The sequence below is a fragment of the Pseudomonas bijieensis genome (genome assembly GCF_013347965.1).
In the GTDB taxonomy this organism is placed as follows: domain Bacteria; phylum Pseudomonadota; class Gammaproteobacteria; order Pseudomonadales; family Pseudomonadaceae; genus Aquipseudomonas; species Aquipseudomonas bijieensis.
On record NZ_CP048810.1, the window covers coordinates 6,279,635 to 6,336,239 of the forward strand.

49 protein-coding genes, 9 tRNA genes and 3 pseudogenes (2 of these 61 cut by a window edge) are annotated in these 56,605 nt (G+C 60.6%); 45 read left to right on the forward strand and 16 right to left on the reverse strand.

All coding sequences use genetic code 11. From position 1 onward, the window contains the following. The 5 genes from codA to GN234_RS27855 form a co-directional block, all read right to left on the reverse strand. Nucleotides 1-39, reverse strand: the beginning of a protein-coding gene (gene codA, locus GN234_RS27835; RefSeq protein WP_116833058.1) for a cytosine deaminase. Its footprint begins 1,209 nt before the window's first position; only the first 39 of its 1,248 coding nucleotides appear in the window; it begins with the start codon at nt 37-39; the stop codon falls past the left edge of the window. 12 nt (nt 40-51) lie between these two features. After that, on the reverse strand, nt 52-1,323 hold the full coding sequence (gene codB / locus GN234_RS27840; RefSeq protein WP_116833057.1) for a cytosine permease: 1,272 nt from the start codon (nt 1,321-1,323) through the stop codon (nt 52-54). Nucleotides 1,324-1,589: 266 nt separating this feature from the next. Beyond that, a complete protein-coding gene (locus GN234_RS27845) occupies nt 1,590-2,405 on the reverse strand; it encodes an alpha/beta fold hydrolase (RefSeq protein WP_163857686.1) in 816 nt (271 codons plus the stop codon). Between the two features lie 256 nt (nt 2,406-2,661). Then, nucleotides 2,662-3,018 carry a 6-carboxytetrahydropterin synthase QueD gene (queD, locus tag GN234_RS27850; RefSeq protein WP_025212792.1) on the reverse strand — a complete coding sequence of 119 codons (357 nt, stop codon included), beginning with the start codon at nt 3,016-3,018 and terminating at the stop codon, nt 2,662-2,664. 83 nt (nt 3,019-3,101) lie between these two features. Next, on the reverse strand, nt 3,102-4,181 hold the full coding sequence (locus GN234_RS27855) for a patatin-like phospholipase family protein (RefSeq protein ID WP_176689377.1): 1,080 nt from the start codon (nt 4,179-4,181) through the stop codon (nt 3,102-3,104). A gap of 245 nt (nt 4,182-4,426) precedes the next feature. Between GN234_RS27855 and GN234_RS27860 the strand changes: the two genes are divergently transcribed. The 6 genes from GN234_RS27860 (at nt 4,427) to GN234_RS27885 (ending at nt 10,523) form a co-directional block, all read left to right on the forward strand. Beyond that, nucleotides 4,427-4,735 (forward strand): PepSY domain-containing protein, encoded by a 309-nt coding sequence (locus GN234_RS27860; protein ID WP_109754579.1) that lies wholly within the window; start codon nt 4,427-4,429, stop codon nt 4,733-4,735. Continuing rightward, nucleotides 4,735-5,046: a PepSY domain-containing protein gene (locus GN234_RS27865; protein WP_109754580.1), complete on the forward strand. Its 312-nt coding sequence runs from the start codon at nt 4,735-4,737 to the stop codon at nt 5,044-5,046. The genes GN234_RS27860 and GN234_RS27865 overlap by 1 nt, the downstream gene beginning before the upstream one ends. Continuing rightward, a complete protein-coding gene (locus GN234_RS27870) occupies nt 5,046-5,714 on the forward strand; it encodes a response regulator transcription factor (RefSeq protein ID WP_109754581.1) in 669 nt (222 codons plus the stop codon). Before GN234_RS27865 ends, GN234_RS27870 begins: the two co-directional genes overlap by 1 nt. After that, on the forward strand, nt 5,711-7,024 hold the full coding sequence (locus tag GN234_RS27875; protein ID WP_176689378.1) for a sensor histidine kinase: 1,314 nt from the start codon (nt 5,711-5,713) through the stop codon (nt 7,022-7,024). Before GN234_RS27870 ends, GN234_RS27875 begins: the two co-directional genes overlap by 4 nt. A gap of 274 nt (nt 7,025-7,298) precedes the next feature. Continuing rightward, on the forward strand, nt 7,299-8,615 hold the full coding sequence (locus GN234_RS27880) for a Na+/H+ antiporter family protein (RefSeq protein ID WP_176689646.1): 1,317 nt from the start codon (nt 7,299-7,301) through the stop codon (nt 8,613-8,615). 228 nt (nt 8,616-8,843) lie between these two features. Beyond that, nucleotides 8,844-10,523 (forward strand): methyl-accepting chemotaxis protein, encoded by a 1,680-nt coding sequence (locus GN234_RS27885; RefSeq protein ID WP_109754584.1) that lies wholly within the window; start codon nt 8,844-8,846, stop codon nt 10,521-10,523. Between the two features lie 307 nt (nt 10,524-10,830). Here GN234_RS27885 and trhP read toward each other — a convergent pair. Further along, a pseudogene (gene trhP, locus GN234_RS27890) lies at nt 10,831-12,148 on the reverse strand (prephenate-dependent tRNA uridine(34) hydroxylase TrhP); the annotation flags it as partial. 147 nt (nt 12,149-12,295) lie between these two features. Here trhP and GN234_RS27895 point away from each other — a divergent pair. Continuing rightward, on the forward strand, nt 12,296-13,357 hold the full coding sequence (locus GN234_RS27895) for an AI-2E family transporter (RefSeq protein WP_109754585.1): 1,062 nt from the start codon (nt 12,296-12,298) through the stop codon (nt 13,355-13,357). On the opposite strand, the gene GN234_RS27900 is transcribed toward GN234_RS27895, so the two are convergent. The 3 genes from GN234_RS27900 to GN234_RS27910 form a co-directional block, all read right to left on the reverse strand. Beyond that, nucleotides 13,354-13,536, reverse strand: coding sequence for a hypothetical protein (locus GN234_RS27900; protein ID WP_003203898.1), 183 nt, complete (start codon nt 13,534-13,536; stop codon nt 13,354-13,356). The two genes, GN234_RS27895 and GN234_RS27900, sit on opposite strands and share 4 nt — an antisense overlap. Nucleotides 13,537-13,625: 89 nt before the next feature. Continuing rightward, entirely contained in the window at nt 13,626-13,820 is a 195-nt protein-coding gene (locus GN234_RS27905; RefSeq protein WP_003203896.1) for a hypothetical protein, read from the reverse strand. Between the two features lie 246 nt (nt 13,821-14,066). Next, a tRNA-Asn gene (locus tag GN234_RS27910) sits at nt 14,067-14,142 on the reverse strand. A gap of 234 nt (nt 14,143-14,376) precedes the next feature. Here GN234_RS27910 and GN234_RS27915 point away from each other — a divergent pair. Beyond that, nucleotides 14,377-14,605: pseudogene (locus tag GN234_RS27915) on the forward strand (hypothetical protein). A gap of 265 nt (nt 14,606-14,870) precedes the next feature. Here the strand turns inward: GN234_RS27915 and GN234_RS27920 are convergent. Further along, the gene (locus tag GN234_RS27920) at nt 14,871-16,067 is read right to left on the reverse strand and encodes an amino acid aminotransferase (RefSeq protein ID WP_116833053.1); all 1,197 of its coding nucleotides are present in this window, start codon (nt 16,065-16,067) and stop codon (nt 14,871-14,873) included. A gap of 331 nt (nt 16,068-16,398) precedes the next feature. Here GN234_RS27920 and uvrB point away from each other — a divergent pair, with 331 nt between their 5' ends. From uvrB to GN234_RS27975, 11 genes are all read left to right on the forward strand, one after another. Continuing rightward, the gene (gene uvrB / locus GN234_RS27925) at nt 16,399-18,414 is read left to right on the forward strand and encodes an excinuclease ABC subunit UvrB (protein WP_109754588.1); all 2,016 of its coding nucleotides are present in this window, start codon (nt 16,399-16,401) and stop codon (nt 18,412-18,414) included. A gap of 217 nt (nt 18,415-18,631) precedes the next feature. Continuing rightward, complete coding sequence (gene gltX, locus GN234_RS27930) at nt 18,632-20,113, forward strand: glutamate--tRNA ligase (protein ID WP_041023763.1); 1,482 nt, start codon at nt 18,632-18,634, stop codon at nt 20,111-20,113. A 146-nt stretch (nt 20,114-20,259) separates the two neighbouring features. After that, nucleotides 20,260-20,335 (forward strand) — tRNA-Ala (locus GN234_RS27935). A 79-nt stretch (nt 20,336-20,414) separates the two neighbouring features. Beyond that, nucleotides 20,415-20,490, forward strand: a tRNA-Glu gene (locus GN234_RS27940). Between the two features lie 53 nt (nt 20,491-20,543). Then, a tRNA-Ala gene (locus tag GN234_RS27945) sits at nt 20,544-20,619 on the forward strand. Nucleotides 20,620-20,695: 76 nt separating this feature from the next. Continuing rightward, a tRNA-Glu gene (locus tag GN234_RS27950) sits at nt 20,696-20,771 on the forward strand. A 180-nt stretch (nt 20,772-20,951) separates the two neighbouring features. After that, nucleotides 20,952-21,491, forward strand: coding sequence for a TetR/AcrR family transcriptional regulator (locus GN234_RS27955; protein ID WP_109754589.1), 540 nt, complete (start codon nt 20,952-20,954; stop codon nt 21,489-21,491). 28 nt (nt 21,492-21,519) lie between these two features. Further along, nucleotides 21,520-22,353 (forward strand): alpha/beta fold hydrolase, encoded by an 834-nt coding sequence (locus GN234_RS27960; protein WP_176689380.1) that lies wholly within the window; start codon nt 21,520-21,522, stop codon nt 22,351-22,353. An 84-nt stretch (nt 22,354-22,437) separates the two neighbouring features. Beyond that, complete coding sequence (locus tag GN234_RS27965; RefSeq protein ID WP_116833051.1) at nt 22,438-22,887, forward strand: acyl-CoA thioesterase; 450 nt, start codon at nt 22,438-22,440, stop codon at nt 22,885-22,887. 246 nt (nt 22,888-23,133) lie between these two features. After that, the gene (locus GN234_RS27970; protein WP_176689381.1) at nt 23,134-24,093 is read left to right on the forward strand and encodes a tRNA dihydrouridine synthase; all 960 of its coding nucleotides are present in this window, start codon (nt 23,134-23,136) and stop codon (nt 24,091-24,093) included. Nucleotides 24,094-24,212: 119 nt separating this feature from the next. Next, on the forward strand, nt 24,213-24,665 hold the full coding sequence (locus GN234_RS27975; protein ID WP_003203872.1) for an Hsp20 family protein: 453 nt from the start codon (nt 24,213-24,215) through the stop codon (nt 24,663-24,665). Nucleotides 24,666-24,882: 217 nt separating this feature from the next. Here the strand turns inward: GN234_RS27975 and GN234_RS27980 are convergent, their stop codons facing one another. Continuing rightward, nucleotides 24,883-28,161, reverse strand: a complete 3,279-nt coding sequence (locus GN234_RS27980) for an EAL domain-containing protein (protein ID WP_176689382.1) — start codon at nt 28,159-28,161, stop codon at nt 24,883-24,885. A 69-nt stretch (nt 28,162-28,230) separates the two neighbouring features. Further along, nucleotides 28,231-29,121, reverse strand: coding sequence for a LysR family transcriptional regulator (locus GN234_RS27985; RefSeq protein WP_109754595.1), 891 nt, complete (start codon nt 29,119-29,121; stop codon nt 28,231-28,233). Between the two features lie 155 nt (nt 29,122-29,276). Between GN234_RS27985 and leuC the strand changes: the two genes are divergently transcribed. The 19 genes and pseudogenes from leuC to GN234_RS28080 all read left to right on the forward strand — a co-directional run bounded on the left by leuC (nt 29,277) and on the right by GN234_RS28080 (nt 48,475). Next, entirely contained in the window at nt 29,277-30,695 is a 1,419-nt protein-coding gene (gene leuC, locus GN234_RS27990) for a 3-isopropylmalate dehydratase large subunit (protein ID WP_003179747.1), read from the forward strand. Nucleotides 30,696-30,706: 11 nt separating this feature from the next. Next, a complete protein-coding gene (leuD, locus tag GN234_RS27995) occupies nt 30,707-31,351 on the forward strand; it encodes a 3-isopropylmalate dehydratase small subunit (protein WP_176689383.1) in 645 nt (214 codons plus the stop codon). Between the two features lie 133 nt (nt 31,352-31,484). Further along, nucleotides 31,485-32,249: a class I SAM-dependent methyltransferase gene (locus GN234_RS28000; protein ID WP_109754598.1), complete on the forward strand. Its 765-nt coding sequence runs from the start codon at nt 31,485-31,487 to the stop codon at nt 32,247-32,249. A gap of 54 nt (nt 32,250-32,303) precedes the next feature. Next, nucleotides 32,304-33,386: a 3-isopropylmalate dehydrogenase gene (leuB, locus tag GN234_RS28005; RefSeq protein WP_109754599.1), complete on the forward strand. Its 1,083-nt coding sequence runs from the start codon at nt 32,304-32,306 to the stop codon at nt 33,384-33,386. 54 nt (nt 33,387-33,440) lie between these two features. Then, the gene (gene asd / locus GN234_RS28010; protein WP_109754600.1) at nt 33,441-34,553 is read left to right on the forward strand and encodes an aspartate-semialdehyde dehydrogenase; all 1,113 of its coding nucleotides are present in this window, start codon (nt 33,441-33,443) and stop codon (nt 34,551-34,553) included. A 264-nt stretch (nt 34,554-34,817) separates the two neighbouring features. Then, nucleotides 34,818-35,828, forward strand: a complete 1,011-nt coding sequence (locus GN234_RS28015) for an aspartate-semialdehyde dehydrogenase (protein WP_109754601.1) — start codon at nt 34,818-34,820, stop codon at nt 35,826-35,828. A 210-nt stretch (nt 35,829-36,038) separates the two neighbouring features. Continuing rightward, a complete protein-coding gene (locus GN234_RS28020; RefSeq protein ID WP_109754602.1) occupies nt 36,039-38,636 on the forward strand; it encodes a FimV/HubP family polar landmark protein in 2,598 nt (865 codons plus the stop codon). 474 nt (nt 38,637-39,110) lie between these two features. Continuing rightward, a pseudogene (gene truA / locus GN234_RS28025) lies at nt 39,111-39,937 on the forward strand (tRNA pseudouridine(38-40) synthase TruA). 63 nt (nt 39,938-40,000) lie between these two features. Next, the gene (locus tag GN234_RS28030) at nt 40,001-40,633 is read left to right on the forward strand and encodes a phosphoribosylanthranilate isomerase (protein ID WP_109754603.1); all 633 of its coding nucleotides are present in this window, start codon (nt 40,001-40,003) and stop codon (nt 40,631-40,633) included. Between the two features lie 254 nt (nt 40,634-40,887). After that, the gene (gene accD, locus GN234_RS28035) at nt 40,888-41,808 is read left to right on the forward strand and encodes an acetyl-CoA carboxylase, carboxyltransferase subunit beta (RefSeq protein WP_109754604.1); all 921 of its coding nucleotides are present in this window, start codon (nt 40,888-40,890) and stop codon (nt 41,806-41,808) included. Next, a complete protein-coding gene (gene folC, locus GN234_RS28040) occupies nt 41,805-43,112 on the forward strand; it encodes a bifunctional tetrahydrofolate synthase/dihydrofolate synthase (protein WP_109754605.1) in 1,308 nt (435 codons plus the stop codon). The genes accD and folC overlap by 4 nt, the downstream gene beginning before the upstream one ends. Then, nucleotides 43,096-43,758: an SPOR domain-containing protein gene (locus GN234_RS28045; protein ID WP_176689384.1), complete on the forward strand. Its 663-nt coding sequence runs from the start codon at nt 43,096-43,098 to the stop codon at nt 43,756-43,758. The genes folC and GN234_RS28045 overlap by 17 nt, the downstream gene beginning before the upstream one ends. Before the next feature lie 89 nt (nt 43,759-43,847). Further along, nucleotides 43,848-44,408, forward strand: coding sequence for a CvpA family protein (locus GN234_RS28050; RefSeq protein WP_003179770.1), 561 nt, complete (start codon nt 43,848-43,850; stop codon nt 44,406-44,408). 41 nt (nt 44,409-44,449) lie between these two features. Continuing rightward, nucleotides 44,450-45,955 (forward strand): amidophosphoribosyltransferase, encoded by a 1,506-nt coding sequence (gene purF / locus GN234_RS28055; RefSeq protein WP_109754607.1) that lies wholly within the window; start codon nt 44,450-44,452, stop codon nt 45,953-45,955. A 58-nt stretch (nt 45,956-46,013) separates the two neighbouring features. Continuing rightward, nucleotides 46,014-47,225: an O-succinylhomoserine sulfhydrylase gene (locus GN234_RS28060; RefSeq protein ID WP_109754608.1), complete on the forward strand. Its 1,212-nt coding sequence runs from the start codon at nt 46,014-46,016 to the stop codon at nt 47,223-47,225. After that, nucleotides 47,222-47,995 (forward strand): SDR family oxidoreductase, encoded by a 774-nt coding sequence (locus GN234_RS28065; protein ID WP_109754609.1) that lies wholly within the window; start codon nt 47,222-47,224, stop codon nt 47,993-47,995. The genes GN234_RS28060 and GN234_RS28065 overlap by 4 nt, the downstream gene beginning before the upstream one ends. Before the next feature lie 103 nt (nt 47,996-48,098). Beyond that, a tRNA-Val gene (locus GN234_RS28070) sits at nt 48,099-48,174 on the forward strand. Between the two features lie 58 nt (nt 48,175-48,232). After that, nucleotides 48,233-48,309 (forward strand) — tRNA-Asp (locus tag GN234_RS28075). 89 nt (nt 48,310-48,398) lie between these two features. Continuing rightward, nucleotides 48,399-48,475: transfer RNA gene (locus GN234_RS28080), tRNA-Asp, on the forward strand. A 222-nt stretch (nt 48,476-48,697) separates the two neighbouring features. Here GN234_RS28080 and GN234_RS28085 read toward each other — a convergent pair. After that, nucleotides 48,698-49,981, reverse strand: a complete 1,284-nt coding sequence (locus GN234_RS28085) for an NAD(P)/FAD-dependent oxidoreductase (RefSeq protein ID WP_176689385.1) — start codon at nt 49,979-49,981, stop codon at nt 48,698-48,700. Nucleotides 49,982-50,164: 183 nt separating this feature from the next. On the opposite strand from GN234_RS28085, the gene GN234_RS28090 reads away from it, so the two are divergent. Beyond that, nucleotides 50,165-50,241: transfer RNA gene (locus GN234_RS28090), tRNA-Val, on the forward strand. Between the two features lie 133 nt (nt 50,242-50,374). After that, a complete protein-coding gene (locus GN234_RS28095; RefSeq protein ID WP_176689386.1) occupies nt 50,375-50,698 on the forward strand; it encodes a DUF2388 domain-containing protein in 324 nt (107 codons plus the stop codon). 104 nt (nt 50,699-50,802) lie between these two features. Here the strand turns inward: GN234_RS28095 and GN234_RS28100 are convergent, their stop codons facing one another. Next, nucleotides 50,803-51,261, reverse strand: a complete 459-nt coding sequence (locus GN234_RS28100) for a GNAT family N-acetyltransferase (protein ID WP_233459491.1) — start codon at nt 51,259-51,261, stop codon at nt 50,803-50,805. 239 nt (nt 51,262-51,500) lie between these two features. Next, complete coding sequence (locus tag GN234_RS28105; RefSeq protein ID WP_176689388.1) at nt 51,501-52,586, reverse strand: type I restriction endonuclease; 1,086 nt, start codon at nt 52,584-52,586, stop codon at nt 51,501-51,503. Nucleotides 52,587-53,378: 792 nt separating this feature from the next. Here GN234_RS28105 and GN234_RS28110 point away from each other — a divergent pair. After that, on the forward strand, nt 53,379-53,651 hold the full coding sequence (locus GN234_RS28110; protein ID WP_003203821.1) for a hypothetical protein: 273 nt from the start codon (nt 53,379-53,381) through the stop codon (nt 53,649-53,651). 123 nt (nt 53,652-53,774) lie between these two features. Here the strand turns inward: GN234_RS28110 and GN234_RS28115 are convergent, their stop codons facing one another. After that, nucleotides 53,775-54,083, reverse strand: coding sequence for an addiction module antidote protein (locus tag GN234_RS28115; protein WP_176689389.1), 309 nt, complete (start codon nt 54,081-54,083; stop codon nt 53,775-53,777). A gap of 573 nt (nt 54,084-54,656) precedes the next feature. Between GN234_RS28115 and GN234_RS28120 the strand changes: the two genes are divergently transcribed. The 4 genes from GN234_RS28120 to GN234_RS28135 all read left to right on the forward strand — a co-directional run. Then, nucleotides 54,657-55,091: a hypothetical protein gene (locus GN234_RS28120; RefSeq protein WP_176689390.1), complete on the forward strand. Its 435-nt coding sequence runs from the start codon at nt 54,657-54,659 to the stop codon at nt 55,089-55,091. Between the two features lie 93 nt (nt 55,092-55,184). After that, on the forward strand, nt 55,185-55,574 hold the full coding sequence (locus GN234_RS28125; RefSeq protein WP_176689391.1) for an SMI1/KNR4 family protein: 390 nt from the start codon (nt 55,185-55,187) through the stop codon (nt 55,572-55,574). A gap of 121 nt (nt 55,575-55,695) precedes the next feature. Beyond that, nucleotides 55,696-55,950 carry a DUF7660 family protein gene (locus GN234_RS28130; RefSeq protein ID WP_176689392.1) on the forward strand — a complete coding sequence of 85 codons (255 nt, stop codon included), beginning with the start codon at nt 55,696-55,698 and terminating at the stop codon, nt 55,948-55,950. A gap of 204 nt (nt 55,951-56,154) precedes the next feature. Then, on the forward strand, nt 56,155-56,605 hold the start of the coding sequence (locus GN234_RS28135) for an IS4 family transposase (protein WP_176689393.1). Its footprint extends 743 nt past the window's final position; only the first 451 of its 1,194 coding nucleotides appear in the window; the start codon lies at nt 56,155-56,157; its stop codon lies off the right edge, out of view.

Below are 56,605 nucleotides of genomic sequence, written 5' to 3' on the forward strand. Positions count from 1 at the left end.
GCCTTCGCGGTTGCGCAGGCGGGCGTTGATGATGTGCATCAGGCGAGTCCTTTATAAGTCTTGTAGGGGTGCGTCAGCGGTGCGAGTACCCATTGCGCCGATCAATAGCACATACGTTAGCGCGCCGGCAGCGATTCCTACCAGCGGCGCGACCCATGGCGAATTGAACGCGGCGACGGTGCCGACCCCATAGGCCAACAGCCCGGGCCAATTGAACGCCGGCAACTGCGCTTCGGCCAGGCGTGGATAACGACCGCGCCAGCGGAAGAAGAAATCGGCCATGATCACCCCGCCAATGGGCGGGATCACCGTGCCCAGCAGAATCAGGTAGGGCACCAGCATGTCGTACATGCCCAGCAGGGCCAGCAGCGTGCCGATCACCGCGCCGCCGAGGGTCACGGTTTTGCGCCGGCGGGTGCGCAGCAGGTTGCAACCGGCCACGGCGAAGTTGTAGATGGTGTTGTCCTGGGTGCTCCAGATGTTGAGCAGCAGCATCGCCATCGCTGCCATGGCGAAGCCCTGCAACAGCAGCACTTCGACCACGTCCGGCTGTTGATAGACGATGGCCCCGTAGGCGCCGATCAGCACCATCAGGCCATTGCCGAGGAAGAAGCCGATCAGGCTCGCCAGCACCGCGACCTTCGCCGAGCGGGAGAACCGCGTCCAGTTGGTCGCCTGGGTCGCGCCGCTGACGAAGGTGCCGAACACCAGTGTGATGGCGGTGGACCAGTCGAGGCTGCCCGTCGGCACCACCGCCAGCAAACCCTCGAAGCCGCCGACCTTCACCGTCGCGACCCACATTGACAGCATTAGCAGCAACATCATGGCTGGCACGGCGAGGTACGAGAGGATTTCCAGCCCGCGATAACCGACATAGGCCGTGGCACAGAACCCCATGCCGAACAGCACCATCAACCACAACACGGTGCCCTGGCCCAACTCGAAGTACTTGCCCAGCACCACCGCCGCCGTCGCCGTGCCCCAGGCGTACCAGCCGATCTGGGTGAAGCCCAGGATCAGGTCACTGAGCTTGCTACCCACCTCGCCGAAACAGAAACGCCCCATCAACACCGAATTGAGCCCGCTCTTGAAGGCAATGTAGCCCAGGCCTGCCGCATACAGGCCCAGCAGCAGGTTGCCAATCACAATCACCGTGAGCATCTCGGCAAAACCGAACGCCACGCCCAGCTTGCCACCGGCAAACATCGTCGCGGTGAAAAAGGTGAAGCCCAGCAGCACCATGGCCGTGGAGGCCAGGCCCTTGCGGGCATGCATCGGAACTTCGCTCAAGGGGTAGTCGTTGCCTGGATCGTTCTGAGTCATGGGGGCGGTCCTTGCGGATGAGGGGAATATCGCAAGCGTGCAGCGGCCGTGCCAAACGAGTGATCGCGAGGTTATTTATAGACAATCCTGGAGATTGGGTGGGCGAAGGAGGGCGAAAGCGGTGCGGTGGTGATTCAAGTTGGAACACAGATCTCATTGTTCATGAAAGTCCCCTGTGGGAGCGAGCCTGCTCGCGATAGCGTCGGATCAGCCACATCGAAGTCAACTGGTACATCGCTATCGCGAGCAGGCTCGCTCCCACAGGTTCAGGTCAAAAAGCGCAACACCGCCACGGCGATGTCCTGCGGCGCGTCTTCCTGGACCAGGTGCCCGGCGTTCGGAACCGGGTGCAACTGCGCGCCCGGAATTAGTTTGTGCAAGGCCCGGCCACGCTCGATGGGGATCCACTGGTCATCCTCGCCCCACAGTATCTGGGTCGGGCAGCGCACGTTTGGGTACAGGCCCTCGACCTCGCGGGTATAACGCTCGTCCATCTGCGCAATCTGCCGGTAGAACGCCGCCTGGCCCGGCTCGCCAAGCCACGGTTGTACATAAGGCGCCAGTTCTGCGTCCGGAATAGCGCGCTTGATCGCGCCGCGGATATAGGCCGGCACGATGGCCCGCTGAATGTAGTCGGGCAGGCCGTTGAAGGCTGTTTCATGCTGGCGTACGTGTTGAACAAAAGGCGAACCCCAGGGCGACAGCGCCACCGGATCGATCAGGGTCAGGCTGCGGTAGTCCTTGCCATTGAGCAGGTGCGTGCGCAGGGCCGTGGCACCGCCAAAGTCATGGGCCACCACGTCCGGGCAATCCAGGCCCCAGTGCTCCAGCAATTGCGCGAGCAGTTGATTTTGCACGCCGAGGGACACATCGGCATCGGGTTGCGCTGACTGGCCATAACCCAGCAGGTCGAAGTAATGCACCCTGTGGGTGGTGAAGAACAGCGGAGCGATCCGGTGCCACACGTAGGAAGAGAAGGGCGTGCCGTGGACAAACACCAGCGGCGGGCCGTCGCCGTGGATGGCGTAGCGGATGGGGTGTCCGTTGAAGTCGTAGGTCTGATCCAGCGGCCAGTGGGTCATGATCGATACTCCCCTGAAAATGGCTCAGGGGATCAAGCATAGGCCAATGCTGGCGGGACGGGGAAACACCGATTGTGGCGAGGGAGCTTGCTCCCGCTGGGCCGCGAAGCGGCCCTCAAACCTGAGGTTGCGGTGTATCAGGTTGAATCGAGTCGCTGCTTTTGGGGCTGCTTCGCAGCCCAGCGGGAGCAAGCTCCCTCGCCACAGAAGCTCCTTTGCCACAAAAGGCTCCCGAGCCAGGAAGCAGCACCTGTCCCTATTCGCCGTGATAGATGCAACCGCTGGTGCAGGTCTCATGGATGCGGATGGCGCTGAGTTCCGGCAGCAACGGCTTCAATTCATTCCAGATCCACTTGGCCAGGACTTCGCTGGTGGGGTTTTCCAGGCCAGGGATGTCGTTGAGGTAGTTGTGGTCCAGGCGCTCGTAGAGCGGCTTGAAGATCGCCTTGATCTCCGAGAAATCGCGAATCCAGCCGGTATGCGGGTCAATGTCGCCGCTCAGGTGGATCGCCACCTTGAACGAGTGACCGTGAAGGCGGCCGCACTTGTGGCCCTCTGGTACGTGGGGCAGGCGGTGGGCGGATTCGAAAGTAAACTCTTTGAAGATTTCCACAGGTTCGGGCTCTTTTAGATAGCGGTCGCGAGGCAGGCGGCGGAGTTTATCAGTTTGATAACGGCGTTGCGCGAGCGTGCTGACTAAAGGGTCAGCAAACGCTCGCCCAGGCCACCGTTGGCTGCCAGTTCAAGAAACTCGTCACCGAGCCGGCGGCTCTCGTCCATTGCCGTGCGCCAATATTTGCGGCGGCTCGGGTCATCGCCCATGAAGCGCTTGAAGTCGTTGCGGTCCGGCAGTTTGCCGTAGGGCAGGCGCGCCAGGTATTCCCGGGATGGTGCCAGCAACAGCACGTCCTGCAGGCGGTCGACGTTGCCCCGGCGCCACGGCAGGCCCTTGTCGAACCAGCCGGGGATGACCCGGTCGGTGAAGTGCGGATACAGCACGATGTCCTCGCCGCTGTACGGCAGGTCGAGGTGGTAGTCCAGCAAGCCGCCATCGCGGTAGGTGCCGGCACCGGCGCCCGGCAGGTCGCGCACGCCCTCCATGATCATCGGGATCGAGCCCGAGGCCAGCAGGGCCTGGCGCAGGTTGCCAGCGGCCAGGGGCACGAAGCGCGACGGAAAGTCATTCAACGGATGCAGGGGCGGGGCCAGGCGCGGGTCATGGATGATCAACCGTTCGAAATGCCGCGACAGCCGCGCACGGCCTCGCAGGTTGTCGGCGATCACCGATGACAACCCCAGGCCCAGCCGGCCGCGATGATCCTGGGCGAGCAGGCCGTGGCTCTTGACCACCATGATATTGAGCCGGTATCGCGGGTTATCGAGGATCGAAGTGTCGCGCCCTTCGAGCAAGTCATCGAGCATGCGCTGCGAGCTCTGGCTGACCCCGGCCATGGTCACGCCTTTGGCGAAGCTTTGTTCGTTGTACAGGGTGCCCAGGCGCCGGATTCCTTCGGCGGCGTCTGGCAGGCAGGCACTGGCGAAGCGCCAGGCGCCCACCGAGGCGCCGATCAGCGAGCGTTCCCGCGGCGCGGCGGGCAGCCATTGGTCGAACAGCGCCAGGTCCAGTCCCTGGATACCCAAGGCCTTGGGACCACCGGCGGCGCCCGGCAGGATGCCGACGTCGGCGGCGTTCAGGCCGGCCTGGCGAATCCGCCCGAAGGCACGGGGGCCGGCCTTGAGGGTAAGGGCGGGGAACTTGATGTGGATGGCGGTCATACCGGCCTCGAATGCAAACAAGCGGACAATTATAGCGACACAAAACCCTGTGGGAGCGAGCTTGTTCCGGGCGGCGTTCCGACGATGGCGGTCTGTCAGTTGATATTGATGTGACTGAGCTGGCGCTATCGCGAGCAAGCTCGCTCCCACACACTATTGATGTGGGTTCCATGATGGCCATTCAGTTTCAGTTAAGTTCACCCCGATACAGTCCCCCGGCAAAGATTATAAAAAGGAGACAATCCATGAACCGCCTGACTGCCTTTTTCATCGCGACCCTCATGGCCCTCGGCGCTGGCCTGGCTCACGCACGAGACCTCAACAACGACGAAGCCCGCAAACTGCGAGACGCTGGTACCATTCTGTCCACTGAAAAACTCGACGCCATTGCCCTGGCCAAACACCCTGGCGCCACCTTGACCGATACCGAACTGGAAGAGGAGTACGGCAGGTACATTTACCAGGTGGATCTGCGCGATACGAAGGGCATTGAGTGGGACCTGGAATTGGACGCCACCAACGGCGAGGTACTCAAGAATCATCAGGATACGTAATGAAGCTTAATCTGCGCGCCCATAGTCGATGGGCGCTGGCGCTGTTGGCGTTTTGTTCGCTGGCCGTAGCCCGGGACCTGGACCAGGACGAGGCCCTGCAACTGCGCCAGCAAGGCGTGATCCTGCCGCTGGAGCAATTGTTGCAACAGGCGCTGGACCTGCATCCCGGCGCCAAACTTCTGGAAGCCGAGTTGGAGGAGAAACACGGCGTCTATATTTATGAGGTCGAGTTGCTGGACACCGACGGCGTCGTGCGCGAGTTGGACCTGGAGGCCGCGACCGGCCGCTTACTCAAAGATAAGGAAGACTGATGCGCCTGCTTCTGGTGGAAGATCACGTGCCCCTGGCGGACGAATTGATGGCGGGGCTGACACGACAGGGCTATGCCGTCGATTGGCTCGCCGATGGTCGCGATGCGGTGTACCAGGGCAGCAGTGAGCCCTACGACCTGATTATCCTCGACCTTGGCCTGCCGGGTGTGCCGGGGCTGGAGGTACTGGCCCAGTGGCGCGCCGGCGGCCTGGCCACACCGGTGCTGATCCTCACTGCCCGCGGGTCCTGGGCCGAGCGCATCGAAGGCCTCAAGGCCGGTGCCGACGATTACTTGACCAAACCTTTTCACCCCGAAGAACTGCACTTGCGGATCCAGGCGTTGCTGCGCCGTTCCCATGGTCAGGTCAACCAGCCGACGCTGAAGTCGGCCGGGCTGCACCTGGATGAAGGGCGACAATGCGTGGTCCGCGACGGCACCGACATCCAGCTCACGGCCGCCGAGTTTCGCCTGTTGCGCTATTTCATGCTGCATCCCGAGCAGATCCTTTCCAAAAGTCATCTTGCCGAACACCTGTACGACGGTGAGACCGAGCGCGACTCCAACGTGCTGGAAGTCCACGTCAATCACCTGCGACGCAAGCTGGGACGCAGCGTCATCGAAACCCGTCGCGGCCAGGGCTACCTGTTCGGCGGGCAGGCGCAGTGAGATCCATCCAGCGACGCCTGAGCCTGGGCCTGATCGGTGTGATGGTGGTGGTCGGCCTGGTGCTGGCGCAGACCAGCCTGTGGCTGTTCGAACTGGGCTTGCAGCGTTATCTGGAAGCGGGCCTGCGCAACGACAGCGAGAACCTGCTGGTGGCCCTGGTGCGCGGCCCGCAGGGTTTGCAATTGGATGAGCGACGTTTGTCGCCGGCCTATCAGCGACCTTTTTCCGGACATTATTTCCGCATCGATTTTGCCGATGTGCACTGGCGCTCCCGTTCCCTGTGGGACCAGGAATTGCCCCGGCTCGACCACCCGGGCCTGCACAGCAACCTGCAACTGGGCCCCGAGGGCCAGAAGCTGCTGGTGCTGCGTACCGACTATCGGCGGCTCGGCCAGGCGATTTCCATCAGCGTGGCCCAGGACTACACGCCGGTGCGTGACAGTTTCCGAAGGATGCAGCAGGTTAGCCTCGGGCTCGGGTTGGCGGGGCTGCTGCTGATCCTGTTGCTGCAACGCATCACCGTGCGCCGCGCCTTGCGTCCGCTGGACCGGGCCCGGGAGCAGATTGCCCAGTTGCAGCGCGGGCAGCGTTCGCAACTCGACGAACAGGTGCCACGGGAGCTGGAGCCGCTGGTGACACAAATCAACCATCTGCTGGCCCACACCGAAGACAGCCTCAAGCGTTCACGCAACGCCCTGGGCAACCTCGGCCATGCCTTGAAAACCCCGCTGGCAGTGCTGCAAAGCCTGGCTTCGAACGAAAAGCTCGACCCGTATCCCGAGTTGCGCAAGCTGTTGCTCGAGCAATTGGAGCAGGTCCGGCAGCGCTTGAACCGCGAACTCAACCGCGCCCGCCTGTCCGGCGATGCCTTGCCCGGCGCGCATCTGGACTGCGACGCCGAACTGCCAGGATTGCTGGCCACGTTGAACATGATCCACGGCGAACACCTGCACCTGAGCTATGTCGCCCCGCCAGGCCTGCACTTGCCCTGGGACCGTGAGGACCTGCTGGAATTGCTCGGCAACCTGCTGGACAACGCCTGCAAATGGGCCGACGCCGAGGTACGCCTGACCATGACCGAAACAGCCGAGGGCTTCAGCCTGGCCGTGGAGGACGACGGCCCGGGCATCCCCAAGGACCGCCGCGACCAGGTGTTCAGCCGGGGCACGCGGCTGGACGAACAGACCGATGGACACGGCCTGGGCCTGGGCATCGTGCGGGACATCGTCGACACCTGGGGCGGCCTGCTGGCGTTGGACGACAGTGAATGGGGTGGGTTGAAGGTGGTGATCGAATTGCCCAAGCGCTGATGTCTGCGCTAACCCTTTATAGCCGTGCCATAGATTCTCTGTCTGGCTTGGCCCCCTGTGGGAGCGAGCCTGCTCGCGATGGCGTTGGGTCAGCCACATCAATGTCGACTGGCAGACCGCTATCGCGAGCAGGCTCGCTCCCACATTGGTCTGTGGTGATTGCAAACCTTGTGAAAACCCGCCCCACGGCCCTTGCAGCTTGCCGCCGCTTGCTGCAAAGTCGCGACCTTTTTTGTCCGGTGGCTTTCCATCGCTGTGCTTTGAGGTAACGATGATAAATGCAGTAATTGCTGCGGTAGGCGTCATGCTGGTACTCAGCCTGTCCCGCGTGCATGTGGTGATCGCGCTGATTATCGGCGCGTTGGTGGGTGGCCTGACAGGCGGCCTGGGGATCGAGGCGACGCTCAAGGCGTTCAATGCCGGCCTGGGTGGCGGTGCGACGGTGGCGTTGTCCTATGCCTTGCTCGGAGCCTTCGCCGTGGCGATTGCCAAGTCCGGCATGGCCCATGCCTTGGCCGACAAGGCCCTGGCCCTTGTGGATCGCCAGGACGCCGCTGGCGGCTCGGGCGTCAAGTGGGTCCTGATCGGTCTGCTGGGAACGGTCGCGGTCGCCTCCCAGAACATTTTGCCGATCCATATTGCCTTCATCCCGCTGCTGGTGCCGCCACTTCTCTATGTGCTGACCAAGTTGCAGTTGGACCGCCGGTTGATCGCCTGCGTCATGACCTTCGGCCTGATCACGCCCTACATGTTCCTGCCGGTGGGCTTCGGCAATATCTTCCTCAACGAAATCCTGCTGGCCAACATCGCCCGCAGCGGCGTGGACGTCAGCGGCATCAACGTTACCCACGCCATGGGCATTCCGGCGCTGGGCATGGTGTTCGGCTTGCTGTTGTCGTTGTTCTCCTACCGCAAGAAACGCGTCTACGACCTGAAGAAAATTGCCCGGGTCGAGCAAGTGGCCGTGCGCTACAACCCGCTGAGCCTGATGGTGGCCGGGTTTGCGGTGGCGGCGGCGTTCGCGGTGCAGCTACTGGTGGACTCGATGATCATCGGCGCCCTGGTCGGGTTCCTGATTTTCTCGCTCTCGGGAGTGGTGCGCTGGCGCGAAACCGACGACCTGTTCACCGAAGGCATGAAAATGATGGCGATGATTGGCTTCATCATGATCGCCGCCTCGGGGTTCGCCGAAGTGATGAAGGCCACCGGTGAAGTCCAGAGCCTGGTGGAAACCTCGGCGGCCTGGATCGGCCACAACAAGGGCATCGGTGCGCTGATGATGTTGTTGGTGGGGCTGCTGGTGACCATGGGCATCGGCTCGTCGTTTTCCACGGTGCCGATCCTGGCGACGATTTTCGTGCCGCTGTGCCTGCAACTGGGCTTCAGCCCGCTGGCGATCGTCTGCATCGTCGGCACCGCCGGCGCCCTGGGCGATGCCGGTTCGCCCGCCTCGGACTCGACCCTGGGCCCGACCTCCGGCCTGAACATCGACGGCCAGCACCATCACATCTGGGACACCGTGGTCCCGACCTTCATCCACTACAACCTGCCGTTGCTGGTGTTTGGCTGGGTGGCGGCGATGGTGTTGTAATCCGAGACGGCGTTGCCTGCATCGCGAGCAGGCTCGCTCCCACAGGGGACTTGCAGTGGACACAACATCTGTGAACACCTCAATCCAATGTGGGAGCGAGCCTGCTCGCGATGGGGCCCTCCAGATTCAATACCTCCCTCAAGCCTTGTTCACTTTGTCCTACAGTTTTGCCGTGCCTTGCCGTTAATACAGCTAACCACGCCAATAACACCAACAAGAGTGAACAGCATGCGCCTGAGCCTGAAGGCTAAAGTCCTGTCCCTTGCGATACTGCCGGTATTGCTGTCCGCCGTGATCATCAGCCTGACCACGGCTTTCATCTTGAAGGAACAAGCTGGCAAAGAAGTCCAGCAGACTCGCGAACGCCTGCTCAGCGAGGCCAAGGCCACGCTGCAGAACTACGTGGCGGTGGGCCTTACCGCCATCAAGCCGCTGTACGATGCCGCAGCTGCGGGCGATAACGAGACACGCGCCCAGGCGATCAAGCTGCTGTCGAATATCAGTTACGGCAAGGACGGTTATTTCTTCGGCTACGACTCCGAGACCATTCGTCTGTTCAAGGCCAACAGCCCCGATGGCGTGGGCAAGAGTTTCAAGGACAACCGCGACCCGAACGGTGTCTACGTCAACCGTGACCTGGTGAAAGTCGCCAAGGACGGGACGCATTATCTGGAATACAGCTCGCCGCTGCCCGGTAGCAAGGACCTGGTGCCCAAGCTCGGCTACACCGAATACCTGCCCAAGTGGGACCTGGCGGTCGGTAGCTCGGTCAACCTGGACGGCATCGAAGCCCAGGTGGCGCTGGTGGAAGCCAAGGTCCACGATCGCCTGCAAGGCGTGATCTTGAGCATCGTCGGGATCGCCGCGGTGGTGTTGCTGGTGATTGCGGTGGTGGGCCTGGTGCTCGCCAATACGATCCTGCGTCCCCTGCACCTGATGAAAGACAACCTCGACGACATCGCCGCGGGTGAGGGCGACCTGACCCGTCGTCTGGCCATCACCAGCCAGGACGAACTCGGTCAGTTGGCCGGTTCGTTCAACCGCTTCGTCGACAAGATCCACGGCCTGGTGCGGCAGATCACCGACATGACCTCGCAACTGACCGGCCTGGTGACGCAAGTCTCCGAACAGGCCCAGCGCTCCGAGCAGGCCATGGAGCGCCAGCGCCACGAAACCGATCAGGTCGCCACGGCGATCAACGAGATGTCCTCGGCTGCCCAGGAAGTCGCCCGCAGTGCCCAGGGCGCCGCTGTCGCGGCCCAGCAGACCGACGAGGAAGGGCAGTCGGCCAAGCGCGTGGTGGCTGGCAGCATCCAGCAGATTCATGCGTTGGTGAACGATATTCGTAGCAGCGGCGTGTCCCTGGACAGCTTGCAGCAGGACGTGGCCTCGATTGTCAGTGTGCTCGGGGTGATTCGTTCGATCGCCGAGCAGACCAACCTGCTGGCCCTCAACGCCGCCATCGAGGCCGCGCGTGCCGGGGAAGCGGGGCGTGGCTTCGCCGTGGTGGCCGATGAAGTACGGGCCCTGGCCAGCCGGACCCAGCAGAGCACTCAGGAAATCCAGGGCATGATCGACCGCCTGCAATCAGGCACCCATGCGGCGGTGGAAGCGATGCGCCGTTCCAGTGAGGCCGGCGATGGCACTTCGGAACGGGCCAACGAGGCGGGTGCTTCCCTGGACACCATGGCGCAGTTGATCGGCACCATCAATTCGATGAACGCCCAGATCGCCAGCGCTGCCGAGGAACAGACCGCAGTGGCCGAAGAAATCAACCGCAGCGTGCATCAGATCGCTGTGGCGGTGGACAGTGTCGCCGACGAAACCCAACTCGGCGCCCAGACTTCCCGCAGCCTGGCCGACCTGGGCCAGCGCCTGGGCCAACTGGTGGGGCAGTTCCGGATCTGATCCCGTCGCAGCAGGAGCTGCCGAAGGCTGCGATCTTTCGCTCTCGATCCAGATGTTTTCGCCTGGGCTACCAGGCCTTATCGGAAGCGGAGGATCGCAGCCTTCGGCAGTTTCTGCCGGGCACGGCAGGCCATCCCCAACCCTGTGGGAGCGAGCTTGCTCGCGATGACAATTTCCAGCCGAGCGCAGTTGTGGCGAGGGAGCTTGCTCCCGCTGGGTTGCGAAGCAGCCCCAAACGCTTGGGACCGCTGCGCGCTCCAGCGGGAGCAAGCTCCCTCGCCACGAATGGATTTCAGGCGGGCGCTCCCTGCACATCGCGCATCAACAACCCAAACCGCAAATCCACCGCATCCGGAATCGGCACGTACACCACATGCCCATCCCCCGGCGCCACCTCGATGCTCTGGCCTTTGACGTCCTGCAACTGATGCAGGTCGAAGTGGAAGTTGCCCTTGGGGGGTCATCAGTTCCATGTGGTCGCCCAGGCCAAAACGGTTTTTCACCCGTACTTCGGCCAGGCGTTCGCGACGTTCGCCGGTCAGTTCGCCGACGAACTGCTGGCGCTCCGACACCGAGCTGCCGTTCTGGTAGTTCTGGTACTCGTCGTGCACGTGGCGTCGTAGAAAACCTTCGGTGTAGCCGCGCTGGGCCAGGGACTCCAGGTCGGTCATCAGGCTGCGATCGAATTCCCGGCCGGCCACCGCGTCATCGATGGCCCGGCGATAGACCTGGGTGGTGCGCGCGCAATAAAAGTGCGATTTGGTCCGGCCTTCGATCTTCAACGAATGCACGCCCATGCGCGCCAGCCGCTCCACGTGCTGCACCGCTCGCAGATCCTTGGCATTCATGATGTAGGTGCCATGCTCGTCCTCGAAGGCCGGCATGGCGTCTTCCGGGCGGTTGGCTTCCTGGAGCAAAAACACCTGGTCGGTGGGCGCGCCGAGGCCCAGGGTCGGTTCCGGCTGATAGGTTTGCACGATGTCGCCCACGACGTTTTCCACCGCTGGTTGCGCCGAATATTTCCAGCGACAGGCATTGGTGCAACTGCCCTGGTTGGCATCGCGCTTGTTCAAGTAGCCGGACAGCAGGCAGCGCCCGGAATAAGCCATGCACAACGCGCCATGGACGAACACTTCCAGTTCCATGGCCGGCACCTGCTCGTGGATCTCGGCGATTTCCTCAAGGGACAGTTCCCGGGACAGGATGATCCGGCTCAAGCCCTGCTGTTGCCAGAACTCGACGCTCGCCCAGTTCACGGTATTGGCCTGCACCGACAGGTGGATCGGCATCTGCGGGAAGTGTCGGCGCATCAGCATGATCAGCCCCGGGTCGGACATGATCAGCGCGTCCGGCGCCATGGCGATCACCGGCTCCAGATCCTTGAGGAAGGTCCGCAGCTTGGCGTTGTGCGGGGCAATGTTCACCACCACGTAGAAGCGCTTGCCCATGGCTTGGGCCTCGGCAATACCCAAGGCCAGGTTCGCGTGGTCGAATTCGTTGTTGCGCACCCGCAGGCTATAGCGCGGCTGACCGGCGTACACCGCATCGGCACCGTAGGCGAAGGCGTAGCGCATGTTTTTCAGGGTGCCGGCGGGAGCGAGCAGTTCGGGGGCGGCGAGGGTCATGGTGGCGTCAGGTCGCAAAAAGCGGCGAGGGTACGCCACGGTCGGCCCGGCGGTATTGATTTGGATCAATGCCGGGTGCAAACGCGAAGGCACTCCGGCGAGTCCTGGATGACTAATGTTTATCCCGCCTTTGGACATGGAAAGCTGATGAATCGAAAGATGCTGCAAAACAAAGCCCAGATGCTGCTCCTGGTGCTGGTCACGGTCGCCTTCATCTGGATCCTGCTGCCATTTTACGGCGCGGTGTTCTGGGCGGTGATCCTGGGCATCGTCTTTGCCCCGATGCAGCGCCGCCTGCAGTTGAGGTTCGGCTGGCACCGCAATGTCACCTCGTTGTTCACGTTGAGCATCTGTGTGGTCAGCGCGATCCTGCCGGTGATCATCATCAGTACGTTATTGGTCCAGGAGGGCGCGGCGCTGTACAAGAGCCTGGAGAGCGGAGAGCTGGACATTGCCGATTACCTGGCCCGCTTCAAGGATGCCTTGCCGCCGTACTTCCAGCACCTGCTGGACCGCTTCGGCCTGGGCAACCTGAATGGCTTGCGCGACAAGATCGTCAAGAGTGCGATGCAGGGCAGCGAGTTCTTCGCCACCCAGGCCTTCAGTTTCGGCCAGGGCACGTTCCAGTTCCTGGTCAGCTTCTTCGTGATGATCTATCTGCTGTTCTTCTTTCTGCGCGACGGTCCGGAATTGGTGCGCAAAGTGCGCACGGCTGTTCCATTGGGGGAACATCAAAAACGCCGCCTGCAGTTGAAATTCAATCGGGTGGTGCGGGCCACGGTGAAAGGCAATCTGCTGGTCGCCATCAGCCAAGGTGCGCTGGGTGGGCTGATCTTCTGGATCCTGGGAATCCCGACGGTATTGCCGTGGGCGGTACTGATGGCGTTCCTGTCACTGTTGCCAGCCGTGGGGGCGGGCATTGTCTGGGCGCCGGTTGCGGTGTATTTCCTGCTTTCCGGGGCGATCTGGCAGGGTGTGGTGCTGACGCTGTTCGGGGTATTCGTGATCGGTCTGGTGGACAACTTCCTGCGTCCGATCCTGGTGGGCAAGGACACCAAGATGCCCGACTACATGGTGCTGGTCTCGACACTGGGCGGGCTGGCGGTGTTCGGGCTGAACGGTTTCGTGATCGGACCACTGATCGCCGCGCTGTTCATGTCGTGCTGGGCGTTGTTCGTCGAAAGCACGCCGCGTGTACAGTTGCCCTAGGCGCTCAACAGGTAGGGGCCGATGCGTTGCGACAATGCCTGGGCGGCAGGCAGTGAAGTCAGCGGGCCGCTGATGGTCACGCCGTCTTGCACCAGATACCAGCAGGCCAGCAACCCGAGCTCCCGGAGTGGGGCGGGAACGGCGCTGCCAATGACAGACATGATTTGAACCTTGGGCATGGGAAACCTCCATCAAACGATGGGGTTACCTTACGACTCAGAAGGAAGGACGAAAAATCAACCGGCTCAATAGTAGGAATCGATGCCGCTCAATCGACGACCAGATCGAGCATGTGCACCACTTCCTGCTCGTTGAGCAGGCCCTTGCGAACCAGGTTTTCCGCCAGCAGCGAAAGGAACTTGGCGCTGCGGTGGCCTTCCAGTTGCTTGAGTTCGGTCAGCACGTTGTACACCTTGCTGGAGGTGCACAAGCCGACAATGCGATGGGGATTTTGCGTGGGCATACCTTCGTCCTTGTTTTTATGAAGCTGTTGTTGGCGGACAATGCCAGTTTGCGGCCCTGTCATGACGCTCACGTGACAGCTTGAGTTGTTGGAAAAAGAAGCAGGATCCGGACCATAATGCCTTTTTGGCGCCGGATTATTGTTCCGGCAGCGACCTCGGGCAGGCTCATACGACCATCTGGTCTGTTTTTCACCCACAAAAAAGGCCCTGGATCTTTCGATCCAGGGGCTTTTTCTGTTGCTGTCTGGCTCCACGACCTGGACTCGAACCAGGGACCCAGTGATTAACAGTCACTTGCTCTACCAACTGAGCTATCGCGGAATGGCGCGTATGTTACTGATTGGAAAAGAGAAGTCAAGCGTCTATTGCCGGGCGGCGCATTCCTGGGGCCCATTGGCGGTCAATCAACAATTGCGGTTACCGCAATGGCGGGAGAGGGCTACCATGCTTGCCCGGAAGTGGCAGGACGCGCTGCCGGCCATTCGCCGACATTGAGGTACGCGCCATGAACCATCTGTTACCGCTCCACACAGCCAGCTGCGCCGAGGTGTCGTTATGAGTACCGCGCAGATCAGCTTGCCCAAAGGGGGTGGGACCGCACGCCGAGAAACTCTACGACGCCATCACCCAGGCCAGCACCGCCGAGGAACTGAACCGCGCTGGCGGCAAGGCCGAAGGTTTTGTCCTGGGGCTGGAAAGCACCAAAGCGATCAAGAGCCAGGTGGCCGAGTCGTTGTATGTCATCTATGACGATGCGGCGAGCCAGCGGGCGACGGAGCTTTAGCCTCGCCGAAAGTGTCGTGCCTGGTGCTTTGTGGCCTTGCTTTTGTGGCGAGGGAGCTTGCTCCCGCTGGGCTGCGAAGCAGCCCCAAAAAATGCTGGGCTAATCAACCTGAAGTACCGAGGTGGCTGGCTTTAGGGCTGCTGCGCAGCCCAGCGGGAGCAAGCTCCCTCGCCACAGGTTCAGGGTGCACCTGTTCTTGCGGGGACACTTCAAAAAAAACGGGAAACGGGAAGCCTTGGCTTCCCGTTTTTCATGTCGCTGGGCTTCAGATCACCTGAACGATGGCCTTGGTCACCGCATCGATGTTGTTCTGGTTCAACGCAGCCACGCAGATGCGCCCGGTGTCCAGGGCATAGATGCCGAACTCGTTGCGCAGGCGCGTCACTTGTTCAACGGTCAGGCCGGAGTAGGAGAACATCCCGCTCTGGCGTGCGACGAAACTGAAGTCGTGCTGCGGGGCGGCCTTGGCCAGCATGTCGACCATCTGGTTGCGCATGCCGCGAATCCGCAGGCGCATTTCGGCCAGTTCGGCTTCCCACTGCGCGCGCAGCTCCGGGCTGTTGAGTACGGCGGCGACGATGCTGGCGCCGTGGGTTGGCGGGTTGGAGTAGTTGGTGCGGATCACGCGCTTGACCTGGGACAGCACGCGAGCACTTTCTTCTTTTGATTCGCTGACGATCGACAATGCGCCGACGCGCTCGCCGTACAGCGAGAACGACTTGGAGAACGAGCTGGAGGCGAAGAAGGTCAGGCCCGATTCGGCGAACAGGCGCACGGCCGCTGCGTCTTCGTCGATGCCGTCGCCAAAGCCCTGGTAGGCCATGTCCAGGAACGGTACGTGATTCTTGGCCTTGACCACGGCCAGTACGTCTTTCCAGTCTTGCGGGCTCAGGTCCACGCCAGTCGGGTTGTGGCAGCAGGCGTGCAGCACAACGATCGAGCGGTCGGGCAGGGCGTTGAGGTCTTCCAGCAGACCGCTGCGGTTCACGTCGTGGGTGGCGGCGTCGTAGTAGCGATAGTTCTGCACCGGGAAGCCGGCGGTTTCGAACAGCGCGCGGTGGTTTTCCCAGCTTGGGTCGCTGATGGCGACGACGGCGTCAGGCAGCAGTTGCTTGAGGAAGTCGGCACCGATCTTCAGGGCGCCGGTTCCGCCCACGGCCTGGGTGGTGATGACGCGGCCGGAGGCGATCAGTGGCGAATCCTTGCCGAACAGCAAAGTCTGGACCGCCTGGTCGTAGGCGGCGATACCGTCGATCGGCAGGTAACCACGGGAAACGTGCTGAGCCACGCGAGCCGTCTCGGCTTCGACAACCGCGCGCAGGAGTGGAATGCGCCCCTCCTCGTTGCAGTAAACACCCACGCCCAGGTTGACCTTATTGGTACGGGTGTCGGCGTTGAAAGCTTCGTTGAGGCCCAGGATGGGGTCGCGGGGTGCCAATTCGACAGCGGAAAACAGGCTCATTATTGCGCGGCTCTGAATGGAGTGAGGGGGACGTGTCGCGCTCCAGCCGGATGCACTAGAGCGGTGCACAAACGGGGAGCTAGTATAGAGGCCATCACCCGGTACGGCGACAGGCGATTCGGCTTTTGCGGTAAGTATTTTCGATTTTTTTTGACCGTTAGTCCCTTCTCCGCGTCAAAGTCTGCAAGGCGTGTAGGACGTTCGTCTTGAAAGCGAAGGCATTCACCTCCACATTGTGTGCATCCCAGCTTTTTCCTCGGACGGCATCAGTCGTTTCGGTCTTTCTCATTCCTGTCGGCTGGCCGACAGGAATGAACCCAGAGGTTATGTCATGTCTGAATTCCAGCTAGTCACCCGATTCCAGCCCGCCGGCGACCAGCCGGAAGCCATTCGCCTGATGGTCGAAGGCATCGAGGCCGGGCTGGCGCACCAGACGCTGCTCGGTGTGACCGGCTCGGGCAAGACCTTCAGCATTGCCAACGTGATTGCCCAGGTGCAGCGCCCAACCCTGGTACTGGCGCCGAACAAGACCCTGGCCGCGCAGCTATACGGTGAGTTCAAGGCGTTTTTTCCGAATAACGCCGTGGAGTACTTCGTTTCCTACTACGACTACTACCAGCCCGAGGCCTACGTGCCGTCGTCGGACACCTTCATCGAGAAGGATGCCTCGATCAACGACCACATCGAACAGATGCGCCTGTCGGCGACCAAGGCCTTGCTCGAGCGCAAGGACGCGATCATCGTCACCACGGTGTCGTGCATCTACGGTCTGGGCAGCCCGGAAACCTACCTGAAGATGGTGCTGCACGTGGACCGCGGCGACAAACTCGACCAGCGCGCCTTGCTCAGGCGCCTGGCGGACTTGCAATACACCCGCAACGACATGGATTTTGCCCGGGCGACGTTCCGGGTGCGCGGCGATGTGATCGACATCTACCCGGCGGAATCGGACCTCGAAGCGATCCGCATCGAGCTGTTCGACGATGAAGTGGAGAGCATTTCCGCGTTCGACCCGCTGACCGGCGAAGTCATCCGCAAGCTGCCGCGTTTCACCTTCTACCCCAAGAGCCACTATGTAACGCCGCGGGAAACCCTGCTGGACGCCATCGAGGGGATCAAGGTCGAGCTGCAGGAGCGCCTGGAATACCTGCGGTCGAACAACAAGCTGGTAGAAGCCCAGCGTCTTGAGCAGCGGACCCGCTTTGACCTGGAGATGATCCTGGAGCTGGGCTACTGCAACGGTATCGAAAACTACTCGCGCTACCTGTCGGGTCGTCCGGCGGGCGCGCCACCGCCGACCTTGTATGACTACCTGCCGGCCGATGCCTTGCTGGTGATCGACGAATCCCACGTCAGCGTGCCCCAGGTCGGCGCCATGTACAAAGGCGACCGTTCGCGCAAGGAAACCCTGGTGGAATACGGTTTCCGCCTGCCCTCGGCCCTGGACAACCGGCCGATGCGCTTCGACGAATGGGAAGGCGTGAGCCCGCAGACGATTTTTGTCTCGGCCACCCCCGGCAACTACGAGGCCGAGCACGCCGGTCGTGTGGTCGAGCAAGTGGTACGACCGACCGGGTTGGTGGACCCGCAAGTCGAGGTGCGTCCGGCGTTGACCCAGGTCGACGACCTGCTCTCGGAAATCACCAAGCGTGTGGCGGTGGAGGAGCGGGTGCTGGTCACCACGCTGACCAAGCGCATGGCCGAAGACCTGACCGATTACCTGGCCGACCATGGCGTGCGGGTGCGCTACCTGCACTCGGACATCGATACGGTGGAGCGGGTCGAGATCATCCGCGACCTGCGCCTGGGCACTTTCGACGTGCTGGTGGGCATCAACCTGCTGCGCGAAGGCCTGGACATGCCGGAAGTGTCGTTGGTGGCGATTCTCGACGCTGACAAGGAAGGCTTCCTGCGTTCGGAGCGTTCGTTGATCCAGACCATCGGTCGCGCGGCGCGTAACCTCAACGGCCGGGCGATTCTGTATGCCGACCGCATCACCGGCTCCATGGAACGGGCCATCGGCGAGACCGAGCGCCGGCGCGACAAGCAGATCGCCTTCAACCTGGCCAATGGCATCACCCCCAAGGGCGTGTTCAAGGACGTCGCCGACATCATGGAAGGCGCCACCGTGCCAGGCTCGCGCAGCAAAAAGCGCAAGGGCATGGCCAAGGCGGCCGAAGAGAGCGCCCGCTACGAGGCCGAACTGCGCTCACCGAGCGAAATCACCAAGCGGATCCGGCAGTTGGAAGAGAAGATGTACCAACTGGCCCGGGACCTGGAGTTCGAAGCCGCGGCGCAGTTGCGCGACGAGATTGGCAAGTTGCGCGAGCGGTTGCTGACTGTCTGAGGTTTGTAGTGGTTGTAATGGCCTCATCGCGAGCAGGCTCGCTCCCACATTTTGACCGAGTCGCGGTCCCTGTGGGAGCGAGCCTGCTCGCGATGGGCGCGACTCGGTCCAGCGGCTGACCACACAAATCCCGCTCTCACTGGAGCCCGCCCGCCATCGCCTGTTACCATTCGCCCCCTGTTTCATCTTCGCTTTTATATTCTTTCCGAGACATGCCATGACCACCGTCCGCACCCGCATCGCGCCTTCGCCCACTGGCGATCCCCATGTCGGCACCGCCTACATCGCTTTGTTCAACTATTGCTTTGCCAAGCAGCATGGCGGCGAGTTCATCCTGCGGATCGAGGACACCGACCAGTTGCGTTCGACCCGCGAGTCCGAACAGCAGATCTTCGACGCCCTGCGCTGGCTGGGCATCGACTGGAGCGAAGGCCCGGACGTTGGCGGCCCGCACGGTCCGTACCGCCAGAGCGAACGGGGTGATATCTACAAGCAGTATTGCCAGCAGTTGGTGGACATGGGGCACGCGTTCCCGTGCTTCTGCACTGCCGAAGAGCTGGACCAGATGCGCGCCGAGCAAATGGCCCGGGGTGAAACCCCGCGCTACGACGGCCGGGCGCTGCTGCTTTCCAAGGAAGAAGTCGCCCGTCGCCTGGCGGCCGGTGAGCCCCATGTGATCCGCATGAAGGTGCCGAGCGAAGGTGTCTGCGTGGTGCCGGACATGCTGCGGGGCGATGTCGAGATCCCGTGGGATCGCATGGACATGCAAGTGCTGATGAAGACCGACGGCTTGCCGACGTACTTCCTGGCGAACGTGGTCGACGATCACCTGATGGGCATCACCCACGTCCTGCGCGGCGAAGAATGGCTGCCGTCGGCGCCGAAACTGATCCTGCTCTACGAATACTTCGGCTGGGAGCAGCCGCAACTGTGCTACATGCCGCTGCTGCGTAACCCGGACAAGAGCAAGTTGTCCAAGCGCAAGAACCCGACTTCGGTGACGTTCTACGAGCGCATGGGCTTCATGCCCGAGGCGATGCTCAACTACCTGGGGCGCATGGGTTGGTCGATGCCGGACGAGCGCGAGAAGTTCTCGTTGCAGGAAATGGTCGAGCATTTCGATCTGTCGCGCGTGTCCCTGGGCGGGCCGATCTTCGATATCGAGAAGCTGTCGTGGCTCAACGGCCAGTGGTTGCGGGACCTGCCGGTAGAAGAGTTCGCCGCGCGTGTGCAGAAGTGGGCGTTGAACCCTGAGTACATGATGAAAATCGCGCCCCATGTGCAGGGCAGGGTAGAGACGTTCAGCCAGATCGCCCCGCTGGCCGGCTTCTTCTTTGCCGGTGGCGTGACGCCGGATGCGAAGTTGTTCGAATCCAAGAAGCTGTCGGGTGATCAGGTGCGCCAGTTGATGCAGTTGATCCTTTGGAAATTGGAAAGCCTGCGTCAGTGGGAGAAGGACAGCATCACCGCGACCATCCAGGCCGTGGTCGAGTCGTTGGAGTTGAAATTACGCGATGCCATGCCGCTGATGTTCGCCGCCATTACCGGTCAGGCCAGCTCGGTGTCGGTGCTCGATGCGATGGAAATCCTCGGACCTGACCTGACCCGTTTCCGCTTGCGCCAGGCTATCGATCTGCTCGGTGGCGTGTCGAAGAAGGAAAACAAGGAGTGGGAAAAACTGCTGGGCGCGATCGCGTAAGCGCTCGATGAGGCAGGACATACCCCGGTTTTCCGGGGTTTGTCGGTAAGTGATTGTTATCCCGGCAAAAAACTTTCAAATTTGTTGAAAATAAATTTGACAGCCCTCCGATACGCCCTTAAGATTCGCCCCGTCCTCAGCGATGAGGGGCTATAGCTCAGCTGGGAGAGCGCTTGCATGGCATGCAAGAGGTCGACGGTTCGATCCCGTCTAGCTCCACCAATTTACACTTCAAGGCCTGGCCACACCGGTCTTGAAGCGATCAACACTCAGCGTTGATCAGTTGTATAGAAGGGTTTGCGTCCCCTTCGTCTAGTGGCCTAGGACACCGCCCTTTCACGGCGGTAACAGGGGTTCGAGTCCCCTAGGGGACGCCAGTTTTACAGAAGCGATGTTGCAAGATGTCGCTCCGCCGCGAGGCGAAAAATCCGGGGCTATAGCTCAGCTGGGAGAGCGCTTGCATGGCATGCAAGAGGTCGACGGTTCGATCCCGTCTAGCTCCACCAATTTACAGGTTCAAGATCTGGCCACACCGGTCTTGAGTCGATCAGTTCTCAGCGCTGATCAAGCTAGAAGGTTTGTGTCCCCTTCGTCTAGTGGCCTAGGACACCGCCCTTTCACGGCGGTAACAGGGGTTCGAGTCCCCTAGGGGACGCCACGATTACCCGCTCTGCGGGATTTTATAAGGGTCATTCAATTCTTGAATGGCCCTTTTGTTTGTCTGGCGTTCGGCCAATTCCCTTATCCTTGAAAGCGACTTCTGACCAGCGGTCAAAATTTCTGCTTGCGGAAAATTATTATGGGAATAATATTTCAATCGTAATATTCGGAGGCGACGATGAGCGATAAGAAGGCACAAACCCGTGAACGCATTCTCAAGGCCGCCAGCGATGCGCTGATCCAGCGTGGGCCGGCTGAACCGAGCGTGGGCGAGGTGATGGGGGCGGCGGGGCTGACGGTGGGCGGTTTTTATGCTCATTTCGAAAGCAAGGATGCCTTGATGCTGGAGGCATTCAAGCAATTGCTCAATCGGCGCCGCGGCTTGATTGCCGATATGGACGGCGAGCTGACAGGCGAAGAGCGGCGCGCATTGGTGGCGGCGTTCTATCTGTCACGAAAGCACCGTGACTCCACCGAGAATGCCTGCCCGATTCCTGCGTCGGTCGGCGAACTGGGCCGGCTGCCAGATGCGTTTCGTGAGGTGCTCAACGAGCATGTTGAATTGATGGTCGCGCAATTGGCGGCCAGCCCGGAGGACGCCGACAAGGCCCTGGCCGACATTGCCTTGATGGTGGGTGGCCTGGCCCTGGCAAGGGCCCTGGGCCCTGGAGAGTTATCCGATCGTTTGCTGCGCGCCGCCAAGTCGGCAGTGCAATGAGCTGAGGCGCAAGCCCTGGAGATGAGCGATGAACAGGTTGAGCTGGATTCGTAGTGTCAATGGCACGCTTGGCTGGGTGGCTCCGCGCCTGGTGGCCAAGCAGATGCGTCTGCTGTTCATGCGCCCTCGAGACCTGCCGCCGCGGGATTGGGAGTTACCATTGCTGGCCTCGTCCGAGCGTATCACCTTGCGCTTCGGTCTTTCGGCGTTGCGCTGGGGCAAAGGCCCGGTAGTCTTGCTGATGCACGGCTGGGAAGGGCGGCCGACTCAATTCGGGGCGCTGATCACGGCCCTGGTGGACGCCGGTTACATGGTGGTGGCCCTGGACGGTCCGGCCCATGGTCGTTCGCCGGGCCGCGAGGCGAATGTCCTGTTGTTCGCCAGGGCCATGCTTGAGGCCGCCGCTGAGCTGCCACCGTTGCAGGCCGTGATCGGGCATTCCATGGGTGGAGCCAGTGCCATGCTCGCGGTTCAGTTGGGGTTGCGGACCGAGACCTTGGTCAGCATCGCTGCGCCTGCGCGCATTCTTGGTGTGTTACGCGGATTCGCGCGGATGATGGGGCTGCCGCCCAAGGCCCGTTCAGCTTTCATTCGTCTGGTGGAAAGCGATGTGGGCATGCGGGCCGAGAAAATGGACGTCGCCCATTACCAACTGGACGTGCCCGGGTTGATCGTCCATGCCGACGACGACACTTTCGTCTCGGTCAAGGAATCGCAATTGATCCATGAAGCCTGGTTCGACAGTCGTTTGCTGCGACTGCCACAGGGTGGGCATCAGCGGGTGTTGGCCGATTCGCGGGTCGTTGATGGTGTGTTATCGCTGTTGGCCGGGCGCAGCCTGCAAGCGCGGCAATCGGCTTGATCTGTGGGAGCAAGGCTTGCCCGCGATGGCGGTCAAGCTCGGATCCGTTACACTGCCCCAACCAAATTCGACCGGGAGAGGGGCATGGGCTGGGATCGGGCAACGCCGTTTATCATTGATCTTCAAGTAAATGCCGAAGATATCGACGGGCTGGGCCATGCCAACAACGCGGTGTACGTCACCTGGCTCGAGCGTTGTGCCTGGCGCCATTCCCAGCGCCTGGGCCTGGATCTGGTGGAGTACCGGCGCCTGGACCGAGCCATGGCGGTGGTGCGGCATGAAATCGATTACCTGGCGGCGGCTTATGAAGGCGACGAGCTTCAATTGGCGACCTGGATCGTCGACTGGGACCAGCGCCTGAAAATGACCCGGCATTTCCAGCTGGTCCGCCCCAGCGACAACACTACCTTACTGCGGGCCCAGACCACATTTGTCTGCATTGAACTGTCCACCGGTCGGCCAAAGCGCATGCCGCAGGAATTCATCGAGGGTTATGGCGTGGCGTTGAATCCATCTGGCATCTTCATAGACTGAACTGCTGCTATCGCGAGCAGGCTCGCTCCCACAGGGATTTGTGGCAGGCTCCAATTCTGTAAACACATTGGAACCATTGTGGGAGCGAGCCTGCTCGCGATGACGGCAGCACATCCAACATCAATGCAAGCTGACCCATCGCTATCGCGAGCAAGCTCGCTCCCACAGGGGATTTATGGTGAATGCCGGCTATGTGGGCAAAATCCGGTAAACTGCCGCACGTTTTTCGTTTGAGTGTGTGTTTCCATGCAAATTGCCCTGGCACCCATGGAGGGGTTGGTCGACAACATCCTGCGGGATGTCCTGACCCATGTTGGCGGTATCGACTGGTGTGTCACCGAGTTCATCCGCGTCAACGACCGTCTGCTCACGCCGGCCTATTTCCATAAGCTCGCCCCTGAACTGTTGACTGGCGCCCGAACTGCTGCCGGTGTACCGCTGCGAGTGCAGCTGCTTGGTTCCGATCCGGTGTGCCTGGCGGAAAACGCGGCGTTGGCCTGCGAGTTGGGCTCAGAGGTGATCGACCTGAACTTCGGCTGCCCGGCCAAGACCGTGAACAAATCCCGGGGTGGGGCGGTGTTGCTCAAAGAACCGGAATTGCTCAACGAAATCGTCGAACACGTGCGTCGTGCGGTGCCAGAACACATCCCGGTCACCGCCAAGATGCGCCTGGGTTTCGATAGCCCGGATGGCGCGTTGGTCTGTGCCACGGCGTTGGCCGAAGGCGGCGCGGCGCACATTGTGGTGCATGCGCGGACCAAGGTGGACGGCTATAAGCCTCCCGCCCACTGGGAGTGGATCCCCAGGGTGCAGGAAGTGGTCAAGGTGCCTGTGTTTGCCAATGGCGATATCTGGAGCGTGGAAGATTGGCGTCGATGCCGTGAAATCAGCGGCGTCGAAGACATCATGCTCGGTCGCGGCCTCGTTTCTCGCCCTGATCTGGCCCGGCAGATCGCCGCGGCCCGGGCTGGTGAGGAAGTGATCGAGATGTCCTGGGCCGATTTGCAGCCGATGCTCCAGGACTTCTGGGTGCAAGTGGTCGAGCAACTGACACCCCGCCAGGCCCCGGGCAGATTGAAACAGTGGCTGGCCATGCTGACGCGCAATTATCCCGAAGCGGTGGCTCTGTTCAGCGCTCTGCGGCGGGAAACCGACCTGGACGCGGTGGGGCATCTGCTGGGTGTGCAGCGCACCGAAGCGGCCTGAAAAAATTTCAAAAAAAGCTCTTGAAAAGTTTTTGGCGAACCCTAGATAAGGGTTACGCGATGCCGAATTCGGGTCGCGGAGACAAAAAAACTTGCTGAATTTTTCAGGAGATTTGAATCATGAGTACTGCATTTTCGCTGGCCCCGCTGTTCCGTTCCTCGGTGGGTTTCGATCGTTTCAACGATCTGTTCGAAACCGCTCTGCGCAACGAACCGGGCAGCAGCTATCCACCCTACAATGTGGAAAAACATGGCGATGACGAATACCGCATCGTGGTCGCCGCCGCCGGGTTCCAGGAAGAAGACCTGGACCTGCAAGTGGAAAAAGGTGTGCTGACCATCAGTGGCGGCAAGCGCGAAGCGAGCAACGACAGCGTGACTTACCTGCACCAAGGTATCGCCCAGCGTGCGTTCAAGCTGTCCTTCCGGTTGGCCGATCATATCGAGATCAAGTCCGCCGGCCTGAGCAACGGTCTGTTGAGCATCGACCTGTTGCGGGTGATTCCGGAAGAGGCGAAAGCCAAGCGCATCCCGATCAACGGGGCGCAGCAGCAACCCGCGTTGCAAAACTGATGCATCGCAACTGAAGAAGGGCGCCAGATGGCGCCCTTCTTCATTTTGGAGAACGGTGGAAGATTAATTGTGGCGAGGGGATTTCATGTGGGAGCAAGGCTTGCCCGCGATAAAAGCGATGCGGTCCTTCAAATACCGAGTCAGGCTGCAGTCGCGAGCAAGCTTTGCTCCCACATAGAACCCCCTCGCCACAAGCGCTCCCCGTAGCGCCTCCATGTCACTGCAACAACCGCTCAAATGCCTCCAGCGGCAACGGCCGGCTGTGCAGGTAGCCTTGGTACAGATGGCAACCCAACCCCTGCAGGAATTGCAATTGCTCCAGGGTCTCCACGCCTTCGGCAATCATCACCAGGTTGAGGCTGCGGGCCATGGCGACGATGGCGCGGATGATCTCCGCGTCGTTGGGGTCGCTGGTGGCGTCGCGCACGAATGACTGATCGATCTTCAGCGTATCCACTGGCAGGCGCTTGAGGTAGGTCAGCGACGAATAGCCGGTGCCAAAATCGTCCATGGCAAAGCTCACCCCGAGTTTCTTGAGCCGGCGCATCTTGGCGATGGTGTCATCCAGGTTCTGGATCACGATGCCTTCGGTGATTTCCAGCTTCAGCAAGGAGCAGGGCAGGCCGTGGGTGGCCAGGCTGCTTTCGATGCGTTCGACGAAGTCGCTTTGGCGGAATTGCCGCGGGCTGATGTTTACACACAGGCTGAATTGCTCCGGATCGATCTTGCCCTTGGCGATCAGTTGCTTGAAGCCATCGCAGGCTTCGTCGAGGATCCAGGTCCCGACTTCCAGGATCAGGCCACTGTCTTCCAGCACCTTGATGAATTCGTTCGGCGATTGGGCGCCCAGATCCGGGTGATGCCAGCGCACCAGGGCTTCGGCACCGACAATGCGGTTGTCCCGGGCATCGACCTGGGGCTGGAAATGCACGCTGAACTCGCCACGGGCCAGGGCCTGGCGCAGGTCGGTCTCCATGCGCAGCCGTTCGCTGGCGGCTTTTTGCATGGTGGTGTGAAACATCTGCGAGGTGTTGCGCCCCGAATCCTTGGCGCGATACAACGCAATGTCGGCGCGCTTGAGCAAATCGGTGGGCGTGGAGCCGTGGTCGGGAATCAGCGCTATACCGATGCTCGGCGTGACCTGCAGTCGCTGGCCATCGAGAAACATCGGCTCCGAAAGCAGTTCGCGCAGGGTGTCGGCCAGGGTTTGCACTTGCTTGCTGACTTCGTTGCGCGAGCCTTCCAGGCCGCTGAGCAGCACCACGAATTCGTCGCCGCCCAGTCGCGCGACGGTGTCTTCCAGGCGCACGCTGGCCTCCAGGCGCGCGGTGATGATTTTCAGCACGGTGTCGCCCACCGGGTGACCGAGGGAATCGTTGATGTGCTTGAAGTGGTCCAGATCGAGAAACAGCAGGGCGCCACGCAAATTATGGCGCTTGAGCAGGGCGATCTGCTGGCTCAGCCGGTCCATCAGCAAGGCCCGGTTGGGCAGGTTGGTCAGTGGGTCGTGATAGGCCAGGTGGCGGATCTGGGCTTCGGCATTGCGTAGCAGGCTCACGTCCCGGGCGGTCAGCAGCAGACACGCCGTTTCATTGAGCGTGATGGGCTCGACCGAGACCTCCACCGTGAGGATTTCCCCCCGTTTATTGCGCCCGAGCATTTCCTGGTGAACGACGCGGCCCTTGAGTTGCAATTCGGCCAGCAGGGCGGCGCGTTGTTTTTCTTCGGCCCAGATCCCCACTTCGTAGACCGTGCGCCCGATCACCTCGTCGGCGCGGTAGCCGGTCAACCGACAGAAGCCGTCGTTGACCTCCAGGTAGCGACCGCTCTTGTGCTCGGTGATGGTGATGGCGTCGGGGCTGGAATGAAACGCCTTGGCGAATTTCTCTTCGCTGGCCTTGAGGGCAGCTTCGGAGCGTTGTTGCTGTGTGATGTCCCGCAAGGTCGTGACGATGCAGGGCTGGTTGCCGACGTTGATCTGCCGGCTGGAAATCACACAGGTCAGCGGCTGGCCGTTCTTATGATGAACGACGATGGCGACATTGTTCAGCGATTGTTCGCGGATCACCCGTTCGATGCGTTGCAGGCTACTGCCCGAGGCGTCCCAGAGGCCGATTTCGTCGGCGCCGAGGCCGATCACGTCGTTGGCGGTCCAGCCGAAGGTCTGGGTGAAGCTTGAGTTGATCTCGAGAAACCGGCCACTGTCCTGGTGGGTGACGCAGATCGGGTCGGGGCTGACCTGGAACAGCGTGGCGAATTTTTCTTCCGAGGCGGCCAGGCTCTGTTCGCGCTCCACTTGGTCGGTGATGTCCAGCAAGGTGCCGGCCATGCGCAAAGGGCTGCCGTCGTCGTTGCGGTAGAGGCGGGCGCGGCTTTCCAGGTAGCGCGAGCTGCCGTCCGGCAGTTGCACCCGGTAGGTCAATTGGTAGTTGCCCGCCGGGCCTTCGCGCAGGCTGCGATAGGCGTTGCGCATGTTGTTGCGTTCTTCCGTGGGGACGCCCTCGAAAAACGCGTCGAACGATTCGTGGAAGGGCTTGGGTTCCAGGCCATGGAGCTGCGCGGCGCGGGCCGAGCCGTAGAGCATGCCGCTGGGAATGTGCCAGTCCCAGGTGCCCAGTTGCGCCGAGTCGAGGGCCAGGTCCAGGCGTTCCTGGCTGTCCTTGAGGGCCTGTTCGGCGAGTTTGCGCTCGGTGGTGTCGAGAAAGGTGCTCAACAGGTAGGGCTGGCCTTCGAGTTCGACTTTTTGCGCACTGAGAATGCCGTTATGAATCTGGCCGTTGCTGGCCCGGAACTCCACCTCCGTGCTCACCAGCTCGCCCTTGGCTTTGGTCGCTTCCACCAGTTTCGCCCGTTGGCTGGGGTCAACCCACAAGCCCAGCTCCAGGGTGGTGCGGCCGATTACGTCATGCACCGGCCAGCCGAACAGGCTTTCGAAATACTGGTTGGCTTCGCTGATCAGCCCGTCCTCCTGGCGGGTCAGCAAGACCATGTTCGGGCACAGATGAAAGAGCGTGGCGAAGCGTTTTTCCGAACTGCGCAGGGCTTGTTCGCGCTCGCGCTGATGGGTGATTTCGCGGATCACCCCGATCATGCGCGGACGGCCATGCTTGTCGGGCAGCACGCTGCCGCTGATCTCCAGCCAGTGCAGGCTGCCATCGGGCCAGACGATGCGGTGGTGCATCGCCTGTTCCAGCGGCGCCCCGGCCACTGCCGCGTGAAAGGCGCGCACGGCCCGGGCCCGGTCTTCGGGCAGCAACAGGTCCAGATAATCCACATCCGCCGGCAATGGCTGGCGCGGATCGAAGCCGAACAGCGCCTGGGTGCCGCGGGACCAACTGATCTGCCCGCTGTCGATGTCCCACGACCAGGCCCCCAGCCGAGCGCCGTTCAGGGCGGCCAGCAACTGCGGCGCGCTGTCCCAGCTTTGCTCGGACCGTTTCGGGTCTAGCGCCTGGATGCGTGGCAAGGGCGGGAGATGGTCAGCGGGTTTGGGCATTTCTGGCGAGCCTTGAGCGGGTTTGGGCATTAAGCACAAGCATCCAAGGCCCTACAGGCGTGGCACAACCTATGCCTTTGTCCCTGGCAAATCGATTTGTGCGTCCAGTAAGGCCATGAAAGCCCGTGCGGCGTTCGACAGCGTCCGTTCGGTGTGCAAGATATAGCCTAGCTGGCGACTGAGTTGTATGCCTGGCAAAGGAATGCGCGCCACCTGTTCGTCGAGCATGGTGCGCGGCAAAACGCTCCAGGCCAGGCCGATGGAGACCATCATTTTTATCGTTTCCAGGTAATTCGTGCTCATGGCGATGTTCGGTGTCAGGCCCTGGGCCTCGAACAGCCGTCGTACGATGTGATGGGTAAAGGTATTGCCCCCCGGGAAAACCGCCGGATGCAAGGCAATGTCCGCCAGGCTGACCGCGCCGTTTTCCAGTAATGCATGCTCGGGGGCGACCACGAAATCCAGGGGGTCGTCCCACACCGGCGTGGCCCTTACCAGCGTGTGGGGTTCGGGGGCGAGGGTGATGACGGCCAGTTCGGCCCGGCCATGGAGGATTTCTTCGTAGGCCACTTCCGAATCCAGGAACTGAATGTCCAGTGCCACCTGGGGGTAGCGGCGGGTGAACTCCCTGAGTAGAGGCGGCAGGCGGTGCAGGCCGATGTGGTGGCTGGTGGCGAGCGTCAGGCGCCCGGTCACTTCGCCAGTCAGGTTGGTCAGGGCGCGGCGGGTGTCGTCCAGCACATTGAGGATTTGATAGGCCCGTGGCAACAGGGCCCGGCCGGCCTCGGTCAGGCCCACTTCACGGCCCAGGCGGTCGAACAGGCGCACCTTGAGTTGTTGTTCGAGGCCTGCAATGCGCTTGCTGATGGCCGGCTGGGTCAGGTGCAGGCGTTCGCCGGCGCCGGAGAAACTGCCCGTCTCGGCGATGGCAATAAAGGCATTGAGATTGGCGAGGTCCATGGCGGTTCCTGTCGAATTCCAGTTGGTTATGCAAAGTATAAAAAATATGAATTTGAGTTATTTAATGTAACCCCATAGGATCAGCCTCACAAGCCAAGGGGTTATTGATTCGTTCAGGCCCGGGGCATAGAAACAAGCTGATGAGGAACCGTCTGATGGCCGGCAAAACGCTCTACGACAAGCTCTGGGATTCGCATTTGGTCAAGCAGCGCGACGATGGCTCGGCGCTGATCTACATCGATCGTCACATCATCCACGAAGTGACGTCGCCGCAAGCCTTCGAAGGCCTGCGCCTGGCCGGGCGCAAGCCGTGGCGCATCGATGCCAACATCGCGACCCCGGACCACAACGTACCGACCACGCCGGAGCGCAAGGGCGGCATCGAAGCCATTGCCGACCAGGTCTCGCGCCTGCAGGTCCAGACCCTCGACGATAACTGTGACGAATATGGCATCGTCGAATTCAAGATGAATGACGTGCGCCAAGGCATCGTCCACGTCATCGGCCCGGAGCAGGGCGCGACCTTGCCGGGCATGACCGTGGTCTGCGGCGACTCGCACACCTCGACCCACGGTGCCTTCGGCGCCCTGGCCCATGGCATCGGCACCTCCGAGGTGGAGCATGTGCTCGCCACCCAGTGCCTGGTTGCCAAGAAAATGAAGAACATGCTGGTGCGCGTCGAGGGCAAGTTACCGTTCGGCGTGACTGCCAAGGACATCGTCCTGGCGGTGATCGGCAAGATCGGTACCGCGGGTGGTAACGGCCACGCCATCGAGTTCGCCGGCAGCGCGATCCGCGACTTGTCCGTCGAAGGCCGCATGACCATCTGCAACATGTCCATCGAGGCTGGCGCTCGCGTTGGCCTGGTGGCTGCCGATGAAAAAACCGTGGAATACGTCAAGGGCCGTCCGTTTTCGCCGAAAGGCGCGGAATGGGACCTGGCGGTCGAGGCCTGGAAAGACCTGGTCTCCGATGCCGATGCCAAGTTCGACACCGTGGTCGAGCTCGACGCGACCCAAATCAAGCCGCAAGTCAGCTGGGGCACTTCGCCGGAAATGGTGCTGGCGGTGGACCAGAACGTACCGGATCCGGCCAAGGAAATGGACCTGGTCAAGCGTGACTCCATCGTCCGCGCCTTGAAATACATGGGCTTGAGCGCCAACCAGGCGATCACCGATATTCAACTCGATCGCGTGTTCATCGGTTCCTGCACCAACTCGCGGATCGAAGACCTGCGCGCCGCGGCGGTGATCGCCAAGGGCCGCAAAGTTGCCTCGACGATCAAGCAGGCCATTGTGGTGCCGGGCTCGGGCCTGGTGAAGGCCCAGGCCGAAGCGGAAGGGCTGGACAAGATTTTCCTCGAGGCCGGTTTCGAGTGGCGCGAGCCAGGGTGCTCGATGTGCCTGGCGATGAACCCGGACCGTTTGGAGTCGGGCGAGCATTGCGCCTCCACCTCCAACCGTAACTTCGAAGGCCGTCAGGGCGCCGGTGGCCGTACGCACCTGGTGAGCCCGGCGATGGCTGCGGCGGCGGCTGTCAACGGCCGTTTCGTCGACGTCCGCGAATTGATCTGAAGGAGCGCAGCATGAAAGCTTTTACCCAGCACACCGGTCTTGTCGCGCCTTTGGATCGTGCCAACGTCGACACCGACCAGATCATTCCCAAGCAGTTCTTGAAGTCCATCAAGCGCACCGGCTTCGGCCCGAACCTGTTCGACGAATGGCGTTACCTGGATGTCGGCCAGCCGTACCAGGACAACTCCAAGCGGCCGTTGAACAAGGATTTCGTGCTCAACGCCGAGCGTTACCAAGGCGCCAGCGTGTTGCTGGCCCGGGAGAACTTCGGCTGCGGTTCGAGCCGCGAGCACGCGCCATGGGCCCTGGAAGAGTACGGTTTCCGCAGCATCATCGCGCCGAGCTACGCCGACATCTTCTTCAACAACAGCTTCAAGAACGGCTTGCTGCCGATCATCCTCAGCGATGTTGAGGTGGATGAGTTGTTCCAGCAGGTCGAAGCCAACCCCGGCTACCAGCTGAAAATCGACCTCGCGGCCCAGACCGTGACTCGCCCCGACGGCAAGGTGTTGGGGTTCGAGATCGATGCGTTTCGCAAACATTGCCTGCTCAACGGCCTGGATGACATTGGCCTGACCTTGCAGGACGGCGAGGCGATTGCCGCGTTTGAGGCCAAGCATCGGGCGAGCCAGCCTTGGTTGTTTCGCGATGCTTGATTTTGCGTAAGGCGTAACGACGCCATCGCGAGCAGGCTCGCTCCCACAGGGATTTTCTTTACGCCGCAAATCCAATGTGGGAGCGAGCCTGCTCGCGATGAGGCCAGAACAGACACAGCCAAAAGGAAGTTCCATGACCAGCACTGCCCACAGTCAGGTTGTACAAAAGCAATTCGGTGAACAGGCCTCGGCCTATCTGAGCAGTGCCGTGCACGCCCAGGGCGCTGAGTTCGCGCTGCTACAGGCTGCGCTGGCTGGCCGTGGCGATGCCCGTGTGTTGGACCTGGGCTGTGGCGCCGGCCATGTGAGTTTCCACGTGGCGCCGCTGGCCGGTGAAGTGGTGGCCTATGATTTGTCCCAGCAGATGCTCGATGTGGTGACTGCGGCGGCCGCGGAGCGGGGCCTGGGCAATATCAGCACGGTGCGCGGTGCCGCCGAGCGTTTGCCCTTCGCCGACGGTGAGTTCGACTTCGTGTTCAGCCGCTATTCGGCGCATCATTGGAGTGACCTGGGCCTGGCGTTGCGGGAGGTGCGTCGGGTGCTCAAGCCGGGCGGGATGATGGCGTTCATTGACATCCTGTCGCCGGGCACGCCGTTGCTGGACACCTACTTGCAAAGCATCGAAGTGCTGCGCGACACCAGTCATGTGCGCGATTATTCGGCCGGCGAGTGGTTGCGCCAGGTCAGCGAAGCGGGGTTGCACACCCGCAGCACCTCACGCCAGCGCCTGCGCCTGGAGTACCACTCCTGGGTCGAGCGCATGCGTACCCCCGAAGTGATGCGTGCGGCGATTCTCCAGCTGCAGCGTTCGATGGGTGATGAAGTGCGTGAATATTTTGAGATTGAGGCCGATGGTTCGTTCAGTACAGATGTACTGGTGCTGTGGGCCGAGCGGTAGCATTTTCCCCGGCCAGCGCCAGAGGCCTGTGTCGACAGAGCAAACGAGGAAAGCATGAGCAAGCAGATTCTGATTCTCCCAGGTGATGGCATTGGCCCGGAAATCATGGCCGAAGCGGTCAAGGTCCTGGAGCTGGCGAACGACAAGTACAGCCTGGGCTTCGAACTCAGCCACGACGTGATCGGCGGCGCGGCCATCGACAAGCATGGCGTGCCCCTGGCCGACGAGACCCTGGACCGTGCCCGTGCCGCCGATGCCGTGCTGCTGGGTGCCGTGGGCGGCCCGAAATGGGACAAGATCGAACGCGACATCCGCCCCGAGCGCGGCCTGCTGAAAATTCGCGCGCAACTGGGCTTGTTCGGCAACCTGCGTCCGGCGATTCTTTACCCGCAACTGGCCGATGCATCGAGCCTGAAGCCGGAAATCGTCTCGGGCCTGGACATCCTCATCGTTCGCGAGCTGACCGGCGGCATCTATTTCGGCGCCCCGCGTGGCACCCGCGAGCTGGATAATGGCGAGCGCCAGGCCTACGACACCCTGCCGTACAGCGAAAGCGAAATCCGCCGTATCGCCCGGGTCGGCTTCGACATGGCCCGCGTGCGTGGCAAGAAGCTGTGCTCGGTGGACAAGGCCAACGTGCTGGCCTCCAGCCAATTGTGGCGCGAAGTGGTCGAGCAGGTGGCCAAGGATTACCCGGACATCGAACTGAGCCACATGTACGTCGACAACGCCGCCATGCAACTGGTGCGCGCGCCGAAGCAGTTCGACGTGATCGTCACCGACAACATGTTCGGCGACATCCTGTCCGACGAAGCGTCGATGCTCACCGGTTCCATTGGCATGCTGCCGTCGGCTTCCCTGGACGCCAACAACAAGGGCATGTACGAGCCATGCCACGGTTCGGCGCCGGACATCGCCGGGCAGGGCATTGCCAACCCGTTGGCGACCATCCTGTCGGTGTCGATGATGCTGCGTTACAGCTTCAACTTGAACGATGCCGCCGACGCGATCGAAAAAGCCGTCAGCGTGGTCTTGGACCAAGGCTTGCGTACCGGTGATATCTGGTCGCAAGGTTGTACCAAAGTCGGTACGCAGCAAATGGGCGATGCAGTAGTCGCCGCGCTGCGGAATCTGTAATCTTTCGGGCCCACTGCTTCGACGGTGGCCCACTTTTGTATAGGTGTAGTTGCGATGAAACGTGTAGGTCTGATCGGTTGGCGCGGCATGGTCGGTTCCGTGCTCATGCAGCGAATGCTGGAAGAGCAGGATTTCGATCTCATTGAGCCGGTGTTTTTCACCACTTCCAATGTCGGTGGCCAGGGCCCATCCGTGGGCAAGGACACCGGTGTGCTCAAGGATGCCTACAGCATTGACGAGCTCAAGACCCTCGACGTGATCCTGACCTGCCAGGGCGGCGACTACACCAGCGAAGTATTCCCCAAGCTGCGTGAAGCCGGCTGGCAGGGTTACTGGATCGACGCCGCCTCCAGCCTGCGCATGCAGGACGATGCGGTGATCATCCTCGACCCGGTCAACCGCAAGGTCATCGACCAGCAGCTGGATGCGGGCACCAAGAACTACATCGGCGGCAACTGCACTGTCAGCCTGATGCTGATGGGCCTGGGCGGCTTGTTCGAAGCCGGGCTGGTGGAGTGGATGAGCGCCATGACTTATCAGGCGGCATCCGGTGCTGGTGCGCAGAACATGCGTGAACTGATCAAGCAGATGGGCGCGACCCACGCCGCCGTCGCCGATGACCTGGCCAACCCAGCCAGCGCCATCCTCGACATCGACCGCAAGGTCGCCGAGGCGATGCGCAGCGATGCCTACCCGACCGAAAACTTCGGCGTACCGCTGGCTGGCAGCCTGATTCCGTGGATCGACAAGGAACTGCCTAACGGCCAGAGCCGTGAAGAGTGGAAGGCCCAGGCCGAAACCAACAAGATCCTCGGTCGCTTCAAGAGCCCGATCCCGGTGGACGGCATCTGCGTGCGCATCGGCGCCATGCGTTGCCACAGCCAGGCGCTGACCATCAAGCTGAACAAAGACGTGCCGATAGCCGACATCGAAGGGCTGATCAGCCAGCACAACCCTTGGGTCAAGCTGGTGCCGAACAACCGCGAAATCAGCATGCAGGAGCTGAGCCCGACCAAGGTCACCGGCACCCTGAATGTCCCGGTGGGCCGTTTGCGCAAACTGAACATGGGTTCGCAATTCGTCGGTGCCTTCACCGTCGGCGACCAACTGCTGTGGGGTGCGGCCGAACCGCTGCGTCGCATGCTGCGGATCCTGCTCGAGCGTTGATCGATTGTCGCTGTGAAAGAACCCGCGCCTTGTGAGAGGTGCGGGTTTTTTATTTGGGGGGCGGTTTTGGGATTTTATGCACCTGAGGCGGCGCCATCGCGAGCAGGCTCGCTCCCACATGGGATCCTTGGTGGCCGCAAAACCTGTGGGAGCGAGCCTGCTCGCGATGGGACCAGCCCAGGCACCGCAAATCCCCCTGCCAATTGCCTGCATACCGACCACCCGATAAAGTGCCGCTCCCCACGTTTTACCTGAGGTAGACCCATGAGCCAGTCCTTTGATATTGCCGTGATCGGCGCCACCGGTACTGTTGGCGAAACCCTCGTCCAGATTCTCGAAGAGCGGGACTTCCCGGTCGGTAACCTGCACCTGCTGGCCAGCAGCGAATCGGCAGGCAGCTCGGTGATGTTCCGCGGCAAAAACGTGCGGGTGCGCGAGGTCGACGAGTTCGATTTCAGCAAAGTCCAACTGGTGTTCTTCGCGGCTGGCCCGGCGGTGACCCTGAGTTTCGCCCCGCGGGCCACGGCAGCCGGTTGTGCGCTGATCGACCTGTCCGGTGCCTTGCCGCCCGAACAGGCGCCGCAGATCGTGCCGGAAGCGAACGCCCAAGTATTGGCTGGCTTGAACAAACCGTTGCAGGTCAGCAGCCCCAGCGCGTCGGCCACGGCCTTGGCGGTGGTGCTGGCGCCGCTGCGTGAATGCCTCGATCTGCAACGCATCAGCCTGACCGCCAGCCTCGCGGTGTCGGCCCAGGGCCGCGTGGCCGTGAGCGAGTTGGCGCGTCAGACTGCCGAGCTGCTCAACGCCCGTCCGCTGGAGCCGAAGTTCTTTGACCGGCAGATGGCGTTCAACCTGCTGGCCCAGGTTGGCGCGCCGGACGAGCAGGGGCATACGCAGCTGGAAAAACGCCTGGTCCGCGAGTTGCGCCAAGTGCTGAATCAGCCTTTGTTAAAGATTTCCGTCACTTGCATTCAAGCCCCGGTGTTTTTTGGCGATAGCTTTAGCGTGACTGTGCAGTCTGCCAAGGCCGTCGACCTGGCCAAGGTCAACGCGGCTTTGGAAGCGGCGCCCGGTATCGAGCTGGTGGAGGCGGGCGATTACCCGACGGCGGTGGGCGATGCGGTGGGGCAGGATGTGGTCTACGTTGGTCGTGTGCGCGGCGGGATCGACGATCCGGCGGAGCTAAATATGTGGCTGACGTCAGATAACGTGCGCAAGGGCGCGGCGCTCAATGCCGTGCAGGTGGCTGAGTTGTTGATAAAAGACTTGCTGTAAAAGATACTTGGCATCAATTTGTCGAATGATTCTAGCTGGGCGCTATGCTTGGCCGGAGTGCTGAAGGCGAACATCCCTCTGGGGGACTTTCCCGGGGCATGAGTGAAATGATCGCGCGCACCGTCGCATCGGGGCTGCGCGCAATGCCTTACGGCAGCGGCATCAATACCTTCTCGCTGGCCGAGGAATGTTCAAACAAAGGAAGAGGCTATGGTTCAAGTTCGCAAACTGGTGTTAGCAATAGCGGCCGCCTCGGCGCTGTCCTCCGGTATGGCGCAAGCGCTCGGGCTCGGGGAATTGACCCTGAAGTCGACGCCGAACCAGCCCTTGGTCGCCGAGATCGAGTTGCTCGACGTCCAGCAACTGACCGCCGCCGAAGTCGTGCCGAGCCTGGCCTCCCCCGAAGACTTCGCCAAGGCTGGGGTCGACCGCCAGGCCTTTCTCAATGACCTGACCTTCACCCCGGTGATCAACGCCAACGGCAAGAGCGTCCTGCGGGTAACCTCCAGCCGTCCGCTGTCCGAACCCATGGTCAAGTTCCTGGTGCAGGTGATGTGGCCCAATGGCCGTCTGCTGCGCGACTACAGCGTATTGCTCGACCCCTCCAAATTCTCGCCACAGGCCGCCGACGCCGCCCGGGCGAAGCCACCCCAGGTTGTGTCCACACCGGTTACCGGCGCCACCAAGCCTTCCCAGTACACCACCACGCCGCGCGATACCCTGTGGGAAATCGCCGCCAAGGTGCGCAACGGCGGGTCGGTCCAGCAAACCATGCTGGCGATCCAGGCGTTGAACCCGAACGCGTTCATCAACGGCAACATCAACCTGCTCAAGACCGGGCAGGTGTTGCGCCTGCCGGATCCGGTGCAAAGCACGGCGTTGCCGCAACCCCAGGCCATCGCTGAAGTGGCTGCGCAGAACGCCGCCTGGCGTTCGGGACGTCGGGGCGTGGCGGGTGCCGGCAAGCAGCAGTTGGATGCCACCAAGCGTGGTCGTGGCGAAGGCGCGCCGGCACAGGCGGCCGGTCGCGACAACTTGAGTCTGGTGTCGGCCGACTCGGCGAAGGCGGGCGGCAAGGGCAAGGGTGCTGCCGGCGATGCCCAGGCGCTCTCCAACAAGCTTGCTGTCACCCAGGAAAGCCTCGATTCGGCGCGCCGGGATAACGAAGAACTGAAAAGCCGCATGGCGGATCTGCAGAGCCAACTGGACAAGCTGCAGCGCCTGATCGAGCTGAAGAACAATCAACTGGCCAAGATGCAGGCCGAAGGCGCCGCCGTTCCGCCAGCCGGCGAGGCACCTGGGGCGATGTCCGCACAGCTGACGCCTGCGCCAGCGGCACAAGCCCCGGCGGCTGCACCGGCACCTGCGCCAGAAGCGACCCCGGAAGCGACACCGCCTGCCGCGCCGGTCGAACCGACGCCTGCCGCGTCCAACGAGCAAAAATACAACGACCTGCTGACCAACCCGATCCTGCTGGGGTTGATTGGCGGCGGTGCACTGCTCCTGCTGTTGCTGCTGTTGTTGCTCGCTCGACGCCGCAAGGCCCAGCAAGAAGCGGAAAAACACTTGCGCATGGCCCGGGCCCTCGAGGAGGAGGCTGACTTCTCCCCGGAGCTCGATCTGCCCCCGAGCAGCTTCGAGGGCATTGAGGTTCCGCCACCTAGCGTAAAACTCGAGCCGAAACCCGCACCCGCGCCTGCGCCGGCCCCCAAGCCAGCCCCGGTGGTCGCGCCTGTGGTGGTCACGCCGCCTATCGCCGCGCCATTGGTGGCTCCGGCCGCCGAGCGTTCCGACGACGTGCTGCCCCAGGCCCAGTCCCATATCGACCGCGGCCGCTTGAACCAGGCAGCCGACCTGCTCGAGCAGGGCATCAAGGCCGAGCCTCAGCGCAGCGACTTGCGTCTGAAGCTGATGGAAGTCTACGGTCAGCAGGGTGACCGCGATGCTTTTGTCGCCCAGGAGCGCCAGCTGGTGGCCAATGGCGAAAACTTCGCCCAGGTCGAACAACTGAAGAGCCGTTTCCCGGCCATGGTGGTCGCCGCTACAGCAGGCCTGGCCGCAGCGACCGTGGCCGCGGAGCTGGATGCGCAGTACGTCAAGGATCTGCTGGAAGACAAGTCGCCAACCGACGAGGAACTCGACAGCGCCTTCGACCTGAGCCTGGATGACCTGGAAACCCCGGTCGCACCGGCCCCCGAGCCTGTCGCGGAGTTGGACGCGTTTCCGGAGGACGACGACCTGAGTTTCGAGTCGGTGCTCAAGCAGCAGACCGAGGCCAACGAAAGCCTGGACGACCTGTCGGAGTTCGACCTGGACCTGGGCGCCGACGCGCCGACGCCGATTCCGGCGCTCGATGACGAAGACTTCCTGCTGGACCTGGACGATGACCTCAAGGGCTTGGACTTGCCTGCGACTGAAACGCCAGCCTTGGCCGATACACCGGCTGACGACCTGGAGCTGCCAGCGGATTTCGATCTGTCCCTGTCCGATGAAATGGATGCCCACGATGCGCCCAAGGACGCCTTCGAGTCCGAGCTGGATGATGTAAACGCCGAGCTGGATCGTTTGTCCGACAGCCTGGGCCAACCGACCTTCACTGCCGAAGATGCCTTGGTCGGCGCTGAAGACGAACCGGACTTCGACTTCCTCAGCGGTACCGACGAGGTAGCCACCAAGCTCGATCTGGCCCAGGCCTACATCGACATGGGTGACAACGACGGCGCTCGCGATATCCTCGGCGAAGTCCTCAGCGAAGGCGACGCGACCCAGAAGAGCGAAGCACAGGAAATGTTGTCGCGCCTGGTCTGAGAGGCTCGGTTCAACAAGAGCGGCAGCCAATGAGGCTGCCGTTTTTGTTTGGGGTTGGGAGGTGATGGTGTTGGGCTAGCCCCATCGCGAGCGGGCTCGCTCCCAAAGGTTTTTGTGTGTAGCGCGCAAAATCTGAATCCAACAGAGCTCTTTGTGGGAGCGGGCTTGCTCGCGAAAGCAGGGTGTCAGTCATGAATTTTTAGCTGGCACACCGTATTCGCGAGCAAGCCCGCTCCCACATGGTATTTGTGTGTTGCGTAAATTCTGAGTCCATCGCCAGCCCCCTGTGGGAGCGAGCCCGCTCGCGATGGCGTCGGCCCGTCCAGCACAGGACTAACGGTTGCACTGGCATCCCGTCCAGCACAGGACTAACGGTTGCACTGGCATCCCGTCCCGACCGCCTTATAATGCCCGCCTTTGCGTACCTCAGCAGGCTGTAATTCCTTGGCAAACATAGACAACCCGGCCGCCGAAATGGCGGCCGACGGCTTTTTTTCCGGATCGCCTTGGGCGTTGAATACAAAGGCTCGCGCTACCGTGGCTGGCAGCGCCAGGCTTCCGGTGTACTGACCGTGCAGGAAACCCTCGAAAACGCACTGTCCAAAGTCGCCGACTCGCCCGTGTCGCTGCATTGCGCCGGCCGTACGGACGCTGGCGTGCATGCCTGCGGCCAGGTGGTGCATTTCGATACCCAGGTCGAGCGTTCGATGAAGGCCTGGGTGATGGGCGCCAACATCAACTTGCCGCACGACGTCAGCGTCAGTTGGGCCAAGGAGATGCCGGCGCATTTCCATGCGCGCTTCAAGGCCATCGCCCGGCGTTATCGCTACGTGATCTACAACGATCAGATCCGTCCGGCGCACCTGAACGAAGAAATTACCTGGAATCACCGCCCGCTGGATGTCGAGCGCATGGCCGAGGCCGCGCAATACCTGGTCGGCGTCCATGATTTCAGCGCGTTCCGAGCTGGCCAGTGCCAGGCCAAGTCACCGATCAAGGAACTGCATCACTTACGCGTGACCCGTCACGGCAAGATGATCGTGCTCGACATCCGCGCCAGTGCCTTCCTGCATCACATGGTGCGCAACATCGCCGGCGTATTGATGACCATTGGGGCCGGCGAGCGCCCGGTGGAATGGGTCAAGGAAGTGCTCGACAGTCGTATCCGCCGTTCCGGTGGCGTCACGGCGCACCCGTTTGGCTTGTACCTGGTGCAGGTCGAATATCACGATGAATTCGAGTTGCCACAGCGTTACATAGGGCCACATTTCCTTACGGGCTTCTCGGAACTCGACGGCTGACGCCCCGCGCAGCATTTGCTACCATCCGGGACTTTCACGGATTTGCCTGAGGTTTTAGCCACCATGCCGGTCGTTCGCAGCAAGATTTGCGGGATCACCCGCGTCGAGGACGCGTTGGCGGCGGTCGAGGCCGGGGCCGATGCCATCGGGCTGGTGTTTTACGCCAAGAGTCCGCGGGCGGTGACGGTGCAGCAGGCGAGGGCGATCGTCCAGGCCTTGCCGCCATTCGTGACTCCCGTGGGCCTGTTCGTCAACGCCAGTCGTTGCGAGCTAGGCGAGATTCTCGATGCGGTGCCGCTGGGTTTGTTGCAGTTCCATGGCGACGAGACCCCGGCCGATTGCGAAGGCTGGCATCGTCCGTACATCAAGGCGTTGCGGGTCAAGGCCGGCGACGACATTGCCGCCCGTTGCGAGGCCTTCGCCAGTGCCAGCGGCATTTTGCTGGACACTTATGTGGAAGGTGTTCCTGGCGGTACCGGCGAAGCCTTCGACTGGTCGCTGGTGCCACAAGGCCTGGGCAAACCGATCATCCTGGCCGGTGGCCTGACGGCGGAAAACGTCGCCGCGGCCATTCGTCAGGTTCGCCCTTACGCAGTGGATGTGAGCGGTGGGGTGGAACAGGGCAAGGGCATCAAGGACCCGGCAAAGATTCGTGCATTCATGGCCGCTGTACGCAGTAGCCAGTCGTCAATGTGACGGCTGGCAGACTGCCGCCGTCCATACCAGCACTGTACAAAGCAGGCAGGCGCCGCCTCCGGGTGGGCCGATAACGTAGGGGTGACCGCGGTGCAGCGGTTGCCGGGATGGCTGAGGAGGTTGGGCTGCATGCAGGTCATGTTTCGCGCTGACCGTGGTGGCCTTCGATCCTCGCCGCACAATGAATTTAGCTCAAGGGCATACGCGGGGCCGCGAACCAGAGCGTTCGGGCCGCCGGTACTGGAGAAAGAAGCATGAGCAACTGGTTAGTAGACAAACTGATCCCTTCGATCATGCGTTCCGAGGTGAAGAAAAGCTCGGTGCCTGAAGGTCTGTGGCACAAATGTCCATCCTGCGAGGCGGTGCTGTACCGTCCTGAGCTGGAAAAGACCCTGGACGTTTGCCCCAAGTGCAACCACCACATGCGTATCAGTGCGCGTGCCCGTATCGATATTTTCCTGGACGCTGAAGGTCGTGTGGAATTGGGCGCCGACCTGGAGCCTGTGGACCGCCTGAAATTCCGCGACGGCAAGAAGTACAAGGACCGCCTGACCGCGGCCCAGAAGCAGACCGGCGAAAAAGACGCCCTGGTGTCCATGAGCGGCACTTTGCTGGGCATGCCAGTGGTGGTTTCGGCCTTCGAGTTCTCCTTCATGGGCGGTTCCATGGGCGCCATCGTTGGCGAGCGTTTCGTTCGCGCAGCCAACCATGCCCTGGAAAACCGTTGCCCGATGATCTGCTTCTCCGCTTCCGGCGGTGCGCGGATGCAGGAAGCGCTGATCTCCCTGATGCAAATGGCCAAGACCTCCGCGGTGCTGGCGCGTCTGCGTGAAGAAGGCATTCCGTTCATCTCGGTACTGACCGACCCGGTCTACGGCGGTGTTTCCGCCAGTCTGGCCATGCTCGGCGACGTGATCGTCGGCGAGCCGAAAGCCCTGATCGGCTTCGCCGGCCCACGCGTGATCGAGCAGACCGTGCGTGAAAAGCTGCCGGAAGGCTTCCAGCGCAGTGAGTTCCTGCTGGAGCACGGCGCCATCGACATGATCATCCATCGCCAGGAGCTGCGTCCGCGCCTGGGCAACCTGCTGGCTCAACTGATGGGGCTGCCGACACCGAAATTCGTCGCCGCACCGATCGAGCCGGTCGTGGTTCCGCCGGTGCCTGCAGGCCTATGATCCAACGTACCCTGGGCGACTGGCTTGCCTACCTCGAGCAGTTGCATCCATCGGCCATCGACATGGGGTTGGAGCGCTCGCAAGCGGTAGCGTCCCGCATGGGACTCGCCAAGCCCGCGCCCCGGGTCATCACCGTCACCGGCACCAACGGCAAGGGTTCGACCTGCGCCTTCATGGCCTCGCTGCTGCGGGCCCAGGGGCTGAGCGTCGGTGTCTACAGTTCGCCGCACCTGCTGCGCTATAACGAGCGGGTGCAAGTGAACGGCGTCGAAGCCACAGACGCCCAGCTGTGCGAAGCCTTCGCCGCGGTGGAAGCCGGGCGTGGCGATACAACCCTCACATATTTCGAGATGGGCACCCTGGCGGCGTTCTGGTTGTTTGCCCGTGCCGGTCTCGATGCGGTGGTGCTGGAAGTCGGCCTGGGCGGGCGGCTGGATACGGTCAACCTGGTGGACGCAGACATTGCACTGGTCACCAGTATTGGCGTGGACCATGCCGATTACCTGGGCGATACCCGCGAATCCGTGGCCTTCGAAAAGGCCGGCATCTTTCGCCAGGGCGCGCCTGCACTCTGCGGCGATCTCAATCCGCCCCAACCGTTGCTGGACAAGGTTCGCGAACTGAGTTGCCCGTTTTTTCTGCGCGGGCGGGATTTCGACCTGGCGATGACCGAGCAGCATTGGCAATGGCGCGGCAGCGACCTGCGGGGCAATCCGGTGGAGTTGCGCGATCTGCCGCTGTTGGACCTGCCGATGGAAAACGCCGCGTTGGCGCTCCAGGCCTATCTGCTGCTGGGCTTGCCCTGGGATGCCGGGCAAATCGTCCAGGCGTTGCAGGCGACTCGTGTGGTCGGGCGCCTCGATCGTCGTCAGTTCGATTGGCAAGGCAAGCGCCTGAACCTGTTACTGGATGTCGGCCATAACCCCCACGCAGCGCAGTACCTGGCCGAGCGCCTGGCGCGGCGGCCGGTGGTGGGGCAACGCCTGGCGGTGTTCGGGTTGCTGTCCGACAAGGATCTGGATGGCGTTGTCGAGGCGTTGGGTGCTAGTGTCCAGCACTGGGCGGTGACGCCACTGGATTCGCCGCGCTCACGTACGGCGGAGCAGTTGCAGGAAGCCTTGCAGCGTCGCGGTGCTTCAGTGCAAGCCTACGCCAGTGTGGCCGACGCCCTGGAAGGGCAGTGCGCCCTGGCGACGGCCGATGATGAAATTCTGCTGTTCGGATCATTTTTTTGTGTTGCCGAGGCCCTTCAATGGTTGGCCCGGCGCTCCACGGAGGAGACTGCAGATGGCATTGCTGGATAAGGCGTACAAGCAGCGCATGGTCGGGGCCCTGGTGTTGGTGGCCCTGGCGGTGATTTTCCTGCCGATGCTGTTTTCCCGCCAGGATGAGCAGCGCCAGGTCACAGTCGACGCGCCGGCCGCGCCCCAGGCGCCTTCAGTGCCGCCGGTGCAGGTTGAGCCAGTGGTTGTGCCCGAGCCTCAGGCGTTGCCTCAGGAACCGGTGCCAAGCGACGAGGAGCTGGCTGAGCAACCTGCTGCGCCTTCCACGCCTATTGCGCCCGCTCCTGCCCCGGCCGCGCCAAGCAAGCCGACTGTCGCGCCAGTGCCTGTTCCAGCAGCGCCAGCGGTCAAGCCGGCCCCGAGCCAGCCGATCACCGCGGCACCCGCCAAGCCGGACACGACCCCGAGTCGTGTGGATGCTAATGGCCTGTCGGTCAGTTGGTCGGTGCAGCTGGCCAGCCTGACCAGTCGCGAAAGTGCCGAGAACTTGCAGAAAACCCTGCGCAGCCAGGGCTACAACGCCTACATCCGTTCCGCCGATGGCAAGAACCGGGTGTTTGTCGGTCCGCTGATCGAGCGTGCCGAGGCTGACCGCCTGCGTGATCTGCTCAGTCGCCAGCAGAACCTCAAGGGGTTCGTCGTGCGCTTCCAGCCAGAACGCGGCTAACAGCGATTTAGTGGATTTGAATCGTGCAGCTTACCGACAGCCCTGCGCTCTGCTAAAATGCGCCGCCTTATCCGTCTGTAGGCTGCACCGTGCCATTTACCTGGGTTGACTGGGCGATCGTTGCGATCGTCGCCATCTCCGCATTGATCAGTCTGAGCCGCGGCTTCGTCAAGGAAGCCCTCTCGCTGCTGACCTGGATCATCGCGGGAGTCGTAGCCTGGATGTTTGGTGGTTCGCTGTCCCAGTACCTCGCCGGATACATCGAAACTCCATCGGCCCGCGTGATCGCGGGCTGTGCCATCTTGTTTATCGCCACCTTGCTGGTTGGCGCAATGATCAATTATCTGATCGGCGAACTGATTCGCGTCACCGGGCTTTCCGGGACGGACCGGTTCCTGGGCATGGCCTTCGGCGCGGCGCGTGGCGCGTTGCTGGTGGTCGTGGCCGTCGGGCTCTTGAGCCTGGGGCCGGTGCAGCAGGATACGTGGTGGCAGGAGTCCCGGCTCGTGCCACAATTTCTATTGGTCGCAGACTGGTCCAAAAACCTGATCCTGGGTTGGAGCAGTCAGTGGCTTGCCAGCGGTATCAGCGTACCCGCTGAAATACCGTTCAAGGAACACCTCTTGCCGATGGCCAAAACGCCGCAGTGAGTGTTGTTCAGTTCAGATCCATTAAGTAGGGGTTGCGTCGCATGTGTGGCATCGTCGGTATCGTCGGTAAGTCGAACGTCAATCAGGCGCTGTATGACGCGCTAACCGTGCTCCAGCACCGCGGCCAGGACGCTGCCGGTATCGTGACCAGCCATGACGGCCGGTTATTCCTGCGCAAGGACAACGGCCTGGTGCGTGACGTGTTCCACCAGCGTCACATGCAGCGCCTGGTCGGTCACATGGGTATCGGCCACGTGCGCTACCCGACCGCGGGCAGTTCGACGTCGGCTGAAGCCCAGCCGTTCTACGTCAACTCGCCTTACGGCATCACCCTGGCCCACAACGGCAACCTGACCAACGTCGAGCAACTGGCCAAGGAGATCTACGAATCTGACTTGCGCCACGTCAACACCAGTTCCGACTCGGAAGTGATGCTCAACGTGTTCGCCCATGAGCTGGCCCAGCGCGGCAAGCTGCAGCCTACCGAAGAAGACGTGTTCGCCGCCGTGACTGACGTGCACAACCGTTGCGTGGGTGGCTACGCGGTGGTGGCGATGATCACCGGCTACGGCATCGTCGGTTTCCGCGATCCCCACGGGATCCGTCCGATCGTGTTCGGCCAGCGTCACACTGATGAAGGCGTCGAGTACATGATCGCCTCCGAAAGCGTGTCCCTGGACGTGCTGGGCTTCACTCTGATTCGCGACCTGGCCCCAGGCGAAGCGGTCTACATCACGGAAGATGGCAAGCTGCACACCCGTCAGTGCGCGACCAATCCGACCCTGACCCCGTGCATCTTCGAACACGTCTACCTGGCGCGTCCGGACTCGATCATCGACGGTGTCTCGGTCTACAAGGCCCGTCTGCGCATGGGCGAGAAACTGGCCGACAAGATCCTGCGCGAGCGTCCGGAACACGACATCGACGTGGTCATCCCGATCCCGGACACCAGCCGCACTGCGGCCCTGGAGCTGGCGAACCACCTGGGCGTCAAGTTCCGCGAAGGCTTCGTGAAGAACCGCTACATCGGCCGGACCTTCATCATGCCGGGCCAGGCCGCACGGAAGAAATCCGTGCGCCAGAAGCTCAACGCCATCGAGCTGGAATTCCGCGGCAAGAACGTGATGCTGGTGGACGACTCCATCGTGCGCGGCACCACGTGCAAGCAGATCATCCAGATGGCCCGTGAAGCCGGCGCCAAGAACGTGTATTTCTGCTCCGCGGCCCCGGCCGTGCGTTACCCGAACGTCTACGGCATCGACATGCCGAGCGCCCATGAGCTGATCGCTCATAATCGCACCACCCAGGACGTCGCCGACCTGATCGGCGCCGACTGGTTGATCTACCAGGACCTGCCGGACCTGATCGAAGCGGTCGGCGGTGGCAAGATCAAGATCGAGCAGTTCGATTGCGCGGTATTCGACGGCAAGTACGTCACCGGCGACATCGACGAGGCCTACCTGAACAAGATCGAGAACGCGCGTAACGATGCGTCCAAGGCCAAGACTCAGGCGGTCAGTGCGATCATCGATCTGTACAACAACTGATTGACGAACCGGCCCTGAGGGGCCGGTTTGCGTTTAAACCGAATTCAGGAGTGACAGCATGAGTCAGGATTGGGATGCCGGTCGGCTGGACAGCGACCTTGAAGGTGTAGCGTTCGATACCCTGGCGGTTCGCGCGGGTCAGCACCGCACGCCGGAAGCCGAACATGGCGATCCGATGTTCTTCACCTCCAGCTACGTGTTCCGCACCGCTGCCGATGCGGCCGCACGCTTTGCTGGCGAAGTGCCGGGCAACGTTTACTCGCGCTACACCAACCCGACCGTGCGGGCTTTCGAGGAGCGTATCGCCGCCCTGGAAGGCGCCGAGCAAGCCGTGGCCACTGCCACTGGCATGGCGGCGATCATGGCCGTGGTGATGAGTCTGTGCAGCGCCGGTGACCATGTGCTGGTATCGCGCAGCGTCTTTGGCTCGACCATCAGCCTGTTCGAGAAGTACTTCAAGCGCTTTGGCGTGGAAGTCGATTACGTGCCCCTGGCGGACCTGTCCGGTTGGGATGCCGCAATCAAGGCCAACACCAAGCTGCTCTTTGTTGAATCTCCCTCTAACCCGCTCGCCGAGCTGGTGGACATCGCCGCGCTGGCGGAAATCGCCCACGCCAAGGGTGCCATGCTGGTGGTCGACAACTGCTTCTGCACCCCGGCGTTGCAACAGCCGCTGAAGCTGGGCGCGGACGTGGTGGTGCATTCGGCGACCAAGTTCATCGACGGCCAGGGCCGTTGCATGGGCGGCGTGGTGGCCGGTCGTGGCGAACAGATGAAAGAAGTGGTGGGCTTCTTGCGTACCGCAGGTCCTACTCTTAGTCCGTTCAACGCCTGGATCTTCCTCAAGGGCCTGGAAACCTTGGGCCTGCGCATGAAAGCCCATTGCGCCAACGCCCAGGCCCTGGCCGAGTGGCTGGAGCAGCAGGACGGCATCGAGAAAGTGCATTACGCCGGCCTCAAGAGCCATCCGCAACATGACCTGGCCTTGCGTCAGCAGCGCGGTTTCGGTGCGGTGGTGAGCTTCGAGGTCAAAGGGGGCAAGGAGGGCGCCTGGCGCTTCATCGACGCCACCCGGCTGATCTCCATCACTGCCAACCTGGGTGACAGCAAGACCACCATTACCCACCCGAGCACCACGTCCCACGGTCGCTTGTCGCCCCAGGAGCGTGAGTCGGCGGGTATTCGTGACAGCCTGATCCGCGTTGCGGTCGGCCTGGAAGACGTGGCCGATCTGCAAGCCGACCTGGCCCGCGGGTTGGCGGCCTTGTGATCGAGCTGGCTACGCCGCCGAGCGGCACTCATGGCCGGGTTGCACTGGTTACGGGCGCCGCGCGGGGTATCGGCCTGGGCATCGCCGCCTGGCTGATCTGTGAAGGCTGGCAGGTGGTGCTGACCGACCTGGATCGCGAACGCGGTTCCAAGGTGGCGAAGACCCTGGGCGACAATGCCTGGTTCATCGCCATGGACGTGGCGGACGAGGCGCAGGTCGCCACCGGTATCGCCGAGGTGCTCGGGCAGTTTGGGCGGCTCGATGCGCTGGTGTGCAACGCGGCCATCGCCGACCCGCACAACATCACCCTGGAAAGCCTGGACCTGGCTTATTGGAATCGGGTCCTGGCGGTGAACCTGGGTGGGCCGATGCTGCTGGCCAAGCACTGCGCGCCGTACCTGCGCGCCCACAACGGCGCCATCGTCAACCTGGCCTCGACCCGCGCCGCGCAATCGGAACCCGACACCGAGGCCTATGCCGCGAGCAAAGGCGGCTTGCTGGCCCTGACCCATGCCCTGGCGATCAGCCTGGGGCCGGAGATCCGGGTCAACGCCGTCAGCCCCGGTTGGATCGACGCGCGGGACCCCTCCCAGCGTCGCGCACAGCCGTTGACTGATGCCGACCACGCCCAGCATCCAGCGGGCAGGGTAGGCACGGTAGAGGACGTGGCGGCGATGGTGGCGTGGCTGTTGTCGCGCAATGCCGGTTTTGTCACGGGGCAGGAGTTCGTGGTGGACGGCGGCATGACCAAGAAAATGATTTATAAGTGAGGGCGGTTGCGGGTGCCGTTTGAAACTGTTTTGAAAAAACTTCAACCCTGCTATTGACTTAGCTTCGGTACCTGCGTAAATTTCGCGGCCTCAACGAAGCAAAGGGTGATTAGCTCAGCTGGGAGAGCGTCTGCCTTACAAGCAGAATGTCGGCGGTTCGATCCCGTCATCACCCACCATGTTTTACGAGAGTCTTGCGAAAGCGAGACGGAAGCTGTCAAAAGCCTCCACCGACGCGCAGCGGTAGTTCAGTCGGTTAGAATACCGGCCTGTCACGCCGGGGGTCGCGGGTTCGAGTCCCGTCCGCTGCGCCATATTTTCCGAAGCAGGTTCGCCTGGTTCGAGGTTCAAACTCAAGGGTTTGGGTCAGACGAGTTAACTGGACGCAAGTCCATAGCGATACGCAGCGGTAGTTCAGTCGGTTAGAATACCGGCCTGTCACGCCGGGGGTCGCGGGTTCGAGTCCCGTCCGCTGCGCCATATCTGCTTCGAGGCCCACTGAACGCCTTGAAGCTAAGAAGAAAGCTGCAAAGCTACTTCTAGTCGATAGCAAAGACCCTGGTCGAAAGACCGGGGTTTTTTGTTTTCGGGATTTGAAAGATTGGAACAAGCCTGTGGCGAGGGGTTTGCTGTGACGAGGGGATTTAGCGAAACGTCGCACCGCCCCGTTGGGCTGCGAAGCAGCCCTTGTTGTTGGGCGCTTCAGAACCCCAACTTATCCCGCAACCCGTAATACCAAGCCCCTAACGCCGCAAACGGCGTACGCAACAACTGACCGCCGGGGAAGGGGTAGTGGGGCAGGTCCGCAAACGCATCAAAACGCTCCGCCTGCCCACGTAGCGCTTCAGCCAGGACCTTGCCCGCCAGGTGCGTATACGTCACACCATGACCGCTGCAGCCCTGGGAATAATAAATGTTATCCCCCAGGCGCCCGACCTGAGGAAGACGCGACAGCGTCAGCAGGAAATTTCCGGTCCAGGCATAATCGATCTTCACGTCCTTGAGCTGCGGGAATGCCTTGAGCATCTTCGGCCGAATGATCGCCTCAATGTTCGCCGGATCCCGCGCGCCATACACCACGCCGCCACCGAAGATCAGACGCTTGTCGCCGGTCAGTCGGTAGTAATCGAGCAAGTAGTTGCAGTCTTCAACGCAATAATCCTGAGGCAACAGGCTGTGAGCCAGCTCATCACCCAACGGCTCGGTAGCGATCACCTGGGTGCCGCAAGGCATGGACTTGGCCGCCAGCTCCGGCACCAGATTGCCCAGATAAGCATTGCCGGCCACAATAATGAACTTGGCCCTGACCTTGCCCTGTGGCGTATGCACAACCGGACTGGCGCCACGCTCGATGCGCACCGCTGGCGACTGTTCATAAATCACCCCGCCCAGCGACTCCACCGCCGCCGCTTCACCCAAGGCCAGGTTGAGCGGATGAATATGTCCACCACTCATATCCAGCATCCCGCCCACATACTCTTTGCAAGCCACTACCTCGCGAATACGCCGCTGATCCAGCAACTCCAGCTGGGTATGCCCGAAACGCTCCCATAAACGCTTCTGCGACTCCAGGTGGCCCATCTGTTTAGCGGTGAGGGCGGCGAATACACCGCCGTCCTTCAAATCGCACTGAATCTGATACTTCGCCACCCGCTCGCGAATGATTCGCCCACCCTCGAACGCCATATTGCCCAGCAACTGCGCCTGCTGAGGCCCGACGCTACGCTCGATCACATCGATGTCGCGGCTATAACTGTTAACGATCTGCCCGCCGTTGCGACCCGAAGCCCCAAAGCCGACCTTCGCCGCCTCAAGCACCGTCACCTTGAAACCGTTCTCCAGCAAAAACAGCGCAGAGGAGAGGCCGGTGTATCCAGCGCCGATCACGCAAACGTCCGTCTCGACGTCATCCTGCAGGGCAGGGCGCGGAGGAACCGGGTTGGCCGATGCGGCGTAATAGGACGCTGGATAGGATGTGTTCGCCATTCTGCAACCTCTGTTTTATATTTTTTACGAATGCGCCGATCCTACCCGAGATAAAAATTGGCCGCCAGCCACCGCAAAATCTTCGTTGCTTTGGCGAAATTAAATATTTTGCATATTCATAGGGTTAGGTGAAAAAAAGGTATTGACACCCCTCCGGAATTCCGTAGAATGCCGCCTCACAGCAGGCACGTAGCTCAGTTGGTTAGAGCACCACCTTGACATGGTGGGGGTCGTTGGTTCGAGTCCAATCGCGCCTACCAAACAAAATCCGCTCTGCTGGGCGGTCTAGAAGGGCTCACCGAAAGGTGGGCCCTTTTTTGTTATCGTCTGGAAACGCTTTGGAAAAGCGGCCACCGATATCGACCCTTTGATCACAAATGGAAGTATCGAAGTATGGGCTCATGGAAGACTTTGGTAATCGCCGTCACGGTATCGATCAGCGCTCAAGTCAATGCGGAAGATAAGGGCTCGTATCAAAATTCGATGATGATGATAACGTTGGCTCCAACCGTCCTCCTTTCGGGGACTACGGGGCTTTCTGCGCTGGCTGCAAAAAACTTCAAGCCTGCCAAGGCCGATGCTCTCGCATTCATTGGCTCTGATGGCGAAATTCGCGGCGCTCAGTTTGAGCAAGCTGTACGCTATTACCGTACGACATACAGGCCGGCGCTGATGACGGACCAGCAGCTCGCCTTAGCGATCGTAACTTCGTATTGAGCAGGGACTAGACACTTCTTTGCGCTGCAGCTTCCATCGAATGAATTCGTTTGGATCAACTGACAGCCGACTAGAAAATAAATCCTCCCCTTTTCCCACTGTCCCTAGTCTTCTTCAGTCTTCTTACTATGCCCGGAAGAATCATACCGTTTGACAAACCGGGGCTCGTCGACCGCGTAGCCTTGCTGCTGGTAAAAAGCGTGAGCCTTTATTCGGTGGTCACCGCTAGTCACCTCGGCCCGGACGCAAAGTTGCTCTGTAAAAAACGCGTCAGCAGCGGAAACTAGCATTGTCCCTACTCCTTGTCCCCGGAAGTCATCATCAATGACAAGGGAGGTAATGCGTCCGAGCCTGCCCGGCTGATGAAACAGTTCAAGTACGTGTAAGCTTATGACGCCGATAATGTTTTTACCGTCCTGCGCCAGCAGCACGGTATCGCGAGCGCTAAGTTCTAAGGCCACAAGCTTGTCTCGGATCAGCTTTGGCGAGGCGTGGTAGCCTAACTGGCTCAAGAGCTTGGACACCGAATCTGCATCGGTTAGTAAGGCTTTTCGAACTTTCATATTGTTCTCTATTGGGTGCTGCACAGGCTTGCCCACCATTTGTATTTGACCTGACCTGTCGTTTGTATCGGACCTAACTTGCGCACTTGGCGACTGAGGTCGGCAGAATGCGACCCAAAACCGTCAGTCGACCTGAGGGCATAGGTTGGATGGAAAAACGGGACAGGCCACGATTATGAAGCGGTCAAGTAATGAACTCATTAGCGTGGCCTAGGCCCGCTCCGTCGGGCTAGAGTTTTTTAAGCCTGCCCTTGATAAAAGGTGATTGTCTCTTTTAAAGAGTCCGAGAACTCATAGATTTCATCGAGCGAATTGATAGGATGTCGAGTTTCATTCTTGTCTTTATCAAAAACACCTAGATACTTTTGAGTTCTGTTGAAATGGAGTCTTGCTATTGGTTTTCGATTATTGTCGTCTAATAAAATTCCAAAATAACTCTGAGTGTCTCGGTGTGCGATCCGCTTTGCGTCTATTACTGTACGCACTATCGCCTTTATGATGTGGAAGCCCTCTAACTCTTCCATCGTAGTGAGGACTCTATCCTCGGGCGTGTCACTTGTTCCTGGTTGGCTTTCGGATACAACCAGTTCAGCCGGAGTGGGTAGCGGAACGCCGCTGATAGCAGACTTCAAACGATCGTTAATCTGATCGTTTAGGAACTGAGCTGCGGCTTTTTTGGTAAGAAGCGCGAACTGCTCTCTTACTTTTTGAGTAATTACCCCTTCGTAGATTCGAGAGGCAAAGAAGCGCACAAAGTCGTCATCGGGCTGTGTGAACTGTGAGGCCATTTCCCTTTTTATCTGGCCTACGTATTTTAACTCACCTGCGGCGTTGATTATGGATTCAACGTCGAACGCTGATTTTGTGAGCTTTTGCAGCTCGGGAATCACGTGTTCATCAATGTCTAAAAGATCTATTTCCAAAAATGGTTTTTCATCCATTTTGTTGGGCGCATCTAAGTCTGTGAAAAATCTATAGAGTCTGCCGTTCGTTAAGATTGAAATTCTGGCTGTCGTGACATGGAAATATCTAAATAGCTGACTAGCGTGATTTATATTTAACGGTTCGCCGATTTTTTTGGTTTCAATAAGAATCTGAATTTGTCCGTTTTTTAAAATTGCGTAATCAATTTTCTCGCCTTTTTTTGTACCAATGTCACATACGTATTCGGGCACGACTTCAGATGGATCGAAGACATCATAACCGAGCACTGTATGAATGAATGGCATTACAAACGCGGTCTTTGTTGCTTCCTCGGTTTGGATCGTTGAAGCTAATTGGTTCACCTTCGCCGACATTGCGTTCAAGCGTTCTACAAATTCCATTTGCTAGCTCCGTTTCGCGTTTACCCGACTGGGCCCATAGAGGCTTAACGCTACTACTTGTCAGGTCTACTCGAATACTGGCTTTTCGTCCATGCTGGATACCCGGACAGCTGGAGGAACTGTACAGCTGTCCGGGATCTTGGCCTGCCTCGGCCTTCTGTCGCATTCAAGAGTCCCCACGTAGGTCCGGCGGCGTAGGAAAATTCTGAAAATATCCCCAAAAGCACTATTCTGACCCGAAGCCTATCGCCGGAGATTTTCTGTCGCGTTACGACTCCGAACGTCGCTGCACAATCGGCGATCGGGCTTGGTAACCCGGTGGAATAGGGCGTAACAGTGCTCCCAAGAAAAGGGGATATATTTCTCCGCGCTGAAAGCTGTGGTTTTGGCTGGTTCGGAAAAAGCTGTTCCCTTTTCCGTCCCCTTTTCCCTGCGTCCTTTAGCTACGGCTTTTGAGGGCTCAAACTCGCGCTGCGAGAGGCATAACGCAAATTCCTACACAAACCTCGGAAATCAGTGCATTGCAGCATCTGGATATGCAACTTATTGTCTCTCTGTCGCCCAGATGGCGATTCGGGTTTGGCGACTCGATTGAATGAAGCGCAGAAGCTCCTGCTACACTGCGGGGCTTTTTTGCAGTTGCAGACTGCTTTATGGCAGCTGTGCGCGGGAGACTTTCGAGTCTGCCGGTTCGCTTTCATTCCCGGTTCGCCAACCCGAGCACAGCTGCCACCCCATTCGTTTGGCGACGTTTGAGTGGTAGTCCTTATCAATTGAATGAAGGTACTACTCATGACCCGATACATGCCCATCACCGGCATCGACTGCATCCCCGCAACCCTGCTCATCGACACCGAGGCGCCTCTAGACGTCCTTTTCGAAACCGCCGATTACCGTATCCGTACGGTGACCCAAGTCTTGGAAAATATCGCGTTTCGCTCGGACATCAGCTCAGACACGGTGGTGCTGACTGATTTTTGTAAATTGCTGACCACATCGCTACGCGATGGTTGTGATGTCATGGATGTGATTGGAAGACGATTGCGGGCGCAGGCGGCGGAATAATGAAGACGGGCGGCTTATAAGCCGCCCGTTTCATAAAAGGAGAACGGGGACAGACTACGATTATGAGGCGGTCCGATTACAAGTTAACTCAAGATCGTGGTTTGTCCCCGGTGTCTACGTTCGTCAGGCAGGTGAATGATTAGCCGCATGCCCAGGCTGAGCATGGAGATCAATGCCTAGCGCATGAATGACCTTGAGTATGGTATCGAATCTCGGCTTTGATCCGGGTGCGAACGCCTTGTACAAGCTTTCTCGCCCCATGCCAGAGTCTTTAGCGATCTGCGCCATGCCGCGGGCCTTGGCGACGTAGCCGATCGCTCGGAGAAACTCCTCGCTATCACCATCAGCTAGTGCCTGAGAAAGGTACTCACTGATTGCTTCGTCGCTATCGAGTAGTGCCGCCATGTCAAATGTCGTCAGGTGCTGGCTCATGTTCAAATCTCCTTTGCCAATTTCTTCGCTCGTCGGATATCAGCATTCTGTTAAGACTTGTCAGCATCAGCCAGTAGCACGATGACCACTCAACCGCGCATGGTGAAATAGACCCGGTAGCCAGCGCCTACATCCACAACTCTGAAATACCATCACCAACAGTTTCATATAGCCCGGGTCTGCTGCGCCGCGACCAATGCGATGGGTGATAGCGATTTTTGCTCGCAGATCACTGACAGATGAATGCTAAGCAGTGAACGTCTGCGTTTTCTGGATGAGATAATTCATGGGTGGACCGTATCCAGTTGGATACTGGAGGTCAAGATGCTGATGCTGGTCATCCCCCAGCATTCTCAATCCAAGGTAGGGGGAAGGGGCAGATTTATTTTTGCTCCGCTGCGCTGAGAGTTTCTATCGAGTGGATTGCTTGGATCAGCAGCCGGCTGGAAAATAAAATCCGTCTCCTTTCCGATGCTTCCCGCTGCACATGTTGCCTGAGGGGCTTAAGCTGATCACTCGCTCCGTGGTGATGGCTCCATGCTGGCAATTTCGCGGTAGGTAGGATTGAATAGCATGATCCACGAATGGAGTACGGGTCGGTCTATGCAGTTCAAGCGCGGGTTCAAGATCTTCGGTTTCGCTTTGGTTATAGCTACGGCGGCTGGTTGTAAGTCTTACACTGAGAAAGCGGCGGAGGGGTTGCCAAACTCCCATACAGCAGGTATTCGGGCGATAGAGAAGACGCTCACTATTGCCAGCGTAGATGGAGCAGATACCCTATATGCTTTGTATACGCAGCGGACCGAATATCGCTTATCCTCAGGAAACCATCGTCTGGAAGTAAAGAAGTGGACGGGAACGCGCGCGACTAGATCGATTTTTCGGGACGTTAACCTGAAGGCCGGGCGGGAGTACGGTCTTAAGGCCGTGTCAAGTGAAGATTGGTGGGACTTTAGGATTGATGATATGGAAACTGGTGAGCGGATAGATACCCCGATCATCCCCTAAGCCTTCCACTTGTCCCCCTGATTGCGACGTTAATCTAACCCAAGGCATGTGATAGTGTTGACGACTGGCCGCGCAGCAGCAAGGAGCGCTTCGTTGAAGATTCACTCGGACTGGGTTGGTAATAAGGGTGCTTCTGCGGAAGCGCTCGAAGCTCTTCGTGTGGCGGCACCTAGGCACCTGCCTGTCGATTATTATCAGCTATTAGAGTTCAGCGATGGAGGAGAATGCCCGCTATCGGCTCCTCCATTCAATTTCTGCCTTGATTCAGTGGACATGGCCTCCGACGTTGAGCAGATAGCTATTTTCAACAGAATTGCGCCTAGCCTATTTGTTTTTGGAAGCGATGGCGGAGGACAATTGTTCGCTTTCGATCTGCATGGGGCGGAGCCCTGGCCGATAGTTACGTTTGATGGCGTAGATCCAGATGGAAGCATAAAGACTGTGGCAAGCAGTTTTACCGAGTTTCTGAAGTTGGTCGGCTAAGTGAACCCTTCCACGTTGGCGGCTACTCCGGTAGGCGAAGTTACGTGATTGTACGGCGCTTTTTTCAGTCTCTGTGGCATCTTGGCTGCATACAATGGCTCATACGCAAAGGCTAAATGACATGGACCTCCACGATCTCCTGGACCAAGTCGATGATGGTCAAACCTTCTTACGTTTTGCCCGTGCTCTGGCGGAAGACAGGGCAGCAGCGTCTCCAGAGGGCACAGATTGGCAAAACGATACGATAGAAAGTTTCCTAGAATGTGCCGTTGCTTGGGCGGAAGCCAGCGACTTCGGTATCAGCCAGGGGCTTGTTGCGTCTAATCCCTGGCGTCAGTTTGCGGTTTTTCTGTACTGCGGCAAGATCTATGAATGAGCAAAACCGTCTTTGTAGCCAGCAATCTAGACAGCGTAGTTTGTGGTGACCCCTAACTGATCAACTGACCAGCGCGCTAGAAAATAATCTGTCCCTGAGGGATCCCCGAATTTTCTTACAGGAAATCAAGAAGTTGGAATATTGAAGAGACCTGCATGAGTCGGCAACTTGGTTTGCACCACACAAAAACAAGATCCCGAACCCATGCAGGCCATCCGATTTTTACACAGAGCGCTCGCTCAAGCACTTCCCTCTGTCCATTCCCGCCGTCTGACTACGTTGATGAGTTGTGTCAGTTCGTTACTGCAAGGCCGTCGTCTGACGCTGACAGGCCTGGGGCGGTCTCTACCTGGCCGGGCTTACCCCAAACATGCCATCAAGCGAGTCGACCGATTGCTGGGTAATCAACACCTCAGAGCAGAGCGTCCACTGTTCTACTGGGTGATGTTACGAGCGTTGCTGGGCTCGCTAAAACATCCGTTGATTTTGGTCGACTGGTCTCGAATTGATGCTCCAGGGGATGCTTTTTTGTTGAGAGCAGCGATCCCGCTGGCCGGACGCTCATTTCCCATTTATGAAAGTGTGCATGAGCGCGAGAGTTGCCCGAGCTACCAAAAACGCTTGCTTAATACACTGGCCGAACTACTGCCTGACG

Excerpts from the sequence above, each read along its gene's own strand:
- GN234_RS27870 (WP_109754581.1), top strand. The coding sequence starts at position 5,046 with ATGCGCCTGCTTCTGGTGGAAGATCACGTGCCCCTGGCGGACGAATTG.
- GN234_RS28100 (WP_233459491.1), bottom strand. The coding sequence starts at position 51,261 with ATGAAAGTTCGAAAAGCCTTACTAACCGATGCAGATTCGGTGTCCAAG.
- GN234_RS28130 (WP_176689392.1), top strand. The coding sequence starts at position 55,696 with ATGGACCTCCACGATCTCCTGGACCAAGTCGATGATGGTCAAACCTTC.
- GN234_RS28120 (WP_176689390.1), top strand. The coding sequence starts at position 54,657 with ATGATCCACGAATGGAGTACGGGTCGGTCTATGCAGTTCAAGCGCGGG.
- GN234_RS27900 (WP_003203898.1), bottom strand. The coding sequence starts at position 13,536 with ATGCCCAAGGTTCAAATCATGTCTGTCATTGGCAGCGCCGTTCCCGCC.
- GN234_RS27920 (WP_116833053.1), bottom strand. The coding sequence starts at position 16,067 with ATGAGCCTGTTTTCCGCTGTCGAATTGGCACCCCGCGACCCCATCCTG.
- GN234_RS28000 (WP_109754598.1), top strand. The coding sequence starts at position 31,485 with ATGACCAGCACTGCCCACAGTCAGGTTGTACAAAAGCAATTCGGTGAA.
- GN234_RS28105 (WP_176689388.1), bottom strand. The coding sequence starts at position 52,586 with ATGGAATTTGTAGAACGCTTGAACGCAATGTCGGCGAAGGTGAACCAA.
- purF (WP_109754607.1), top strand. The coding sequence starts at position 44,450 with ATGTGTGGCATCGTCGGTATCGTCGGTAAGTCGAACGTCAATCAGGCG.
- GN234_RS27895 (WP_109754585.1), top strand. The coding sequence starts at position 12,296 with ATGAATCGAAAGATGCTGCAAAACAAAGCCCAGATGCTGCTCCTGGTG.
- leuD (WP_176689383.1), top strand. The coding sequence starts at position 30,707 with ATGAAAGCTTTTACCCAGCACACCGGTCTTGTCGCGCCTTTGGATCGT.
- GN234_RS28060 (WP_109754608.1), top strand. The coding sequence starts at position 46,014 with ATGAGTCAGGATTGGGATGCCGGTCGGCTGGACAGCGACCTTGAAGGT.
- GN234_RS27855 (WP_176689377.1), bottom strand. The coding sequence starts at position 4,181 with ATGACCGCCATCCACATCAAGTTCCCCGCCCTTACCCTCAAGGCCGGC.
- GN234_RS27885 (WP_109754584.1), top strand. The coding sequence starts at position 8,844 with ATGCGCCTGAGCCTGAAGGCTAAAGTCCTGTCCCTTGCGATACTGCCG.
- GN234_RS28020 (WP_109754602.1), top strand. The coding sequence starts at position 36,039 with ATGGTTCAAGTTCGCAAACTGGTGTTAGCAATAGCGGCCGCCTCGGCG.
- GN234_RS27860 (WP_109754579.1), top strand. The coding sequence starts at position 4,427 with ATGAACCGCCTGACTGCCTTTTTCATCGCGACCCTCATGGCCCTCGGC.
- GN234_RS27980 (WP_176689382.1), bottom strand. The coding sequence starts at position 28,161 with ATGCCCAAACCCGCTGACCATCTCCCGCCCTTGCCACGCATCCAGGCG.
- GN234_RS27905 (WP_003203896.1), bottom strand. The coding sequence starts at position 13,820 with ATGCCCACGCAAAATCCCCATCGCATTGTCGGCTTGTGCACCTCCAGC.
- GN234_RS28085 (WP_176689385.1), bottom strand. The coding sequence starts at position 49,981 with ATGGCGAACACATCCTATCCAGCGTCCTATTACGCCGCATCGGCCAAC.
- GN234_RS27865 (WP_109754580.1), top strand. The coding sequence starts at position 4,735 with ATGAAGCTTAATCTGCGCGCCCATAGTCGATGGGCGCTGGCGCTGTTG.
- GN234_RS27845 (WP_163857686.1), bottom strand. The coding sequence starts at position 2,405 with ATGACCCACTGGCCGCTGGATCAGACCTACGACTTCAACGGACACCCC.
- leuB (WP_109754599.1), top strand. The coding sequence starts at position 32,304 with ATGAGCAAGCAGATTCTGATTCTCCCAGGTGATGGCATTGGCCCGGAA.
- GN234_RS28115 (WP_176689389.1), bottom strand. The coding sequence starts at position 54,083 with ATGAGCCAGCACCTGACGACATTTGACATGGCGGCACTACTCGATAGC.
- GN234_RS28015 (WP_109754601.1), top strand. The coding sequence starts at position 34,818 with ATGAGCCAGTCCTTTGATATTGCCGTGATCGGCGCCACCGGTACTGTT.
- leuC (WP_003179747.1), top strand. The coding sequence starts at position 29,277 with ATGGCCGGCAAAACGCTCTACGACAAGCTCTGGGATTCGCATTTGGTC.
- GN234_RS28030 (WP_109754603.1), top strand. The coding sequence starts at position 40,001 with ATGCCGGTCGTTCGCAGCAAGATTTGCGGGATCACCCGCGTCGAGGAC.
- GN234_RS27970 (WP_176689381.1), top strand. The coding sequence starts at position 23,134 with ATGCAAATTGCCCTGGCACCCATGGAGGGGTTGGTCGACAACATCCTG.
- uvrB (WP_109754588.1), top strand. The coding sequence starts at position 16,399 with ATGTCTGAATTCCAGCTAGTCACCCGATTCCAGCCCGCCGGCGACCAG.
- accD (WP_109754604.1), top strand. The coding sequence starts at position 40,888 with ATGAGCAACTGGTTAGTAGACAAACTGATCCCTTCGATCATGCGTTCC.
- asd (WP_109754600.1), top strand. The coding sequence starts at position 33,441 with ATGAAACGTGTAGGTCTGATCGGTTGGCGCGGCATGGTCGGTTCCGTG.
- GN234_RS27960 (WP_176689380.1), top strand. The coding sequence starts at position 21,520 with ATGAACAGGTTGAGCTGGATTCGTAGTGTCAATGGCACGCTTGGCTGG.
- GN234_RS27965 (WP_116833051.1), top strand. The coding sequence starts at position 22,438 with ATGGGCTGGGATCGGGCAACGCCGTTTATCATTGATCTTCAAGTAAAT.
- codB (WP_116833057.1), bottom strand. The coding sequence starts at position 1,323 with ATGACTCAGAACGATCCAGGCAACGACTACCCCTTGAGCGAAGTTCCG.
- folC (WP_109754605.1), top strand. The coding sequence starts at position 41,805 with ATGATCCAACGTACCCTGGGCGACTGGCTTGCCTACCTCGAGCAGTTG.
- gltX (WP_041023763.1), top strand. The coding sequence starts at position 18,632 with ATGACCACCGTCCGCACCCGCATCGCGCCTTCGCCCACTGGCGATCCC.
- GN234_RS27975 (WP_003203872.1), top strand. The coding sequence starts at position 24,213 with ATGAGTACTGCATTTTCGCTGGCCCCGCTGTTCCGTTCCTCGGTGGGT.
- GN234_RS28045 (WP_176689384.1), top strand. The coding sequence starts at position 43,096 with ATGGCATTGCTGGATAAGGCGTACAAGCAGCGCATGGTCGGGGCCCTG.
- GN234_RS28110 (WP_003203821.1), top strand. The coding sequence starts at position 53,379 with ATGACCCGATACATGCCCATCACCGGCATCGACTGCATCCCCGCAACC.
- GN234_RS27955 (WP_109754589.1), top strand. The coding sequence starts at position 20,952 with ATGAGCGATAAGAAGGCACAAACCCGTGAACGCATTCTCAAGGCCGCC.
- GN234_RS27985 (WP_109754595.1), bottom strand. The coding sequence starts at position 29,121 with ATGGACCTCGCCAATCTCAATGCCTTTATTGCCATCGCCGAGACGGGC.
- GN234_RS28095 (WP_176689386.1), top strand. The coding sequence starts at position 50,375 with ATGGGCTCATGGAAGACTTTGGTAATCGCCGTCACGGTATCGATCAGC.